Here is a 55479-nt window from a genome sequence, read left to right as displayed (position 1 = left end):
TAACAGTCCTCAAGACCATGGGGCATGACGTCACCGCGGCTGACGGCGGGCAGGCCGGAATCGACACGTTACACGCCGCGCTTGCTGCCGGCGAGACGTTCGACGTGGTGATCACGGATCTCGGTATGCCTTATGTCGATGGCAACCAGGTCGCGCGCTCGGCCAAGGACTTGTTCCCCGCGACGCCGGTGGTGCTGCTGACTGGTTGGGGGCGGCGTCTCGCGATGGGAGGAAAAGCGCCGGCGCATGTCGATTTTCTGCTGCCAAAACCGCTTGATCTGGGCGAGTTGCGCGAAGTGTTGGCTCGGCTCGGTTAGCGCCATCGGGCTCTACGGTTGGGCGCGGTCGTACTATAAACGCCTGCAGCAAAATCGGATTATTATTTAAGGAGCTATGCACACTTCACCAAAAATACCGCAACTAATGGCGATTCAATTACAACTCGGCATTTTGCTTCGATCGAAAAACGCTGACGTGTCTTGTGCAAGCCCCATGACCGTGACCCGGAAATCCGGGCCAGTTCAAACAGGCACGAAAATGCCTTTGGCACCGGCGATCGGGCGGACGAGCCTACCCGACCGGGCAGTAGCGAAACATCGCGGCGGCACCCTATCTCCCGTGCTCAGGAGATTTCCCATGACAATTACATCGCCCCTCGCCGAGCTTTCCGCATCGATCGCCGACCTCGCCGCTGCCACCACGCCCTCGATCGTCGAAGTGCAATCGCGCCATTCGCTGGCGAGTGGCTTCGTCTGGCGCGACGGGTTGGTGATCACGCCCGATGAGACGCTCGCCGATGAAGGGTCGATCGAGATCGAGGAGTCCGACGGCACGGTGCGCAGTGCGACCTTGATCGGGCGCGACGCGGCGACCGATATTGCCCTGCTCCGGGTCGAGGGTTTGACGGCACCGGTGGCGGCCCTGACCGACATGGCCGTCCGGCCCGGCGCGCTCGCCTTGATTGTCGCGGCGGCCGATAGCGCGCCGTTGATCGCGTTCGGCGGCATCGCCGCGGTCGGCGCGGCCTGGCAGTCGATGCGCGGCGGCACGATCGATGCCCGGATCGAACTGGATCTGCGGCTGCGGCGGCGCGCCGAGGGCGGCCTGGCGGTCGATGGCGCCGGCAGCGCTTTCGGCATGGCCGTGCGCGGCCCGCGTGGCCGGACCTTGGTCATCCCGGCGGCGACGATCGATCGCGTCGCCCGGCAATTGCTCGATCACGGCCGGGTCCAGATCGCCTATCTCGGCGTCGGTCTCAAGGACGTGCCGCTCGATGACGGTGGCCATGGCGCCATGGTGATGGCGATCGAGCGTGAGAGCCCGGCGGCGCGCGCCGCCCTGCATCAGGGAGACATCATCCTGTCCTGGGCCGGCCAGCGACTGCCGCATGTCGGCGCGCTGCTGCGGACGCTGCGGGCGACGCCGATCGGCACCGAGGTCGTGCTTGGCGTTCGGCGCGGGGGAGCGCCGCTCGAGGTGGCGGTGACGATCGGGGATCGGCCGGACCGGTGAGCAGTCGCGATCCCGCGGCGGGCCTGCGTCTGGCGATCCAGGTCGATGACCCGACACTCGCCGCCCGGCTCGCCGACATCCTGGGGCGGATCCCGGAATTGCGGATCGTGGGCGCCGACGAAGCGTCGGACCTGGTCCTTAGCGCGTCCGACGCGGGCGAGCACGGGTTCGAGCTGACGCCGCGCGAGCGCGACGTGATCGCGTTGCTTGCCGAAGGTCTGTCCAACAAGGCGATCGGCCAGCGGCTCGGTATTTCACCAGACACCGCCAAATTCCATGTGGGGCGGCTGATCGACAAGCTCGACGCGACCGGGCGCACGGATGCCGTGGCGCACGCGGCGCGGCGGGGGATCATCCATTTGTAGAATGGCGCCGGGGCGATCCGTGCCTGTCGAACCGTGGCCGACATCACCTCACGACGACACACCCCGGACCTATCCGCTGGCGAACTCGCCGTCGGCGAGCTCGAGGATGGCGGCGCGCGCAGTCTTGAGGATCTCGTCCGAGACCGCCTGGCCCTTGAAGATCCGCGCCAGGGACAGCGCCCCGGTCATCAGACTCCAGACCTCAAGGGCGCGGATGGTGTCATCGTCACCCAACAGAGCCGCGGTCTCTTCGAAGAAGCGCGTGAGCCGCGCCTGCATGATGGCGCGCACCTCCTCGTCGGCCCGAGCCACGTCACTGGAAAGCGCCGAGACCGCGCAGCCTTCGGCGGCATGATCACGATGCACCGGGCTGAGATAGCTGTTGACGACCGACTTAAGAGTCCGCCGTCCCTTGGCCACCGTGATCGCCAGACTGGCTTTCTCACCGTCCTCCAGCGCGCGATCCAGCGCCGCGGCGATCAGCACCGACCGCGACGCAAAGTGCCCGTAAAAGCCGCCATGGGTCAGGTTGACGGAATGCATCAGCTCTCCAATCGACAGATTGTCGATGCCGCTCTCGCGGATTTGCAAGGCCGCCGCAGCGATAATTTTCTCGCGGCTCTGCGCTTTTTCGGCCTGTGAGTGTCCCATCGCGCTCCGATCCAGATGCCTCGTCCACCCGTCGTAGCAGGGCAGACATCGGGGTCCAATACGGCGCTTGCGCGCCGATGTGAATTATGATCATCATGCTGATGAGCATGACAGGCATAATGCACAATGGGGAGAGACGCCAATGAACGCCGAGGGCCAGGTCACCTGGGAACGCCACGGTCGGGTCTTGAAGATCACGATCGACAACGCGGCAAAGAAGAACGCCTTCTCACCGGAAATGATGCTGCAGCTTTCCCAAGGCCTGACAACACTCGACCGTGACCCAGAGCTCTGGGCGGGCGTGATCTGCGCCGCCGGCGACCACTTCACCGCTGGCCTCGACATGCCCAAATTCTTCGGCCCCGGCGCCGACCCCAAGCCGATCCCGGATGACGCGGTCGATCCGCTTGGACTGAAGGGCCGTTGCCGCAAGCCGATCGTCACCGCCGTCCAGGGCGTCGTCTACACGGTAGGCGTGGAGATCATGCTTGCCGGCGACATCGTGGTGTCGGCCGACACCAGTCGCTTCGCCCAGTTGGAGGCGAAGCGCGGCATCGCCCCGCTAGGCGGCGCACACTTCCGCTACCTGACGCGGGCCGGCTGGGGCGATGCGATGTATCACTTGTTGCTCTGCGACGAGTTCGACGCCGCGCGGGCCTACAAGATCGGCCTGGTGCAGGAGGTCGTCCCGGCCGGCCAGCAAGTCGAGCGCGCCATGGCCCTGGCCGAACGCATCGTCCAGAACGCGCCCCTGGGTATCCAGGTCACCAAGGAAGCTGCGCTGAGCTATCTCGCCGGCGGCGAGGCCGCGGCGATCGCCTATGTGCCCGAGATCCGGGGACGGGTAATTGGTAGCGCGGACGCCATGGAAGGCATCATGTCGTTCATCGAGCGCCGCGCTGCGGCGTTCACGGGCAAATAGGAGCCAGCCATGACCATCATCACTGTAACGACGCCCCGCGGGCGCCTTGATCTGGCTCAACGCCGGACATTGGCCCAAACGCTGACCGACGCGGTCCTTGTGCCCGAGGTGGGACAGCCCGCCCCCGCCGCGCGGGCCGGTTTTCAGGTTCGTTTCATCGAACTCGAGCCCGCCGCCATGGCCATCGGCGGCGTGCTGATCTCCGATGCGCCCGAGCCGATCGACCTCCTGTCGGCCGACGTGGCGGTCATGGACGCGGCCTGGCCCCAGCCTGTTCGAACCCAGGTGATCACCAATATCCTTGGCGCTCTGGCACAGGCCTGCGATCTTGCCGCGGCCCCGCCGGGGTGGTGGGTGACTTTCCGTGTGATCGACGAGGGTTCGTGGGGCTCGCGCGGCGGCGTGCTGTCGATCCTGGATCTGCTCTCCAGCGGGGTCTTCACGCCGGAACGGACAGCCGCGATTCGCGCGGCGATCGGCGGGCGCGAGGCGGTGGGCTGATGGTCGACACCGCGTCGTCCTCGCCCGAGGACTGGCACTACCCCTACGGCTCCCCGGCCCGGTACCCTCTGCAGCACACGCATCTGTTCGCCTCGGACATCGCGTCCACGATCGCCTTCTACCGGACCTGGTTCGACGCCGAGGTCGTCTGGGAAGGCGTCTATGCGGAAGCGCGCAATGTGTTCATGAAGATCGGAGATCCGTGCCAGTTTAAACAGGCACGAAAAGCTCCCTATTGAGGCAACGCGAGCCAAGCCTTGTCTGAGCCCAGACCATTAGCCCCATTCTGGTAGCAGTTGTGATCGACGGCGGCGGCGGACGGTGGCAACTTATCGCCTCCATAAGGAGGGGCCTATGCGTATCGTATTGGGTATCGCTTTACTCTGCGTAGCGACACCGTCATTTGCCGGCTCATATCACTGGGCGAACGGGAAGTCCCCGCAAGCTGTTTGCGACGAAGCAAACGCCGCGGCCAAGAAGCGAGCAAAAAGGATTCACACCTGCGTCACAACCAAATGCATTCCGGGCACCGAGACTGTTTCAGTCGGCGGCCCACTGGGGTTCCGGGGCTACGCAGTCAGCGCTAACCATCGTGGCAGCTGCTAACTGACTTCTTGGTTATCCAGCGGCAAGCGGAGCGCCCGGTAGCCCCCCGCTACACTTCGGTGGCGGTCGGGAGATTCGTGCCAGTTTAAACCGTCACGAAAAAGCCCGCCGCGCCATCAGGCGTTGCGGGCTTTTTCAGTCCTACGGAAGGGGTTGGTGGAGCCGAGGGGGATCGAACCCCTGACCTCTGCAATGCCATTGCAGCGCTCTCCCAGCTGAGCTACGGCCCCACACTTTCCGGGAAGGAAGGCGCCCCTAACCGGACGGCGCCCCTTTGACAAGCGGGCGTTAGCCCGCTTGCCTTAAAAAATTGCGTCGATCAGTTCTCGTCTTCGTTGCCGCCGGTCTCGACACCGAGATCGTCGTCACCGCCCAGATCGACTTCATCGTCGGCCGAAGGCTCGCCCTCGTCTTCGATGCCGATCTCCAGATCGTCACCCTCGAGATCCGAATCGTCCTTTTCGGGCTTCTCGGCCTTGACCACCTCGAACGGCAGCGGCTGCTTCGATTTCAGGATCGGCTCGGGCGCCCAGGCGGTGTTGCAATTGATGCAGGTCACCGGGTCGTCCTTGCCGAGATCGTAAAAGCGCGTTGCGCATTTCGGACACGTACGCTTCGTGCCCCATTCCGGCTTAACCATGCCGATTTGTACCTTTCGATTTAATGCAAATTTCGGGGATCGACCCCTAAAGTGGCGCGCGCCTTGCCATAGCGCAAGGTGGCTGTCAAAGCCCGCGACCGATGTCGCATGCTGCTCCCAAACCTCTCCTGATCGAATCGTCCGCCGGCCTGACCGGCCGCGTCACCGTGCCCGGCGACAAGTCGATCAGCCATCGTTCGCTGATGTTGTCCAGCCTGGCGGTCGGCGAAAGCCGGATCGAAGGGCTGCTGGAAGGCGAGGACGTGCTGGCGACCGCCGCCGCGATGCGGGCGATGGGCGCCACTATTGAGCGCAACGACGACGGGATCTGGCGCGTCTGGGGTGTCGGAGTCGGCGGATTGCTGCAGCCGGCGGGCGCGCTCGACATGGGCAATTCGGGGACGTCGACGCGGCTGCTCGCCGGGCTGGTCGCCAGCCATGCGATCACCGCTACGTTCATCGGCGACGCCTCGCTCAGCAAGCGGCCGATGGGCCGGGTGATCGATCCGCTGTCGCTGATGGGGGCGGACTTCACGTCGAGCCCAGGCGGCCGCTTGCCGATGATGGTGCGCGGCATCTGCCCGGCGGTGCCGATCGACTATACGCTTCCGGTCGCCTCGGCCCAGGTCAAGTCGGCGGTGATCCTGGCCGGGCTCAACACGCCGGGGATCACGCGGGTGATCGAGCCGGTGCCGACGCGCGACCATAGCGAGCGGATGCTGGCCGGGTTCGGCGCCAATCTGACGGTCGAGGCGACCAATCGCGGGCGGGTGATCTCGGTCCATGGCGAGGCCGAGTTGAAGCCGCAGCAGATCGTCGTGCCGGGCGATCCCAGCTCGGCGGCATTCTGGGCCGTGGCGGCGTCGATCGTACCGGGCAGCGAAGTGACGATCGCCAATGTCGGGCTCAACCCGACGCGCGCGGGCATCTTCACCGCGCTGCGCATGATGGGCGCGGACATCACCGAGGTCGATCCGCGGACCGTCGGCGGCGAGCCGGTCGCCGATCTGATCGTGCGCCACGCCGCGCTGGCGGCGATCGATGTGCCGCCCGATCTCGCGCCGAGCATGATCGACGAATATCCGGTGCTGTTCGTCGCCGCGGCTTTGGCCGAGGGGCGCACGGTCGCGCGCGGCGCGCACGAGCTGCGCGTCAAGGAATCGGACCGGATCGCGGCGATGGCGGCGGCGCTCCAGGCCTGTGGCGTCAGCGTCGAGGAATTTGACGACGGCCTGGCGATCACCGGCAGCGGCGGCGAACCGATCCCCGGCGGCGCGACGATCGCCTCTTTGCTCGATCATCGCATCGCGATGGCGATGACGGTGGCGGGGCTGGTCGCGCGGCGGCCGATCACGATCGACGACGTCGCCCCGGTCGCGACGAGCTATCCGGTGTTCTTCGAGACGCTGGAGCATCTGGCGGGCCGCGCATGAGCCGCATGGTCGGCCGCCGCGAGTTGCTCGCCGGTGGCCTCGCGCTCGGCGCCAGCTTCGCCCTCCCCCGTCCGCTGTTCGCGCGCAAGGCGGACGGCTATCCGGCGCCCAATCTCGAGAAAATGGTCCCGGTTGAGGGCGGGCGCGTCTATGTCCGCGTCAACGGCAGACTGAACGGCGCCAAGCCGCCGATCGTCATGCTGCATGGCGGCCCGGGCGGCGATCATGAGCATTTCATGCCGGCGGTCGCTTTGGCCGACGAGCGCGCGGTGATCCTCTACGACCAGCTCGATAGCGGGCAGTCGGACCGGCCCAACGATCCGAAGAATTGGCGCGTCGAACGCTTCGTCGATGAGATCGAGCTGGTTCGGAAAGCGCTGGGCGTCGATCGCTGGCACCTGCTCGGGCATAGCTGGGGCGGCACGCTCGCGCTCGAATACGGTGCGCGGCGGCCGGCGGCGTTGCGCGGGCTGGCGATGGCCAGTCCCCTCGTGTCGACCAAGAGCTGGATCGCCGACGCCAATGCCTTGCGGGCGACCTTGCCGGCGGCGGTACAGGCGCAGATCGCCAGTTGCGACACCGGGCCCAGCCGCGGGTGCGACGACGGCGTCAACGCTTTCTACCGCGCGTTCAACGGCCGCGAGCCGGCCAAGCCCGCCGCGATCGCCTATGCCGGCGCGCATCCCAACGGCTTCAACCCGAAGCTCTACAATGCGATGTGGGGGCCGAGCGAGTTCGCCTGCACCGGCAGCCTCAAGGATTATGACGGCGAGCCGTTGCTGGCCAGGCTCGATGGGCGGCGCACGATCTTCCTGGGCGGGCAATATGATGAAGCGCGCCCGACCACTTTGGCGGGGTTTGCCGCGCGCGTGCCGGGCGCCGAATATGCCACGATCCCCGGTTCGGCGCATGGTATCTTCGCCGACCGGACGCTGGAAACGGTCGCATTGATCCGCGGCTGGCTGGCGCGACAGGACGCACGGGCCTAGAGGTCCGCGATGGAGTTTAGCGTATGATCATCGCCGTGGACGGTCCCGCCGCCAGCGGCAAGGGCACCGTCGCCCGCGCCCTGGCAAAACATTATCGCCTGCCGCATCTCGATACCGGCCTGCTGTACCGCGCGGTCGCCGAGAATGTGCATCGCCTCGACCTCGACCCGACCAAGGAGGCCGATGCCGTCGCGGCGAGCAATTTCGACGACAGTTTGCTCGACGATCCCGTGTTGCGCAGCGACGAAGCGGGGCAGCGTGCCTCGATCGTCTCGGCGCACCCGCTGATCCGGGCGGCGTTGCTGCAGCGCCAGCGCAAGTTCGCGCAGCAAGAAGGCGGCGCGGTGCTCGATGGGCGCGACATCGGCACGGTGATCGCACCCGACGCCGACGCCAAATTGTTCGTCAAGGCGACGCCGCAGATCCGCGCGCGGCGGCGGCATGCCGAACTGAGAGAGCGCGGCAGCACGCTCAGCTTCGACAAGGTGCTGGCCGATATCCGCGCACGCGATCAGCGCGACATGGGCCGCGACGCGGCGCCGTTGGTGATGGCGGCCGACGCCGGCATCCTCGACACCAGCTTCCTGTCGATCGAAGCCGCGGTGAAGCGCGCGATCGAGCTGGTCGAGCGGCAATTGCGGCTGAAGGCGGCGAACGGGTAGCGTCGGTCTAAATCCTCCCCGTTTACGGGGAGGGGGACTGCTCGCGTAGCGAGTGGTGGAGGGGGTCCTCCTCATCTACATCGCTTGGGGCTCGCCCCCTCCACCAAGCCGCTGCGCGTCTTGGTCCCCCTCCCCGTGAACGGGGAGGAATAAACATATAAAGATTTCTTTATATCCCGCTTGACCCGACTCGTTCGGCGCGGGATAAGGCTCACGTCGAGGTTCTTCGGACGGGTTCGCCCGCGCCGAAGCTAAGACGGGAAGCCGGTGCGGCCTTTTGGGCCAAGGCCGGCGCTGCCCCCGCAACTGTAAGCGGCGAGCGGCGGTCGATGAGTGTCACTGGGGGCGTCCAAATCCCTGGGAAGGCCGGACCGGCGTGTTGACCCGTGAGCCAGGAGACCTGCCTCCGACGCGATAACGTCCACCGGCGGGGTGTCCGGGCTGGCCGCTTGCATTCGCGGTCGGCCCCGTGTCGCCCGTGCGTGCTCGTGTCTGGTCTCTGCCTCCGCCTTTCATCGGGGTATGAAGACCATGACCGTCACTGTTGCCACACTCGGATTCCCGCGCATCGGGCCGCGCCGCGAGCTCAAATTCGCGCTCGAATCCTTCTGGTCGGGCCAATCGTCCGAGGCCGATCTGCTCGAAGCCGCCGCCGGGCTGCGCACCGCCGCCTGGGCGCGGCAACGGGCGCTCGGCGCCGACTGGCTCCCGTCGAACGATTTCTCGCTCTACGACCATGTCCTCGACACCAGCCTGATGCTGGGGGCGATCCCCGAACGCTATGGCAAGACGGCGGGCGATTCCGACCTCGCTACTTATTTCGCGATGGCGCGCGGGACGACGGGCGAGGACGCTAGCTGCGGCCATGGGCACGGCAGCCTGACCGCGTGCGAGATGACCAAATGGTTCGACACCAATTACCATTATATGGTCCCCGAACTGGTCGCCGGGCAGAAGCTCGCGCTGAGTTCGGCCAAGATCGTCGACGACTATCGCGAGGCCAAGGCGCAGGGGTTCGAGACGCGTCCCGTTCTGCTCGGACCGATCACCTGGCTGAGCCTCGCCAAGGGCCGCGGGGTCGATCCATTCGACTATCTCGACGAGGTGCTGGGGCTCTATTCGGCCGTGCTGACCCAGCTCGGCCAGGCCGGCGCCGAATGGGTGCAGATCGACGAGCCGGTGCTCGTGCTCGACCTGAGCGAGCGCCAGCGCAACGCGATCACCCGCGCTTATGCCAAGCTGCCGCGCGCCGGCGTCAAGCTGATGCTCGCGACCTATTTCGGCGGGCTCGAGGACAATCTCGACCTCGCGATCCATTTGCCGGTCGCCGGGCTCCACATCGACCTCGTCCGCGCGCCGCAACAGCTCGATGCGGTACTGGCCAAGGCGCCCAAGTCGCTATTGCTCTCGCTCGGCGTGATCGACGGGCGCAACGTCTGGCGCGCCGATCTCGCCGCGTTGCTCGACCGGCTCGAGCCGATCGCCGCGAAGCGCGACATCGTCCTTGCCCCGTCCTGCTCGCTGCTCCACACGCCGGTCGACCTCGCGCTCGAACGCAAGATCGATCCGGAAATCGCGCAATGGCTGGCCTTCGCCGTGCAAAAGGTCGGCGAGCTCGCGACGCTGAAGCGTGCGCTCAATGAAGGTCGTGACAGCGTCGCCGACGATCTGGCGGCATCGAGCGCTGCGGCGGCGGCGCGCAAGACCTCGCCGCGGATCCACAATGAAGCGGTGGCCGAGCGGCTGGCGGCGATCACGCCGGGCGATCGCGAGCGACAATCCCCCTACCCCGTTCGCGGCGCGGCACAGGCGGAGGCGCTCGAGCTGCCGGCTTTCCCGACCACCACGATCGGATCGTTCCCGCAAACCGCCGAAGTGCGCCGCGCGCGTGCCGACCACAATCGCGGGACGCTGGACGATACGGCGTACGAACAATTCCTCCGCGAGGAGACCGAGCGCGCGATCCGCTGGCAGGAGGAAGCCGGGCTCGACATGCTCGTCCATGGCGAGTTCGAGCGCAACGACATGGTGCAATATTTCGGCGAGCAATTGTCGGGCTTCGCCTTCACCGTCAGCGGCTGGGTCCAGTCCTATGGCTCGCGTTGCGTGCGGCCGCCGATCCTGTTCGGCGACGTGTCGCGGCCCAAGCCGATGACGGTCGACTGGTGGCGCTATGCCCAGAGCCTGACGGACAGGCCGATGAAGGGCATGCTGACCGGTCCGGTGACGATCCTCAACTGGTCGTTCGTCCGCGACGATCAGCCGCGCGAGGCATCGTGCCGCCAGATCGCACTGGCGATCCGTGACGAGGTTGTCGACCTGGAGAAAGCCGGCGCCAAGGCGATCCAGATCGACGAAGCGGCGTTGCGCGAGGGTCTGCCGCTGCGCCGGCGCGACTGGCAGCCTTATCTGGATTGGGCAGTCGATTGCTTCCGGCTGTCCGCCGCCGGGGTCGCCGACGCGACGCAGATCCACACGCACATGTGCTATTCGGAGTTCAACGACATCCTGCCGTCGATCGGTGCGATGGACACCGATGTGATCTCGATCGAGACCGCGCGGTCGCAGATGGAATTGCTCGAAGGCTTTGCGCGCTATCGCTATCCGAGCGCGATCGGGCCGGGCGTCTATGACATCCACGCCCCGCGCGTGCCGACGGTTGAGGAGATGGTCGCGCTGATGCGGCTGGCGCAGGATCACCTCCGTCCCGAGCAATTGTGGGTGAACCCCGATTGCGGCCTGAAGACGCGCAAATGGGAGGAAGTGAAGCCGGCGATCGACGCGATGGTCGCGGCCGCGCGCGAATTGCGCGTCCGCGTGGTGGAACCGGCCTGATGTCGGGTGTCGTCCGCCTCATCGACATGGTGTTCCCGGGCGACACCAACCATCACGGCACATTGTTTGGCGGGGTGGCGCTCGCGCACATGGACAAGGTGGCGTTCCTCGCCGCCTCGCGCCATGGCCGGGCGCCCTTCGTCACCGCAGCCTCGGAACGGATCGACTTCACCGCGCCGGCGCTGAAGGGCGAATTGATCGAAGCGACGGGGCGCGTCGTCCGCGCGGGGACGCGGTCGGTCGATGTCGAGATCGAGCTGACCGCCGAGGAGCTGCTGAGCGGCGCCCGGCGGCTCTGCACGCGCGGGCTGTTCACCCTGGTCGCGGTCAAAGGCCCTGACACGCAGCTGCCGCTGCCGCCGCTCGACCACGCGGCGGACCCCGAGGATGGCCGGCTGCACATGGCCGACATGGTGTTTCCGCCGCAGACCAATCATTACGGCACCTTGTTCGGTGGCGACGCGCTGAGGATGCTGGGCAAGGCCGCCTTCATCGCCTCGACCCGCCATGCCCGGGCAGTGATGGTGATGGCGGCATCCGATCGCATCGACTTCCGCTCGCCGGTGCGCGAAGGCGAGATGGTCGAGCTGATCGCGCGGGTGATGATGAGCGGAACGAGCTCGGTTCGCGTTGGCGTCGAATTATGGGCGGAAAACCTGTTGAACGCCGATCGCCGCCGCGCCGCTACCGCCGAGTTCGTGATGGTGGCGGTGGACCGTGCCGGACGCCCTGCGCCGATCGGCTGACGCGCTTGCCTCCGCGCTCTGGAATCGCTATGAGCCCGCCCGTCCGGCGAGCAGGTTCTCGCGGAGGAAGGCGCGGAGGTACCCTCTGGCGCCCTTTTCGCATTTTAGCGTTGAGCCCATCCTCCGCAGCGTCTGCCCAGCGGATGCCGCGTCGGCGTTCGGCCGCCGCGGCGTTTTGGCCAAGACCACCGGAGACAACCGGTTGGCCGGAAACAGTTGATTAGGAATAATATTTTTATGGCCACTACGGCAAACCCGACACGCGACGATTTCGCGAAACTGCTCGAACTGACCCTTGGCGACGCCGACGGCTTCGAGGGACGCGTGGTGCACGGCACCGTCACCGGTATCGAAAACGACATGGCCGTCATCGACGTCGGTCTGAAGAGCGAAGGCCGCGTGCCGCTGCGTGAATTCGCCGCGCCGGGTCAGAAGGCCGACCTCAAGGTTGGCGACGAAGTCGAAGTGTTCGTCGACCGCGTCGAGAATGCCAATGGCGAAGCGATGCTGTCGCGCGACCGCGCGCGCCGCGAAGCCGCCTGGGACAAGCTCGAAGCCGAATTCGTCCAGTCGGCCCGCGTCGAAGGCGTCATCTTCGGCCGCGTCAAGGGTGGCTTCACCGTCGACCTCGACGGCGCCGTGGCGTTTCTGCCCGGCAGCCAGGTCGATATCCGCCCGGTTCGCGACGTTCAGCCGCTGATGGACATTCCGCAGCCCTTCCAGATCCTGAAGATGGACCGCAAGCGCGGCAACATCGTCGTGTCGCGTCGCGCGGTGCTCGAGGAAACCCGCGCCGAGCAGCGTTCGGGCCTCATCCAGAGCCTGGCCGAGGGCCAGATCATCGACGGCGTGGTCAAGAACATCACCGATTACGGTGCGTTCGTTGATCTCGGCGGCATCGACGGCCTGCTCCACGTCACCGACCTCAGCTACAAGCGCGTCCAGCACCCGAGCGAGGTTCTGAACATCGGCGACACCGTCAAGGTTCAGATCATCCGCATCAACAAGGACACGCAGCGTATCTCGCTCGGCATGAAGCAGCTCGAGAGCGATCCGTGGGATGGCGCCGCCGCCAAATACCATGTCGGTGCCAAGATGACCGGCCGCGTGACCAACATCACCGAGTACGGCGCGTTCGTCGAGCTCGAAGCGGGCATCGAAGGCCTGGTCCACGTCTCCGAGATGAGCTGGACCAAGAAGAACGTCCATCCGGGCAAGATCGTCTCGACCTCGCAGGAAGTCGATGTCGTCGTGCTCGAGGTCGACGAGGACAAGCGTCGCATCTCGCTGGGTCTCAAGCAGGCCCAGGCCAATCCGTGGGAAGCGTTCGCCGCTGCTCACCCGGTCGGCTCGACGGTCGAGGGCGAAGTCAAGAACGCCACCGAATTCGGCCTGTTCATCGGCCTCGACAACGATGTCGACGGCATGGTCCACATGTCGGACATCGCCTGGGGCATCTCGGGCGAGGATGCGCTCAACCTGCACCGCAAGGGTGAGATGGTGACCGCGATCGTGCTCGACATCGACGCCGAGAAGGAGCGCATCTCGCTCGGCATGAAGCAGCTCGAGCGTGGTGGCCCGTCGGCCGCCGTGGTTTCGGGTGCCGGCGACAAGCTCAACAAGAACTCGGTCGTCACCGTGATCGTGCTCGAAGTCCGCGATGCGGGCCTCGAGGTTCAGGTCGGCGACGATGGCGCCACCGGCTTCATCAAGCGCACCGATCTTGGCCGCGACCGCGACGAGCAGCGTCCGGAGCGTTTCCAGGTCGGCCAGAAGTTCGACGCCATGGTCACCGGCTTCGATCGTTCGAAGAAGCCGACCTTCTCGGTCAAGGCGATGCAGATCGCCGAAGAGAAGCAGGCGGTCGCGCAATATGGTTCGTCCGATTCGGGCGCATCGTTGGGCGACATTCTGGGCGAAGCGCTCAAGGCCCGCGACACCAAGAAGTAAGCTCAAAACGGGTAGCGTCCTGAAGACGCTACCCTTTTTGTTACAGTTTCACTGTCGAATCGGTCCTATTGCGTTCGACGGTTTTTCTTTATGATAAGCATCGGTGGGGGCCCTTTTTCCGCGAGGGGGAAATTCTCGGAAAAACGGGTAGTTGATGGAGAAGACCGGGACGTGCCCCGGTGGTCCTTCGACTCTGGGGAGACCGTGTTCGTATGATTCGTTCGGAACTGATTCAGAAGCTTGCAGAAGCCAATCCAGATCTTGCGCTCCGCGATGTCGAGGCAATCGTCTCGACGTTCTTCGATGAGATTTCGCGGCGTTTGGCGGCCGATGGCCGCGTCGAACTGAGGGGCTTCGGCGCTTTTTCAACGCGTGCGCGCGGTGCGCGCACTGGTCGCAACCCGCGAACGGGCGAAGTAGTGGAAGTCGACGCCAAGCGCGTCCCCTATTTCAAGCCCGGCAAGGAAATGCGCGTCCGGCTCAACGTTTCCTGAGCCAAGGTGGCCTGGCTCAAGCGACGCGAAGCGCAGCTTGAACCAGGACTCACCGAAGGCCGGCCGGCMGGCGCGCCGCGCCTGACCGACGTCACGCGATTTACTCGCGTGACGGCACCCCTCGCCTGCCAACTCCGCGCTTGACCAAGCCGCGCGCCTGCGCGACCTGTGCCGACACGCGGACGTGGCGAAATTGGTAGACGCACGGGACTTAAAATCCCTCGCCCTATGGGTGTGCGGGTTCGAGTCCCGCCGTCCGCACCAGATTGAAAGTATGCAATGATCAGGCTGCATTTATGTGGTCTGGCTTGGCGCACGCTAGAGACTCTCAGTTCCGACGGACGATCGCTGCGCTCGCTTCAAGAGCATTGATAACTATTATCGGGCCGTGATAGCATGGCTCCAGGAGGTGCCCCCATGGCCAGCAGCGTCGATCTGGGCAACCAGCTTGAATCTTTCGTCGGTCAGCTTGTGAAAGCGGGCCGTTATAATTCGCGCAGCGAAATCCTGCGCGAGGGCGTTCGCCTTATTCACGAGCGCGAGACGCGCCTTGCCGCCCTGGACGCCTCGATCCAGCGCGGCGCCGCTGATGCCGATGCAGGCCGCGTCCATGAGCTGGACGCCGTCGCCGCGTCGCTCGGCGAAAAATATCGCAGCATGGCGAGGGCAAACGTATCGAAATGAAGGTCGTTCTGACGGCCGAAGCGCTTGGCGACCTGGAGCAGATCGGCGATTACATTGCGCAGGACAACCCGGCGCGGGCAGCCAGATTCATTGACGAGTTGATCGGCAAAGCGCGCCAGCTCGGCGATCTGCCCGATGGATTTCCGTTTGTGCCGCGCTACGAGCGTCTCGGCATCCGTCGCCGGGTCCATGGCAATTATCTGATCTTCTATCGGGCGGAGGCCGATCGCGGGACGGTCATCCACATCCTGCACGGCGCACGTGACTATGAAGCGCTGTTGTTTCCCGACGACATCTAGCGGGATCAGGCCGCTGGCTCGAACCCGCGAAATAGCGTTCCCCTGGCCAAGTCGAGAGCGCTGGCGATCTTAGATCCCTCTCCCCATGGGTGTGCGGGTTCGAGTCCCGCCGTCCGCACCAGATTATAAGATGGCGCAGCGCCCGAAGGCCCCCGCGGCGCGACGTTTTAGCCGTTTCCCGGCCGGCGCGGCTTGACGGACGGCTCGGTTATCGCTGCGTGCGCCGTCGCCGGGTATCGCGATTCGGGCCCAGTATAGTTCGCTATTTTACCACTTCCGCCGCGCTGCTTACCATAATCCCGCCATGGGGCGTGTTGACGAACAGGACGCCGAACTTCTTCATGTCGCCCGCGACGATGCCGACGAGTTCCATCCTGCGACCTTCATTGGTGATCTCGGCCCAGGATCCGCCCTGGTCCTCGGACATCCAGAGTCCGCTTACGCCATTGATCTTCCCGGCCATATAGACTGTCGGGTAACCGTCAGGCGCTCGCGGAGCACCAAAGCTGACGGCCCAGGCCGCGTCGACATGGCCAATCTGATTAGCGGCGTGCTTGGAATCCGGCGAGTGGAACAAGCCGTTGGGAGTGGCCAGCCACAAGTCGCGCAGGATGGTCGGCACAACTTCGAGCTTCGCCCGCTGCCACGGCGCGACCTCCTGGAATCCCGTCACGATCGGCGTGAAACTGGCTCCACCATCAGCACTGATCAGGATGCGGCCCGCGGGATCGAAGATGTAGAAGACGCCGTCGAGCCGCTTGTCGGCGATGGGGCGGAAATTGCGATCCTTGAGATCGGGTACGCCACCCGATTTCGTCCAGCTCTTGCCGCCGTCCTTCGAATAATAAGGCGGACCGCTCCCGGCCGCCCAGACCAGCGACGTGGCGCCCGCCGATACGGCGATACGTCCCGGATCATACCAGTCCGCCTTCGGATAGCCCGGCGTTTCGAAGATCGAAGTCGGCAGCTCCGCCCAGCTCATCCCGCCGTCATTGGACACGAAGCCCTTGTGCTTGGCCGAATCCGACGTGCGAACGACATAAAGCGGCTTCGACCCGGCATAGTCGATGCCCGGGACGTTCCCCCGGGCGGGACGGAACAGACCCTGGTCCGGGGGAAGCGTCAGATCGAAATAGGCTCCGCCGGCATTGTCGCCCATCCCCAGCAACAACTGGGCGCCCTGTGGCGGGACGGCAAGATCGAGCGGTGCCGATTCCTCCAATTCCTCGTCGGGGAACACGACATTCAACGCCTTGCCGGAGCCCGCATCGCTAAGGTTGGTGACCACCCAGGCGCCCTGATCCTGGTAAATCAACTCGTTCTTGTTGAACGGGTTGATCTTGACGTCCGACATCCAGCCGCCGAACCAGCCGTTACTCTGCCAGTCCTTGGCCCAGGCATAATCACCCTCCGACCGCTTGGCCTGATCGTGGAGGCCTATCCACGTCTTGCCGGAATCGCGGGAGAGATAGATCTCCCCTCCCGGCCACCACCGGTCGAGCGTGGTGACGACCAGCGTTCCGTCCGGACCGACATCGACCCCCGAATAACCGAACTTGGCGCCGTTCACCGGTTTCTCGGGCGTGATCTCGGCCCACCTGCCCTGCGGATCCCGGCGCCACACGCCCCCGGTTGTCGCAGCGGCCGGATTGACCTCGCCCTCCTTGTCGCCCCGGGCATAGGTCACGAACAGCGTGCCGTCCGATCCCTGCGCCATGCGCTGCGGGATCATGTCCGGGGTCGAGGAGACAGGCGTGAAAGTCTTGCCATCGTCCTGGCTGGCGAACAGGTGACCCTGGCCGTCGACGCCGCCGAGATACAGCACATGGTCGCGCGGATCGAAAAACAGCAAAGAGATCGAACTCACCGGCGCGGCAATGCGCGCGAAGCTGGCCCCGCCATCGCTGCTCTTCCACAGGCCGTCGCGGTTGCTGCCGTAATAGATTATCTTGCCGTTGGCCGGATCGACGACCAGCCGCTCGCCCGTGCCGCGTCCATCAGCGTTGCCGCCGACGCCGATCGGGAGGTCGAATTTCTGCCAGGTCCGGCCCTGATCGTTCGACCGCAGGATCGCACCCTTTCGCGCCCATTGGGAGATGTATAGGCCGCACGCCGCATAAAGTTTTTGAGGGTCGTTGGGATCGATGGCCATGGCCAGCACACCCATCAGGTCCGCGTCGCTACGGCTCAGATCGTCCAGCAAGGGAATCCATTTCTGGGCCTTGTAATCGTAGCGGTACATTCCGCCGACGTCTGTGCGCGCGTATAGAATCCTCGGGCTTTTAGGATGGTACAGGAATGCCGGAATGTATCCGCCTCCGCCCCAAGGCACCGTTTTCCAGGTAAAGGACTGCGCCGCAGCTTTAGGTGCCGCCACGATCTGCGCCGGCGCGACAAGCGCCGCGCCGCACAGGGCAGCAACCAGAACCGGTTTGAATAAGCCTTTCATCCCCGCCCATCCCAAATTTTTTCAGCCCTGCGCGGCAAGCGCCGAGCGGGACTGGTCGCCATCATCGTGGCGTATTTCATTTGTCTGATTTATTGCACGAGCGCTGTCAATAGGTAGCGCTATCAAAGCCCGTACCGATCTGACTCAGGGGTCTCGCGTCCGGCCGTGATCGCAATATCGCCGGCGCCAACGAGCGCGTCTGGACGGCAATAGGACCCCCATCCTTTAGAGCGCAGGGCCCAGTCCCGCCGCCCGCACCAGATTGAGGAGCTGATGCGCGCGCCGGTCGCGTTAATCATAAAATAGTGTCGGGCCGTTAGCGCGGTCCTTCATGGAGCAGCTCTCAGATGCCCCCCGACCGCGTGACGCTTCAGCCGTTCCCCGTCTGGCGCGGCTCGACGGCCTGCGTGGCATCGCCGCGTGCGTCGTCGCCGGATATCACCTCCAGATATTCTATTATAACGGCCTGAGTGACTTCTTTGGCGGCGTTGCCGGCTGGTTCTTCCGCTGGGGCTGGACCTTCGTCGACCTGTTCTTCCTCATCTCGGGCTACATCTTCGCGCATGTCTATCTCGGCGGCGCGGGGCTGCGAACCGCGCGTCAGCTCGGCGATTTCGCCGTGGCACGCATAGCGCGGCTCTATCCGCTCCATCTCACCATGTTGCTGATCGTGGCCGTCCTGGATTGGGGTAGGCCGGAAAACACGCTCCCGATCTTCCTGTGCCACCTTTTCATGCTGCAGGGACTCGTGCCCGGGGCCGATAGTGGATTCGTCGGCCCGAGCTGGTCGATCTCCGTCGAAATCCTCTGCTACATTCTGTTCGCCCTGGCGGCCTGTTCGGGCAAAAGAGCGCTCACCTGGATCTCGGTAGCACTCGTCGCGCTCATCGTAACGAAACTCGCCATGCTCGGATTGCCCGGTGGGCCCTGGGGCGCCGACTATCTGATCGGAGGCGTGCTCGGGTTCTTCATCGGGCAGCTATTGTGGCAATATCGTGAGATACTGGCGCGGGTGCCGACGATCGCCCTTGCCCTGACCTTGGCGATCGGCGTGACGATCAATGTCGGCTCTTACAGTCCGTTGCTGCCTTTGGACCTGCTGGCCTGGCCGGCGGCACTATTGCTGGTGCTGCGCATCAAGACGTTCGAAGCGCCCCCGTTCCTGTGGCTGGGGGAGCGCAGCTATGGAATCTATCTGGTTCACTATCCGGTCCTGAACATCTTTTTCGCCGCGCTCGGCAAGTCGCATGCCAGCTGGACGGGCGTCATCGCGCTCTATGTGACGTTCTCGATCGTCGTTCTGGCCCTGGCGAACGTAGCGCTCCATTTGATCGAGCGTCCCGGGCGCAGAGCGGTGCGCGCGGCGTGGATCAGACGCTATCCTGTGGCGCCGCTTGGCGGCTCGGTTGCGCCTTATCAGGCGGCGGATAGCGGGCCTTAGCGATGATTCTATTTTGGCCATGGCAAGGCTGTGATCAAAATAAACCCCAATCTGCCGCTCATCGGCAGGCGCGCCACGAGGCTAGATGCCACAGGAGCGAAAGCTGATCAGTTCACCAAGGCGTTGTCTGAATTTGAGTCGGTTGCGGACTGGGAGCTTTTGGACACTCTTCCTGCAAAAGCTGACATCGTCGCGATCGGTGGTGAACGGCTACCAGACCGGATTGGCCGAGACCGCATCACCCAGCTTCTAGAATTTGGCCCCGAACCCGATCGACCACCCGTCTTCCCGCTTCGACAGATCCTCGAACCGTCCTCGAACGTAGCTGAGATCGACGCCGAACATCTTGTCCTTGCTGAGATTAGCCGAGATAGTGCCCTTTAACTGACTGAGCCTGTTCGGATAGCCTTTGAACGCCCAGAGCCTGGTATTAAGCACGGTCACGTCAACCGGCAGCCAGGCGAGGTCGCTCTTGACCGTGGCGCCGTACTGAAATCCTGCTCGCCAGAAATTATGGCTTTCATCGTCGCTGCGCGTTCCCCGATCGAAGAAGCGGCCAAACGTCGTACGCAACTCGAGCCGCGGCATGATTGAGAAGAGTGAATCGTCATTTGCATCCCGGACCGCGTAATAGCCGTTGAGATACTTCCATTTTGGCGTCCAACTCACGTTCTCGCTGAAGATCTCACTACCTTCGACCTTGTTCACCGCATATTCGCCCCGAATGGCGACCCGGTTCGTGAGATCACCGTTCCTCGTATAGAACGCATAGACTGCACCGACACGAAGCGTTTCATCGTCGGTCTTCTTGGGGTCGGGCAGCTTCTTCGTTCGACCAATCTTATAGCCGACATAAGGAATGATTTGCGCCTTGTCGGCAGTACCCGGCACCGGAATGGCGAGGCCGGCGATCAGTGTCAGCTTAAAGGTGGACGTATCCTTGGTCCGGTCGTCCGCCCAGGAAATGGTCGCGCGATCCAGCCCCGCGAACTGTTCGCTGTCGTCTGTCCTGTTGAATTGCAAGCCGTCGCTCGAACCGCGAATCCGCAGCTTGAGATCGCCGGCCAGATTCGGTCCCGTGATCCACGGATCGGCCTTTGGCGTTTCCGCGGGGCAGATTAACGAGGTCGCCGGTTTCATCATATAATCAGTACCGGTTGTCCCACGCTCGAAACTGAAGTTTGAGCCAGCCCGGAACATGCGAAAGAGGGCCTGACGCGCGACTTCAAGCTTGGCGGAATCGTCCTTGGCGCAGCGTGGCAATACATCGCCGGTGACCGCAGGGCTGTCCGTGCAGAACTTGTCGTCGGCGATCACTCGCCATGCTGGCGACAGATCTCGGAAAGGCAGATCCGCGGTCGGAATGGGTTTCTTGGGATCGTCCTTTATGATCGGATTGGTTATCGCCCAGGCGAGCGGATAGGGTGATACGCCAGCATAGGCGAGGAGCGTGTAGGCGAGCCGCTCGCGCGCGACGGGCTTGCCGGTATCGCAAAAATCATCCTGCGGTGGTCCAGCGGCGATCGCTTGAGCAGGTATCACGACCAGCGCTGCTGCACAGAGCAGACGGGAAGGACGGCCCGCCATCAGTAATGCGCCAGCGGAGTCAGCGCCGCGGAAAGTCCGCCGAGCGTTTCGTCCTTTTTCATCTTTTGAAGAAAGGCCTGAAAATTGAGCATCGGATTGGCCGGATCGTGGAAATGCTCTTCGACCGGCAATGCGACAGGGGGGAACGCGCGCTTTAGGATCGCGGCAGTTTTGTCCACCAACATACCGATGCGGTCGGTATCCAAATTAAGCGCGTCGAACTTTTTGTAAAAATCATTGTAGAAGTGCTTGCCATAGGCCTCGGCCAGCGCGTCCTGCACGACTTCTCCGAGATAGGGTTCGGTGGCAAGCCAGCCAGCGGCCTTGATCGCCGGCGCCGGAGCGGCGAACCGAGCGAGCCGCAACAGCCGCCGCCGACGGCGCCGCAGTTGGTTCCGCGTCAGCACGTCGACGACTAGCCGACCCATATGCTGAATGGGCTTTCGCTTCCGTGCCATCATGCCCCCTACTCCGTTGGAGCAGTTGATGCATCACAGCTCCGAAACGGCAACAGCTAAAAGGTCAGATGTGGACCGATCGCATAAAGGGTTCTGTCCATGCGGGGTATTTAGCAGAAGGGCCGTGTCGCCCAGCCGAGGTCAGCCTGAACGAACGACCACTTTTAGGACCGCTGGTCAAACTTTGGAATGACCAAGATGGGGCGCTTAGCCGACCACCGGATCGAGAGAGGCGCGAATGGCGGATAACGACCCAAGGCCGGCCATTAAAGGATGCAGGTGCGTCGTCCGCAAGCGGACCTAATCTAGGCGCTTCATAAGCCCGCTGGAGAAATAGCCAACCTTTGCGCCGGGCTGTTCTTCCTGAAACCTCGATGCGAGCGCCACACCTTCCTCGTCGAGTTCGGCCACGAGATCGTCAGGAAAGCCGGCAAATTGTGCCTCTTCGTAGCGCGCCTGCCAAGAAGCGAGGTTGCGTGCGAGGGCCTCAGACAATCCAAGAGATTTCGGATCGACATAGCCACCGTTGATGGCGTCGCGAACACCAGTCCCCGATAGCATTCCGTCGATCAGAAACTCGTCAGTCATCTTGCCTCCTACCGCGCAAGATAATCGGCCTGCCCCAGGAAGCGCAACGGCAGCGAACCAATCCGCCACACTCGTAAGCAGACGGGCCGCAAACCACCCATTCCCGGGCGTTAGCCGGCGATCATCGACGTGGCCGCCCTGAACAGCGGGAAGTGGTGGGTAGCGGGCTTAGGCCCGAACGCGACGATAGACCCCACTAAACCGGACATTCGTGCCGCCGCACCAGCTATTGTCACTGGCGATTAGAATGTCGCCGACCAAGGTGAAATCAATCTTGCAATAATCATCGTAGCGCGCGCGGTTATCATCACCGTAGCGCGCGCGGTTACCGAGCAGCGTGAGTTTGCCGTCAATTTCTCCAGAATGACGTGGCGGCAAGTCTGGATCGAGGTCGGGTCCCGGCCAATATGCTTCGCCTCCTACGTGCATCATCCCGCGCTTGTTCGTGATGCGCACGCTTGGATTTCCCTCAACCGACCACCGTCCAAGCCACGAAGAACGCGCTGGTTTGCTATTTGACCGCGAGAGCGCGAAGCTTGGACTTTTCCACCCATCCCGTCGATCCCCAGTTGCTGAAGAAAAAGATACAAACGTAATTGCCCTTCGTGCGGCTGGTGATGACTCGCTCTCCTGGCATAACGTGACCCGCACGCACTTTCTCGCAGCGGGACGGGTTTAAACAATCGTCCACATCGTAAAGATAAGCGCGATTTCCGCCGTTTATGACGGCCAAGCCAAAGTTTGCTTTTTCATCCGGAAACGTGCCGTTGGCGCAGAGGTACTCATGCCCCCCGGCTGAGGCCGGCGCAGCGACTAGAAGCGCGGAAACAAGGAATGCGCTCGTTAAGACGCTCTCTCATTGGCAGAACGTAACCGACTCTAACAGGCGTTCGCAACTGGGGTCGTTAGGCATTCCCGGAGGGTCCGCCCCTGAACGGCAGCTATCGCTCCTTCGGCTCCCACAAGCCGCCGTTCCGCTTCCCACCCAGAAACGGCCATTAGACCGTCGCATGAACGAATGGCGGCTTCGGGAAGCGGAAATCGATCGCTAAGTGACCGGGTTTGGGCGCATTGCGGTCATGACATTGAACTGCCGGTCGCGCGGGCCCACAATCGCAGCTCTCCTACCGTCAGAACCCCGCAACCCCGACCAGCCCCCACAACCCCTAACTATCGATCATCACCCCCGAATACGCCTCGTCCTCGAGCGCCCTGCCCGCGCCCATCGCCACGCTGGTCAGGGGATCTTCGGCGATGATCACCGGCACGCCCGTCGCCTCGGCCAGCGCATCGCTGATGCCGGTCAACAGCGACCCGCCCCCGGTCATGACGATACCGTGTTCATGGATGTCGGCGGCGAGTTCGGGCGCGGTGGCGGCGAGGGTGCGCAACACGGTCTCGATCACCTGATCGACGAGGTCGCTCAGCGGCCCGGCAATGTCCGCCTGGCAGATGTCGATCTCGCGCGGTACGCCGTTGACCTGATCGCGGCCGCGTACGGCCATGACGAGCCCGCGGCCGTCCTCCGGCATCCGCGCAACGCCGATCTCCAGCTTGATGCGCTCCGCCGTCGTCTCGCCAATGACCAGATTGTGGTTGCGGCGAATGCTCGACGCGATGGCATCGTCCATCTTGTCGCCGCCGACGCGGGTCGATGCGTGATGGACGAGGTTGCCGAGCGAGAGGACCGCAACCTCGGTCGTGCCGCCGCCGATGTCGACGACCATCGTGCCAATCGGCTCGTTGATCGACAGGCCCGCGCCGATCGCCGCTGCCATCGGCTCCTCGATCAGGCGAACCCTGCGCGCGCCGGCATTGGTCCCGGCCTGCCGTATCGCCCGCCGCTCGACCTGGGTCGCACCTGAAGGAATGCAGACCAGAATTTCCGGCCGACGCGGGAGCCGCGAGGGGCCGCCATGCGCCTTGTCGATGAACGCCTTGATCATCTGTTCGGCGATATCGACATCAGCGATGACGCCGTCGCGCATCGGCCGCACGGTCGAGGTGCCCTGCGGCGTCCGCCCGATCATCAGCTTGGCTTCCATCCCGAACGCCCGCAATCGCGGCAAACCGTCGATCAGCTCGATCGCCACGACCGATGGCTCGTTGAGCACGATACCGCGATCGCGCAGGTAAACGATGGTGTTCACCGTGCCGAGGTCGATCGCCATGTCGTTGGACGTCGTGGAAAAAAAGCGGGGTACGCGCATTGTTACTCGATCTTTTAGGAGGCGCGCGACCATCCGCGCATCATTGTCTGGCGTTTAGCTCATCATAGAGGGCGACGAGCCGGTCGACTTCCGCAATGACCTCTCGCTGCTCATTAAGCCACCGCTGAGTTGCATCGTGCATCGGCTGGCCGATGCGCCCGTCATGCAAGGTGGCGCCCTCCTCGATCAGCCAGACCGCGTCACGCGCCCGCGTCCGCTGCAGCCGAAGGTGAGTCATCCACTGCTCGACGACGTCGGATGGTATTGTCCGGTCCAAATCAGCTCTCCCGGACCGTATATGGGAAGCGCGGCGCCAAATACGACGAGTCGGGAGCATCCGACTGCGCCCGGAGCCGTTACGATCGATGGATCGCCCCGAAATGCCGACGGAGATGGAGGTTGAGAATGAGTCGCGCGGATTTTGACCCGGCCAGCGTTCGGCCGGACGGACGGCCGGCGTCACGAGCGACATTGTTCGATCCCGCCGGGGGAGGACCGTGGCGAGGCTCGGTCGCCGGGCTGGACCTCGACGGGCCGGTCACGGTGCTCGCTTATGGTACCGACGAGATCGGCGTTGGTCCGCGGCTGCATGTCCATCCCTATGACGAGACCTTCATCGTGATACAGGGCCGCGCACGCTTTTTCGTCGGCGATGCCGTGATCGAGGCGTCCGCCGGAGAGGTCGTGCTCGGTCCGGCGGGCGTGCCGCACAAGTTCGAGAATCTGGGGCCTGGCCGGCTTCAGACGATCGACATCCATCACTCGCCGCAATGGATCCAGACTGACCTGGAGTAGGCCGGCGCTGAGTTGCGTGCGGGCGTTCGCGCCGGCCGCTTTTGGCTTCATGCGGATCTGCCCAGGCCAAAGCGGAACTCGGGGTGGGCAATGCCCACCCCGAAGCGCCTTACATGCCGTCGAGGCCCTTGCTGACCATGATATTCACCGCCACGCGGCGATTCTGTGCCTTGCCGGCCGCTGTGTCGTTGGGTGCCGCCGGATCCGCTTCGGACATGCCGGTCGGGGTCAGCATGCGATACGGCTTCCAATGGCACTCTTGCTGAAGGAAATTGACGACGCGGCTGGCGCGCTTCTCGCTCAGCGTCTGGTTCAAATCCTGGCTTCCGGTCGAGTCGGTATAGCCGACGACGAGAAGCAAAGCGTTGTTCATCCCTTCGGCTTGCGTTGCCGCGGCGCAGAGATCGGCCTTCGCCTGCGGGGACAGGACCGCCTTGCCGGTATCGAAGGTCACGTTGGTCGTGCCCTTGACGTTATACTGATCGATATCGGCGACGCGGCCGCGCAGCGCCTCGGTTGCCGCGGCCTGTTCGCCGAAGCGCTGGTCGGTGCCGTTGCGGATCATCGACGCGGTCCTGAGATCCTTGGTCTTGAGCGCGATCTGGCTCGCCACCAGGCCGCCGCCCCATTGCACGGTCTTGATGTCGACCGGCAGGCCGTTGAGCAGCTGGTCCGCGGCAAGCTTGTTGCTCCGGAGGCCCAGCAGGCCGCCCTTGGACTTGATCCTGGTGCCATCGCTGATCAGGACCACCGTCTTGGTTCCGCCCGCGGTCGTCACCTGCATCTTCTGATCATTGCGCGCCGAAATGAAGCCTTCGACGTCGGGCCCGTCCGGCATCCCGGTCAAGTCGGCGGGCGCGGTGCCGTTCACGGTGATGTCCGGGTTGGCCGGCGCCGAAGCGGGAGCCTGAGCCGGAGCCGCATCTTGCGGCGTCTGCTGTGCATGCACGCCGACCGACATCGTGCCAGTAAGCATGGCGAGCATGAAAAGCATTCTTGGGTTTTTGGAAATTGCACTCATCGTATTGCTCCTTGAAATCTGACCAGCCGGGCGTTGGTGGTCGCACGCATCGCCGGGCCGTCCTCTCCGTGTTGCCCATCGGGCAGGTTGATCACGCCACACCAGTTTTCCTCGGCAAGTGCGACGCGACGCCGTACGCGAACATCAGGGACTTGCTGGGTGTTCGGACCAACCTTTCGCGCACATGAACGCCGCCCGTGATGGTGGTGGTTGCAGGGATAATTGGAGCGCATTGCGCGGCGAGCCGATGAAATCGCCCGGCGCAAAAGCGCAATAGTTAACGCTCGGCCGTTGACCGCGATTGCCGGAAAGAGTGGCCGGCGACAGTCGAGCGCCGGCTTTCATGGTAAATCACCGATACGGCGAACGAACGAAATCGGGGTGCGCAGCTATGGCTGCAGAGCAATTGCGGACGCCGACTGTTTTGGCCGATCGGGTGACCAAATCGGAAGACCGGATGGGCGTCCAGCAACTATAAAATGATAAAGAACTTGAAGGCTTTATGCCTGTAAGCTCTGCGCTTCCTTCGCAGCGGGTTTGGGGTTCCGCCGTCCGCACCATGGCGCCACGCCGCGGAGTTTGGCACAACGCGTCTATGACCGCGCCTCGCCGCATCCCTGCCCTGCTCCTGCTGCTGCTCGCATCGTGCAATCCGCGCCCCGACACCGGGCCGGTGGTGGTGAGCGCGATCGGCGGGCGGCCGTCCTATCCCGACGTCAACAAGCGCCCGGCCGACACCACGCAGCGCCTGTTGCTCGACTCCACCGCGCAGGGCCTGGTGCGTTTCGACGCGAGCGGCCAGATCGAGCCGGGGCTGGCCGAGCGCTGGATCGTGATCGACCAGGGCCGCACCTATATCTTCCGCCTGCGCGAGGCCGAATGGAGCGACGGCGGCAAGGTCACCGCCGCCGACGTCGCGATCATCCTGAAGCGCGCCATCGCCCCGTCGTCGCGCAATCCGCTCAAGCCGTTCCTGACCGCGATCGACGATATCGTGTCGATGACCGACCAGGTGATCGAGGTGCGGCTGAGCCGGCCGCGCCCCGATCTGCTCAAGCTGTTCGCGCAGCCCGAACTGACGGTCCGGCGCGAGAATCCGCCGGGCGGGAGCGGACCGTTCCGGGTGTCCACTGCCGCCGCCAATTCGGTGATGCTGCGCCCGGCCTTCGATCCGGCACGATCGCCCGACGACGAGGTCGCCGAGCCCGGCCCCGAACAGAATGTCCAGCTGATCGGCGAAAGCGCCGCGCGCGCGCTGCTGCGTTTCAGGCACAAGGATTCGGATTTCGTGGTCGGCGGGGCGATCGGCGACTGGCCTTTGGTCGCGATGACCAAGGTCGCGCCGGCGAATATTCGCCTGGACCCCGCCGCCGGGCTGTTCGGCCTGGCGATCGTCAAGCGCGACGGCTTGCTGGCAGCCGCGGCCGGGCGCGCCGCGATCGCCGAGGCGATCGATCGCCCGGCGCTGATCGCGGCCTTCACGCCCGATTGGGGACAGCCGGTCGAGCGCCTGTTGCCCGACAAGCTCGATTCGTCGAGCGCGCCGGCGGTATCGGCCTGGGCGACGCTGACGCCCGATTCCCGGTTGGCCGATGCCCGCCAGCAAGTGGCGGCCTATCGCCTCGCCAATCCGGGAGAAATCGCCTTGCGGGTGGCGCTGCCCAACACGCCGGGCGGCAACATATTATGGGGTCAGATCGGCGCGCGGCTGGCGACGATCGGGATCCGACCGATCCGCGTGGCGATGACTGCCGAGGCGGACCTGCGGCTGATCGACGAGGTCGCGCCCTATGACAGCGCGCGCTGGTATCTCGCCACCGCTTGCGTGCTGTGCAGCGACGACGCGCAGGCTGCGCTGACCGCCGCGCGCGATGCCCCGACCATGGCGGAGCGCGCCACGCACATCGCCGAAGCCGATGCCGCGCTGGCCGCCGATATCGCCTTCATCCCGATCGCCCCGCCATTGCGCTGGTCGCTGGTGTCGCTGCGGCTGCAGCAATGGCAGGGGAACCCGCGCGCATGGCACCCGTTGAATCGACTACGGAACGACACCAACTAGATCGGACCATGGCCAACACGACCCGTATCCCGCGTCCCGATATCAGCCAGATCGTCCCGATGGGACGCGACGCCGCCTCCGTGCGCAAGCGCATCGAGGGGTTGGAGCATTTGCTCGAAGGGCTGATCAAGATCCCCGGCACCAACCAGAAACTGGGACTGGACGTGATCCTGGACCTGGTCCCGGGCATCGGCGACCTGGTCGGCGCCGCGCTCGGATCGTACATGGTATGGGAAGCGCGCAACCTGGGCATGTCGAAAACCCAGATGGCGCGGATGTTCGGCAATGTCGGCGTCGACTTCGCGCTGGGGCTGATCCCCTGGGTCGGCGCGGTGCCCGACTTCTTCTTCCGGTCGAACAGCCGCAATCTGAAGATCATCCGCAAGCATCTCGACAAGCATCACCCGTCGACGGCGGTGATCGAGGGGTAACGCGATCGTAGCGGCTAGGCGCCGTCGCAACCGGTCATGCGCATGGGTATTTCAGACTCCCCTCCCTGCAAGGGAGGGGTTGGGGGTGGGTGCGCGCGTCCGCGCGCTCTCAAAAACTCTGGTTCCGCTGGGCAAAACAGCATCGGACGAGGCATCGAGCCTCGCCCGATGCTCAACCCACCCCTTGATCCCCTCCCTGCAAGCAGGGAGGGGAAAATCCGGATGCCGATCTACCTAAAATTGCGTCAGTCGCCTCAACGCCGGCCGCGCCAGATCTTGAGGCGCGCATTGCCGGGAAGCCCGCCGGTATTGGGCTTGCAGCGTTCGTAAGCGAAGCGTCGGTCGAGGCACAGCCATAGCTCGTCGAGCCAACCGCCTTTCGCGGTCACGCGGAGCGCGCTCGCGGGAATGCCCGGGTTGGACCTGGCAAACGCCGCCGCGAACTCGCCGACGGTCAGCGGGCGGCGCGAGAGTGCGTCCATGTCGGGATAGCGGAGCTTGCCATACAGCGCGCTCGACCGCGCGAAATAGGCTGCCGGGGTCGTCCCCATGCAGGTGCCGTGCTTGGCCCATTCGTGCTGGATCAACTGCGCCGACGGGGTCGAACACAGCATGCCTTTGATCACGGGCGGCGGCACGAGATCGGTTGCCGTGCAATATTGCGGCCAGTCCTTGCCGACGCCATCCGGCCACAGGCCGTGCAGCGTGAAGCCGAACCGGTTGCCGCTGCCGCACTGAAACCGCGCCGAGGGCGTGAACCCGCCATTGCGACAGAATTGCGGTCCCCAAGTGATCGCCAGCGTATAGCCGCCGATCGGCAGCACGCGCTGCGGCTGGTCGGCGGTCGGCAATTCCGGGTTGGGCCGCGGCGGATTGGCGCTCGGCGTGCAGACCAGTGCCTGGGCATTGGCGATGCCGGGCAGGACTAACGCGGTCAGGGCCGCGAGCGTGGCGCGGGCTTTCATGCCGACGCTCCGAACCAGGCGGACGCGTCCCGCCGGAACAGACAGATAACCGCCAGTGTGGTCAGGATCAGCGACACCACCGACAGGCCGAGCGGTAGCGCCAATTGCGGCCCGCTGACGGTGAGCGAGAAGGCGAACCCGATCAATCCGAGCACATAGAGGATGGCGATCGCCCAGCGCGCGATATTGCTGCGCGTCCGTGCGGCGAAATACCATAGCAGCAGCCACAAGGTGAACGTGAATACCGTGAGCAGCGCCGGGAACCAGGGGCCGAGCATCTGCTTGACCTGCATCGTCTGCGGGTTGGCGTCGGTCGCGGCCCAGGTCATGGCGGTGTTCACCGCCTCCACCAGCACCGACCCCAGATAGAAGAGTTCGAACAGTCTGATCGACTTCGGTCTTGCCATAAATCCCCCTAAACCCCTGATATCTTTTATAATGGTCAGCCGATCGCGGCGAAATCAAGACCGATATCCGCGGCCGGCGCCGACTGCGTCAGCCGTCCGACGCTGATATAGGTCACGCCAGTTTCGGCGATCGCGCGGATCGTGTCGAGCCGCACCCCGCCCGACGCCTCGGTCGGCACGCGCCCGCCGACCAGGGTCACCGCCCCGCGCAGGGTCGGCACGTCCATATTGTCGAGCAACAGGTGCGTCGCCCCTGCCGCCAGCGCCGGCTCGATCTGATCGACGCGATCGACCTCGACGATGATCCGTTCGATCCCGGCGGCGGCGGCGCGGCGTACGGCCTCCGCGACCGATCCGGCCACCGCGACATGATTGTCCTTGATCATCGCCGCATCCCACAGGCCCATGCGATGATTGGTCGCGCCGCCCATTCGCGTCGCGTATTTCTCGAGCAACCTGAGGCCCGGGATGGTCTTGCGCGTATCGAGCAGGATGGCGCCGGTCCCGGCGATCTTGTCGACATAAGCGCGCGTCATCGTGGCGATGCCCGACAGATGCTGGATCGTATTGAGCGCCGAGCGTTCGGCGGTAAGCATCGCGCGGCCCATGCCTTTGAGGCGCATCAGGTCGGTGCCGGCAGCGACTCGCTGGCCATCGGCGACCAGCCGCTCGATCGCCACGCCTGGGTCGAGCGCACGAAAAAAGGCCTCGGCGATCGGCAGGCCGGCGACGGTGATCGCGTCGCGGCTATCCATCACGCCGGTGAAGCGCGCATCGGCCGGGATGACGGCGGCAGAGGTGATGTCTCCGCCATCGCCAAGATCCTCGGCGAGCGTGGCGCGAACGAAGGCGGAGAGGTCGAAACCAGGCAGGTCGAACATGGCCATGCTGGTAGCGCGCCGTGATCGGGCGCGCGACCCCATAATCGTCAGAAGGTCGCTGCCGAGACTACCGATACCGCGCCCGCCTGACGCTTCTTTCCGATCGTGGCGAACCGCGCGTTGGTCCAGGTCAACCGGCTGATGTCGAATCTGAATTGCTGCCGAATATCTTTGTGCCAACTATGTGAGGGCAAATCGACGAGCGCAGGAGCGGCCGTGCCTGTCGCGAGAGGGAGAGAGACCGAGATGACCGCCTATATCGCCCTGCTCCGTGCGGTGAATGTCGGAGGGACCGGCAAGCTGCCGATGACCGAATTGACGGCGATGTGCGAAGCGGCCGGGTTCGCCAAGGTGAAGACCTATATCGCCAGCGGCAATGTCGTCTTCGCCTCGGGCAAGAGCGAAGCGGCAGTGAAGGGCGCGCTCGAACAGGCGATGCAGGCTTATGCCGGCAAAGCGGTCGGGGTGATGGTGCGCACCGCCGCCGAAATGGCCGCCGTGCGCGACGCCAATCCGTTCGCGGATGCGCCGGGCAATCGCGTCGTCGCGACGTTTCTGGATGAGGCGCCGGCGAAGGACGCGATCGAGCAGGCGACGAACGTCAATGGCGAGGAAATGGCACTCGGCAAGCGCGAGATTTACATCCGCTATCCCGAGCACGGCATGGCGGATTCGAAGCTCAAGATCCCCGGCGCGAAAACCGGCACCGCGCGCAACATGAACACCGTCGCCAAGCTGGCGGAGATGGCGGCGAAGCTCTAGACATCCCCGCAACGACAAGGGCTTCCGCACAAGCCCGCGACAAAAGGGAAAATCTGCATGCGCCGCACCGCCTTCCTGTTGCTCACCGCGACCGCCACGCTCGGCGCTTCGGTACCCGCCGCGACGCCTGCCGTATCGAAGGCAATCAGCGCCAATGCGCAGTTCGCGGCACTGTCGAAACGCTATGTCGACAGCCTGGCGCGCTTCTCGCCGGTCGGCGGAACGCAGCTTGGCGACCATCGCTTCGACGACAAATTGCCCGACATCACCGCGCGCGGCCGCGGCAATCAGGCGGCGTTCGATCAGGCGATGCTGGGCTCTATGGCGCGGATCGATTTCAAGGCGCTGAGCCGCGACAATCAGGTCGATTTCCTGCTGCTCAAGAACGCGCTCGATTACGAGCTCTGGGATATCCAGGTGCTCAAGAGCTGGTCGTGGAATGCGCAGAATTACAACGATGCCGCGGCCGGCGCGCTCTACACGTTGGCCGCGCGCGATTTCGCGCCCTGGCCCAAGCGGCTCAAGGCGGCGACCGCGCGAATGGAGGCGCTCCCCGCCTTCCTGCTCGAAACACGGCAGCAGCTGATCGCGGCGAAAGTGCCGCAAATCTATGCGAGCACGGTCGCCAAGCAGAATTCGGGGATCGTCGAGATCGCCGAGGGCATGCTCGCCCCGCACGCCAATGAGCTTGCGCCGGCCGACAAGGCACGGTTCGATGTCGCGCTGAGCAGATTGAAGGCCGCGGTGGCCGATCAGCAGGTCTGGCTCGACAAGACGCTGGTGCCCGCGACCAAGGGCGATTTCCGCTTGGGCGCAAAGCTTTACGACCAGAAGATGAAGTTCGCGCTGATGTCGACGATGACGCGGCCCGAGCTCAAGGCCAAGGCGACCGCTGCCGCGGCGGCGACGCGCGCGGAGATGTACCGGCTCGCGCAACAGGTGCTGGCGAGCAAGGCGAGCGCCCCTGCCCTCCCCGCCAATCCGACTCGCGACCAGCAACAAAAGGCGATCGAGGCCGCGCTCGACCTGACCTATGCGCAGCGTCCGGCGCGCGACGGGGTCGAGGCTGCGGCCAAGGCGACCTTGGCCAGCGCGAGCGACTTCGTGCGGGCCAAGGGACTGGTGACGATGCCGACCGCCCCGGTGAAAATCATCACCATGCCCAAATTCCAGCAAGGCAATGCCGTCGCGTATTGCGATTCCCCCGGACCGCTCGACAAGGGGCAGGATACGTTCTTCGCGATCTCGCCGATCCCCGACGATTGGAGCGAGGCGCAGGCGACTTCGTTCCTGCGCGAATATAACAGCTATATGATCCACGACCTCAGCATCCATGAGGCGATGCCGGGGCATTGGCTGCAGATCGACCATTCGAACCAGGACAAATCGGTGCTGCGCGCGGTGTTGTCGTCGGGCCCCTTCGTCGAAGGCTGGGCAGTCTATGCCGAGGGGATGATGGCGGATGAGGGTTATCTGAATGGCGATCCGCTGTTCAAGCTGACCGTGCTCAAGATGCGGTTGCGCTCGATCACCAACACGCTGCTCGACATCGGCATCCAGACCGAGGGCATGACCCGCGACCAGGCGGTGGACCTGATGATGAAGGGCGCGTTCCAGCAGGAGCGCGAGGCGGCAGGAAAATGGGTCCGCGCGCAGCTCTCCTCGACCCAGTTGCTCAGCTATTTCTCAGGCTATGAGGAGCATATGGCGATGCGCGAGGAGGCGAAGCGCCGCTGGGGCGCGAAGTTCGACCTCAAGACCTATAACGATGCGGTCCTGGCGCACGGCTCGCCGCCGGGACGGTTCGTGCGGGAATTGGTGTTTAACCTGCCGATACGATGAACGAGCCGTCGCTCGACCTATAGCCCCCGCCGTCCAGTTCAATCCAATCCCGTGGGCTCTTTAACGCAGCGAGCTCGGTCGGCTCGGAAATCAGAGCAGCCAGAGCTGCCTGCACCTTCTGCGCCGAGCGAACCAGTTCGCCCCAGCGAGCGTCAGCTAGGATCGCGTCACAATCATATGGATCGTCATTCGGAGGCCTATAGTTTTCAACGAGGCGATGGAACGGCGACATCGCCACATATTCCGCTTCGATCATGTAACCCAGCGATACCCACCGGTCGATCTCATGTCCGGGGAAGAAGGCATCGTCAAAATAGCAGGCCATGCACTCGACGTACGAATAGTGAGGATTGTGCTCGCTCGTATCCAGCCAGCGCCGCTGCGTATCGGTATCGGCAAAATGTTGGAGTGCGCTCAGCCAGCGCTGCCGCCACATTGCGCGCGACTGTTCGAACGTCGGCTCGAATTTATCCTCCGACGGCAGCGCTCCCCTGGCGCGCCCGCGAAGGCGGCCAATCAAGCCGAGCCATTTCAATCCCCCGTCACCTTAGCCGGTCCGAGGTCGCCCATCCCCACCGTCGCCGAGGCCATGCTCAGCATCGCGTCGAGGCTCTTCTTCGCCTTCAGCCGCAACTCCTCCTCCATCTCGATCCGCGGCTCGAGGTCACGCAGCGCGACGTAGAGTTTCTCCATCGTGTTGAGCGCCATGTACGGGCAGATGTTGCAGTTGCAATTGCCGTCCGCGCCCGGCGCGCCGATGAAGTGCTTGTTCGGCAGCGCCTTTTCCATCTGATGGATGATGTGCGGCTCGGTCGCGACGATCAGCGTGTCGCCTTCGAACTCCTGGGCATATTTGAGGATGCCGCTGGTCGAGCCGACATAATCGGCATGGTCGAGGATGACCGGCGGGCATTCGGGGTGCGCGGCGACCGGGGCGCCGGGGTGCTGCGCCTTGAGCTTGAGCAATTCGGTCTCGCTGAACGCCTCGTGGACGATGCACACGCCCGGCCACAGGATCAGGTCGCGGCCGGTCTTGCGCGCGAGATAGCCGCCGAGATTGCGGTCGGGGCCGAAGATGATCTTCTGGTCCTTGGGAATCTGGCTGAGGATCTTTTCCGCCGACGAGCTGGTGACGATCACGTCGCTCAGCGCCTTCACTGCCGCCGAGCAGTTGATATAGGTCAACGCGATCGCATCGGGATGCTGCGCGCGGAAGGCTGCGAACTGATCGGGCGGACAGCTGTCCTCCAGGCTGCACCCGGCATTCATGTCGGGCAGCACGACGATCTTTTCGGGCGACAGAATCTTCGCCGTCTCGGCCATGAAGCGCACGCCGCAAAAGGCGATGACCTCGGCGTCGGTCGCCTGCGCCTTGCGGCTGAGATCGAGGCTGTCGCCGACGAAATCGGCAATGTCCTGGATTTCCGGCTTTTGATAATAATGCGCCAGGATGACGGCATTGCGCTCCTTGCGCAGCCGATCGATCTCGGCGCGCAAATCGAGGCCCGTCAGCGTCCCACCAATACCTTTGCGCGCGTCCATCTACATGCTCCCGCCACTAAGCGGCTCATGTGGACACGGAACGCCCCGTGATCAAGGGACCGCTGGGCGGCACACCCGGCTCGAGCGGTGGGATTGCCGCGCCGGGGGACCCTGCTGTCACGCCGCGATAGATGGCGCGGCCGATTGGACTGAAGGTAATCAGTTCGACCAATAATAGCGACGCGATCATCGTGCCGATGCCCCAGCGCCACGCCGGATGCGCGCGGCCGGTGCGGCGCCGGTCCGCGATCACGCCGATCACCGGAAAGATCATCGTAGCGGCAAATGTCGCCTCATAGGACCAGGGCGCGAGCAACGGCATCGGCAACAACCGTCCGAAGGCCGGGCCGAGCAACAGCGACATGCCACAATAATGCAGCCGTCGATGCCAGTCGGTTTTTCGGCGCATCCCGATCGCCGCGGCGGTCAGGCCGGCAAAGGTGAAAACGGTCATCGGATCGAAGACGAGGAATTGCAGCGGCGTGAAAAAGAACGGCACCTGTCCACGCCGCACCATCGCCACGGTCACCGCGCAGCCGAGCACGACCATCGCCGCTGCCCAGGCGGCCGCCAGCCAACCGAGCCGGCGATGCAGCACCATCGACCCGGTCGCCGCGAATATGTTCTGCAACAGGTAGATCGTCACCCAACCCATGAAGACGATGGCGTGCGCGTGGACCAGCGGCGGCGATGCGAAGGTCGACCGGCCCATCGCCAGTTGCAGCGAAAAGCCCGCGGCAATGATGACCGCCATCGCGACCGACGTCTTCAGAAAGAATTTGCCGTCCGAACCCGAACCAATGAATGGTGCCGCGATTGTTGCCATGCTTTTTCCCTCCGGACAGGCGACAGTTGCACTAGGATCCGTGCCGTAGCGCTCTCACGCCCCCGGCAGCGGTGGATAGGCGAATGGCGGCAGCGCGGCGCCGGGCGAACCGGCGGTAATCCACTCATGCAACGCCGCGGCGATCGGCGACGCGCCGAGCAGGTCGGTCACGATCCGCACCGCGACGAGCGTGCCGAAGCCCCACAGCCAGGCGCGGTGCACGCTACCGGTTCGCCGCCACTCGATCGTGATCGCGATCAGCGGAAAGAGCAGGATCGTCGCGGTCTCGACATGCGGCGTATAGGGAATGAACAACGGCATCGGCAGGATGCGGCCGAACCCTGGCCCCATCAGCCCGGCCATCGCGCAGAAATGCAGGCGCTTGTGCCAGTCGGTCCGGCGACGCAGCATGATCGCCGCGGTCGACAGGCCGGCGAAGGTATAGACCGTCAGCGGCGCCATCACGGTGAAATAGGCCGGCGTGAAGATCGGCGCCGAACGGCCCAGCCGGAGCGACTGGTACGCGACCATCGTTCCGACCACGACCATCAACGGGATCCACGCCGCGCCGATCCACCCCACGCGCTTGTGCAGGGCGATGTTGCCGCTGGTGCCGAGCAACGTCTGGGTGAGGTAGATCATCGTCCACCCGAAAAACGTCAGTGCATGCGCATGGACGTAAAGTGGGGCGCCGAAGCTCGATCGTCCCGCCGCGAGTTGCATCGAGAAGCCGGCGACGAGCACCAGCACCATCGCGATGCCACCCCAAAAAAACACGCGATCTTCTCGCGTCATGCCATGACCGGCCGGTGCCAGCGTCGCCATTCGAGTACCCCCCACGAATTTTCCCGCGGAGAGATCATAACGCGCCCGTTGCGATTAGCCAAATTGCGCGGAGCCCCTACTCCCCTCCCGCTCGCGGGTGGGGAACCTTGCGATCAGCGCTTGTAGGTCACGCCATCGAGTGGCTTCGACATGTCCCAGATCTCGTCATTCTGACCCTCGCCGGCGAAGCGCACGCGGACCGTCGCATCGAGTCCCGCCGCCTTGAGCGGCAGCGCGAAACTCTGTTCGACCGCGCGCCGGGTCGCGTCGCGCGCCAATTTCATCGGCTCGGGCTGGAGCGCCTGGCTGGCGAGTTCCTTTTGCGCCGCGGCCTTGTTGGTGTCGTCGAGTTGCGATCCGACGTCAGTGAAGGTGCCCAGTACGCCGTTATGGCCATAGCTCTTGATCGCGTTGATATTGATGCGCGGCGCGGACGGCATCGGCTGCGGCAGGGTCACGCCCAGGGTCTTGCTCTTCGCGTCCCATACGACATCGCGCTGGGTGAGCTTGCTGAGGTCGACATCGTAATCGACCGTTCCGGGCATGATCAAGGTGCGTTCGGTCGACAGGCCGAAGCGCGATTGGGTCGAGGTGACGACGGCGACATAGCTCGCCTGGAAGGCCGACAGCTTGTTCTGCTCGCGCAGCCCCTGGATGCTCGCGGTGGCGATCGTCACCGGATCGGGATCGACCCGCGCCTTGATGTACGACTGCACCACCCACAATCCGCCGGCGAAAAACAAGGCGATCAGCGCCAGTGCGCCGCCGAACTTGATCAGAAAGCTGGTCGCAGCACCATTGCGGCTGTGTTTCAGATCTTCTGCCATATATCCCCCTGATCGGCGACGATGTGCCGGTCGCGCAGTTCATAGAGGTGCGCGAGGACCGATCGCTCGGCGGCGGGAAACAAGCGCGGGTCGATGCCGACATACATTTTCGCCACCATCGCCGGGATCGTGCGCGGCTCGGCGTCGAGCAGGCGCAATATCTGCCCCTCGCGTTGCTTGCGGTGGCCGATCAGCCCGCGCACCAGGCGCTGCGGCTTGTCGACGGGGTCGCCATGCGCCGGGTAATAGATGCGGTCGTCGCGCGCCTGGAGCTTGATGAGGCTGTCCATATAGGCGGCCATGTCGCCATCGGGCGGCGAGACGATGGTGGTCGACCAGCCCATGACATGATCGCCGGTGAACAGCGCCTTCGTCTCCGGAAGCGCGAAGGCGAGATGGTTCGATGTGTGCCCCGGGGTCGCGATCGCGGTCAGCGTCCAGTCGCTGCCCGACACGCTCTCGCCTTCCGCCATCACCGCGTCGGGCGCGTAATTGGCGTCGAAACTGGCATCGGCACGCGGGCCGAGATCCTCGAGCGCGAGCGGGGCGCAGCCGACGATCGGAGCGCCGGTCCGGGCCTTGAGCGGCGCCGCGCCGGGGCTGTGATCGCGATGCGTATGGGTGATGACGATGGCGGTGACCGCGCGGCCGCCGATCGCGCGGACCAGCGCGTCGATATGCCGGGGATCGTCGGGACCGGGATCGATCACCGCCAGATCGGCTGTGCCGACCAGGTGGGTCTGGGTGCCGGTATGGGTGAAGGGGGACGGATTATCCGCCAGAACCCGCGTCACCAGCGGTTCGAGGACCTGCGGTACGCCGGGCTTTTGCTCGTCCATGCCGGTCGAGATGGCGGCTGGAACGGGGCTTGGCAAGGGTTGGAGCATCGCGCGGAAAAGTGGATACCGGTTTTCCGCAAAGCGGTGCGACCACAAATAACCCGGTCAGTTGGTCGGGCGGCGGGCGTGCTGTGGACCTGATCTGGGAGCCCCTCTCCCGCTTGCGGGAGAGGGAGGGACCCGCCGCGAACCGGTGGGAGGGTGAGGGTCTTCTTTCTTCTGCTTCGACATACGCTTGGAAGAAGGAAGAAGACCCTCACCCAACCCTCTCCCGCAAGCGGGAGAGGGCTTTAGGCATTACCGCGGCCGCATAGCCGAGGTCGCGCGGCGCCGCCGCCCTTCCTCCCTGATCTGCCAGCCCCTCTCCCGCTTGCGGGAGAGGGAGGGGCCCGCCGCCGAAGGCGGTGGGAGGGTGAGGGTCTTCTTTCTTCTTCTGTCACGGCAAACGCTTGGAAAAAGAAAGAAGACCCTCACCCAACCCTCTCCCGCTTGCGGGAGAGGGCAAAGCGATCAATCCGGATTGGCCATGTCGGCCTGCATGTCCCTGATCGAGTCGTCGATGCTCTCGAGCGCATCGCGTTTCGCCTCCGCACCCATGCGCTCATCGCGGGCGACCCGCTCGCGGGCGCGGTGGAGACCTTCAAGGGCATGGGCATAGGCCATGCGCTGGATGTCCTTGGACTTCTCGATATTGGCATTGCTCATCGCGACGACGCGTTCGATGCGGTCGTTGCAGATGATGACGATGCGCTTGTCGCCGCGCGTCTTGTTGACGACCATGTTGCGATCGTCACCGCCGCCGCAATTGCTCGAGCGCACGTCGGGAACGTTGACCGGGCCGACCCAATCCTCGGTGACCGAATTGCCGTCCTTGCCGACGCGAACGATCTTGAAGCGCTTGGAGACCTTCCTGGTGCCGCCGTCGCTGATCGCGACATTACTGCCGTCGATGGGCGGCAAGGGCGCTACGTCGGCGGGCGGCGGCGGAGGCGCCGGCAGATCGACGCCTTCGGGCTCGGCGGCGGGCGGGGGCGCGGCTGGCGCCGACTGCAATTTCGCCGCGACACGCGCGTCGATCGTCGCGATGTCGATCCCGGTGGCCTTCTCGACTCCGGCGCGGACGGTGGCGGCAGCGGGCGTGCCGCTGGCGGTGGCGGCCAGGCCGCCGATCATCAGCGCCGTGACGGCGGTGCCGCCCAGCGTCAGTCGAAGCCGTGAACGGCGTCCGGTGGTAAGCATCCTCAAACGTCCTTTCAGATCTTGTATGGTGTGGAGGTGGCAGGCCGCCGACACCGCGCCGCCATGCGCCGCCTTGACGATCGCACAGGCATAAGTGTGCCGGTCGATCGCCGAACGGCCAGCGAGAACGAGCGCGTCATTGGCCATTTCCTGATCGGCACGGAATGCGCGGAAAGCGCGCCACGCCAGCGGGTTGAACCAGTGGAGGGCGAGCACCGCCAGCGCGACCCAATTGGCGATCAGGTCGCCGCGCTGATGGTGGCCAAGCTCGTGCAGCAGCGCGAGTTCACGCTCGTCGGCGTCGTAGCGCTCGGCGAAATCGCGGGGAAAGGCGACGTAACGGCGGAAGATGCCGAAGGCGAGCGGCCCCGACGCCGCCGAGGTCTCGATCACTTCGATGTCGCCGGCGCGCTCGGTGGAGACGCTCTGGTCGATCATCCGGCGACAGAAGCGCCAATGGCCAAGCGCGTGCCAGGCAAGGAATGCCGCCGCGCCCACGCCCCACAGCACGGCCAGAGCCGCGCCAAGCGAGGAGTAGAGGGACGTAGGCGCGGCGGCCGAGCCTCCGAGCGGCTCGATGACGTAAATGGTGACGGTCTGGCTTGCCCGGTTGAGCAATTGCGGTGCCGCGCTGTGCAGTTGCGGCAGAGGCGGCAGCAGCAGCCGGACCGCGGGAAGCGCCCAAAGCGCATAGGCGATTCCGGGTCCGAACTGACGGCGGACCGGCGCGCGGATGACGAGCACTACCGCCATCAGCAGCGTGGAGGCGAGCAGCGCCTCGATCGCCCAGGCAATCACGCCTTGAGCTCCTTCAGGATGGCCTCGATCTCGGCAATGTCCTGCGCGGTCAATTGGTCGCGGTCGGCGAGATGCGCGACGAGCGGGGTCAGCTTGCCGCCGAACAGGCGATCGATCAGCCGCTGCGATTCACCCGCGACATAATCCTCACGCTCGACGAGCGGACGATAGAGGTAGCGCCGACCCTCTTCCTCATGCGCGATCGCGTTCTTCGCGAGCAGGCGCCCAAGCAAGGTCTTGACGGTATTGGCGCTCCAGCCGCGCTCGGTCGGGACGCGCTCGGCGACGTCCTGTGCCGTCAGGGGGCTTTCCTCCCACAGTACTTCCATCACCGCATGTTCGGCATCGCTGATGCGTTCGGCCACGACTCGTTCTCCCTCACGACTACGCATGTAATCGCATTGATTACGAGTGTAGTCAAGAACAGAGGGCGGCGTTCGCGATATTCCGTCATGCCGGGCTCGTCCCGGTATCGACTTGGCCATGCGGCTAACGGTGATGCCATCAGCCCTCTCCCGCGTGCGGGTGCGCCGGGTCGGTCATGCCCCCGGCATGACCTGAACAGCGCGGGGCGCTGTTCACCCGGTGCAGGTTGGGTGAGGGTCTTCTTTCTTCTTCCAAGAGAATGAAATTCAAGAAGCAGAAAAAGAAGTAAGAAGACCCTCGCCTTCCCMCCSCCTTCGGCGGCGGGCCCCTCCCTCTCCCGCGAGCGGGAGAGGGATTCGTGACGGACGATAGAAAACGTCGGGATTTCTTACAGAGACAACGGCCACCCGATGGCCGTTAACCATCGAGTCCCGCGGAAATCCGTCATTGGCACGGACTGGCACGCCCTCTGCAATGTATCGCGTGCCCGAGCGGTTTCCCGCTTCAGCAGGGCGGACCGGTCGCTCCCCCGATCTCGCGCCGGTCCGCCCTCACCCGGCTTCTCAGCAGATCAGACTTTCCTCGCGGTCACTCGGCAGCGAGCGGTTGCGGCTCCCGGACACCGCCGAACCACCCGCTTTTGCCGGCGGTCGCGCGCGCGGCGCTATGCGCCATCGCCTTGGGATAGATGTCGCCGAGCAACCGCTCGAAGGTACGCTTCCAGCTGAAGTTGGTTTCGACGTGATGGCGCGCCTCGATGCCGATCGCGTGATGATCGTCGCGCCAGATCTTGAGCACGTTCGCGGCCATTGCCCTCGTGTCGTCGACCGGCCCCAGCAGGCCGAGACCCGGGGGCACGCGATCGGGCATCGCGCCCGACGCGACGCCGACAATCGGCAATGCGCAAGCCTGGGCCTCGAGCACCGAGATGCCGAACGTCTCATCGGCCATGGCCGAGACATAGATGTCCGATGACGCCAAGGCGCGAGCAAGTTCGGCGCGGTTTTTTTCGAACCCCGGGAAAGCGACCGGTAGGCCCCTCGCCTCGGTTTTGAGCCGATCCATCAATTTGCCGTCGCCGATCATCACCATCGCGGCGTCGAGATCGCGCGGCAATTGCTTGAACATGGCGATCAAGCGGTCGGCGCGCTTCTCGTTATCGACGCGGCCGGCATAGACGAGCAGCGGCCCGCGAAAGTCGAAGCCGAGCTCGTGGCGAAATGCCGGGTCGCGCTTGGCCGGCGAGAACATGTCGATATCGACACCCAGCGGCAGCACGTCGGTGCGCGTGATCCGGCGCTGCGCCAGCACCTCCCTGGCGTCCTCGCTCAACGTATAGACCCAGTCGAACTCGCGATAAGTGAGCTCGGCATAGCCATAGCTCAGCCATTGCAGTCCGCGACCGATCGTCTCGCCGAACTTGTCGCGGCCGACCCGATAGACATGCGCGTTGGGGAAATCGGTGCGATAGCCGGCGACCAACGTCGTTTCCGGGAATTTCCTGCGATGATTGATCGCGGTCCAGGGCAGCACCCAGGGACACAGCGACTCGATCACGTCGGGCCGGTATTTCGCCAGGATGTCGCGGACCACGGCGGTGCGCAGGATGAACCGGTAATTGGGGCTGCCGTGCACGCGCGGAGCGCCCACCTCCGCGAAGATGTGGCGGCCATTGACCGTGATCTTGTCTTCCGGCCCCGGCACGATCTGAAGCAGATGATGCGGGGTGTGAGTCAGCACATAATCGCGCTTTTCACGCAGATAGGTGCTGATACCGCCACCGCCCGAAGGCGCGTAGCTTTGAGTCAAATCGCATAGGATCAGCGGCGCACCGCTCTCTCCTGCGCGGCGCGGGGGGTCGCCTTGCAGCAGCATGTTTATTCCCTTTTACACGCGCGCCGGTCAGGCGGCGGGAGTAGCTCCTTGTGCGGCGAGAAGCTGCGACAGCTCCCCACTCTCGTACATTTCCATCATGATGTCGGAGCCGCCGACGAATTCGCCCTTCACATAGAGCTGAGGAATGGTCGGCCAGTCGCTGAACGCCTTGATTCCCTGACGGACTTCCTGATCCTGGAGCACGTCGACGCTGTCGAACTCGACCCCAAGATGCTGGAGAATCGCCACAGCGCGGCTCGAAAAGCCGCATTGCGGGAATAAGGGGCTCCCTTTCATGAATAGCAGTACGTCAGAACGCTGTACCAGTTCCGCAATACGCGCCTGTGCGGCGTCGGTCATCGTCTTCACTCCTTCATTCGGCGGCGGTGGTGAGCTGGAGCGCATGGAGCACTCCGCCCATCCGGCCGCCCAACGCGGCATAAACCGCCTGATGCTGCTTCACACGTGACAGGCCGCTGAACGACTTGCTCACCACACGTGCAGAATAATGGTCGCCGTCGCCGGCCAGATCGGTGATCTCGACCCGCGCGTCGGGAATATTCGCCACGATCAACGCGCGTATGTCATCGGCCGCCATCGGCATTTTAGTTGGATTCCATCAATTGCCGGCGCGCTTCGACCATTCGGTCCTCGATCGCCCTGCGGACATCGGCTTCCTCCACCTCGACCCCGGCAGCGGTCAGGTCGCCATACAGCTTGCGCACGACGTCTTCGTCGCCGGCTTCCTCGAAATCGGCCTGGACGACTGCCTTGGCATAAGCGTCGGTTTCTTCGGGGGTCAGCTTCATCAGCCCGGCCGCCCATTGGCCGAGCAGCTTGTTGCGCCGGGCGATCACGCGGAACGCCATTTCTTCATCGCGCGCGAACTTGGTTTCGAAAGCGCGTTCGCGGTCGTCGAAGGTGGTCATGGCTACTCCCTGGCGTTTCGTTACGCCTGGGGAGATAGGATTGCGCGGCGGCTATGGGAAGGGGTGGATCTGTTCCTCCCCAACACGGATGGGAAGGCGCTAGTCCGCGACCTTGACCACCAGCTTCCCGATCGCGCCGCGCGCTGCCATCTTGGCGATGGCGTCGCCGCCGCGTTCGAACGGGAAGACCTCGGTCACACGCGGCGCGATGCTGCCGTCCTTCCACAAACGGAACAAGCGATCGACATGGGCGCGATTGGCCTGGGGATCGCGCGCGGCGAACGCGCCCCAGAACACGCCGCAGACGTCGCAGCTCTTGAGCAGGGTCAGGTTGAGCGGCAATTTTGGGATGCCGGCAGGAAAACCGACGACCAGATAGCGCCCTTCCCATCCGATCGAGCGCAAGGCGGGCTCGGCATAATCGCCGCCGACCGGATCGTAGATCACGTCGGCGCCGCCGGCGCCCAGCACGGCCTTGAACTGATCGGCGAGCGCCTTTGACTGATCCTTGTCGAACGGGGCGCGGCCATAGATGACGACATCGTCGGCACCGGCGTCGCGGCACGCCTGCGCCTTTTCCTCGGACGACACCGCCGCCACGACGCGCGCGCCGAACGCCTTGCCGAGCTCGACCGCGGCCAGGCCGACACCACCGGCGGCGCCAAGCACGAGCAGGGTCTGCCCTTCCTTGAGGTGACCGCGATCGAGCAACGCATGGATGCTGGTGGCATAGGTCAGGAGCAATGACGCCCCTTCCTCGAAACTGCGTTCGGCGGGGAGCGCATAGAGCGACGCGGCGGGCACCGCGATTTTCTCGACCAGGCCACCGGCGCCCGTCGTGCACAAGACGCGATCGCCCGGCTTGAAGTCGGTCACACCCTCGCCGACGCTCTCGACCACGCCCGATACCTCGCTGCCCGGGGCAAACGGGCGCGGCGGCTTCATCTGGTATTTGTCCTCGATGATCAGGACGTCGGGATAATTGATGCTGCAGGCCTTGACCGCGACGACCACCTGACCCGCCCCTGCAACGGGATCGGGCAGATCGTCCATTATTAGCGTTTCAGGTCCGCCCGGCGCTTTCGACAGCAAGGCCCGCATAGTCTCTCTCCCGGCTCAACCACGGCCGTTCTGACGAGACCGCGGATTCGTATTTCGAAATCGCGGTATCCCTTGCCAGCGTCAATCCCACCTCGTCCAGCCCTTCCATCAGGCACTGGCGTCGAAAAGGATCGATGGAGAATTCGAAGCGGTCCTGGAACGGCGTGGTGACCGTCATGGTTTCCAGATCGACGGTCACGTCATCGGTCTTGGCGACCTCGACCAGGCGGTCGATCGCGTCTTGCGGCAGGACGACAGGCACGATCCCGTTCTTGACCGCATTGCCCGAAAAGATGTCCGAATAGCTCGGTGCGATGATCGCCTGCACGCCCATGTCCATCAGCGCCCAGGCGGCGTGCTCGCGGCTCGACCCGCAGCCGAAATTGTCCCCGGCGATCAGGATCGGCGCGCCGGCGTAGCGCGGATCGTCGAAGATATTGCCGGGCTGGGCGCGCACCGTTTCGAACGCGCCCTTGCCCAGGCCGGCGCGGCTGATCGTCTTCAGCCAGTGCGCCGGGATGATCACATCGGTATCGACGTTCTTCGCGCCCCAGGGATAGGCGCGGCCTTCAACCTTGCGGACTGGGGTCACTTATTGGGCTTTTCACTTGGCTTTTCGGGAGGAGCAGGCATCGCCATCGCGGCATAAGCGGCGATACCGCTCAGGATGGAACCGGCGACCAGCAGAACGAGTACGCGTTTCATTGGCGATCCCCCATCAACTCGCGGACGTCGGTCAATCGGCCCGTTACCGCCGCCGCCGCCGCCATTGCCGGGGATAATAAATGTGTTCGCGCCCCGGGACCCTGCCTTCCTACGAAATTCCGATTCGAGGTGGAAGCGCATCTTTGACCAGGCGGTACTTTATCGGGGTTCATTGCCAGGCACATCGAGCATCCGGGCTCACGCCATTCGAATCCGGCGGAAATGAAGATGCGGTCGAGCCCTTCGATTTCCGCCTGCCGCTTGACCAGACCGGAGCCCGGCACGACCAGCGCGCGGACGCCGTCGGCGACATGGCGACCATTCGCCACCGAGGCTGCGGCGCGCAGATCCTCGATCCGGCTGTTGGTGCAGCTGCCGATGAAGACCTGATCGACGCCAACGTCCTGCATCGCGGTGCCCGGAGTCAGACCCATGTAATCGAGCGACTTTTGCGCCGCGACGCGCTTCGAAGGATCCGCGAAGCTGTCGGGATCGGGCACGCGTCCAGTGATCGGAACCACATCTTCGGGGCTGGTGCCCCAGGTCAGCGACGGCGCGATGTCGCTCGCCGACAGGCGGACGGTCGCGTCATAGACCGCCTGGGCATCGGTCGGCAGCGTCCGCCACCAGGCCACCGCCTTGTCCCATTCCTCACCCGATGGCGCCATCGGACGCCCCTTGAGATAGGCGAAGGTCTTGTCGTCGGGTGCGATCAGGCCGGCGCGCGCACCAGCCTCGATCGACATGTTGGCGACGGTCAGCCGCCCCTCGATCGACAGATTGCGGATCGTGTCGCCGGTATATTCGATGACATAGCCGGTACCGCCAGCCGCGCCGATCCGGCCGATGATCGCCAGCACGACATCCTTGGCCGACACGCCGAAGCCGAGTTCGCCGTCGACGCGGATTTCCATCGTCTTCGATTGCTGGAGCAACAGCGTCTGGGTGGCGAGGACGTGTTCGACCTCGCTGGTGCCGATGCCGAACGCCAGCGCGCCGAGCGCGCCGTGCGCCGAGGTATGGCTGTCGCCGCAGACGAGCGTCGTGCCGGGCAAGGTGAAGCCCTGTTCGGGGCCGACGACATGGACGATGCCCTGCGCCGCGGCGAGCGCGTCGATATAGGGTACGCCGAATTCGGCGACGTTGTGGCGCAACGTCTCGAGCTGGTTGGCGCTTTCGGGATCGGCGATCGGGATCGCGTGCCCGGCGGCATCGACGCGCGGCGTCGTCGGCAGGTTATGATCGGGAACCGCAAGCGTGAGATCGGGCCGGCGCACCGCGCGTCCGGCGGCGCGGAGCCCCTCGAACGCTTGCGGGCTGGTGACTTCGTGGACCAGGTGGCGGTCGATATAGATCAGGCAGGTGCCGTCGTCGCGGCGTTCGACGACGTGCGCGTTCCAGATTTTCTCATAGAGGGTCTGCGGGTGGGGGGTCATGACGGCGACTTACTCCCTCCGCGCCCGATCGCAAGCAACAAAGGAAAACTGTCAGCCGGTCAGAATGAAAGAAAACGGCGACGCGACAGGATTCGCCGCGCCGCCGCCCGGGGGTGGGCCGGATACTATTCCGCTGGTTCGGGTTCAGATTCCATCTGATCGACGGTCGCCGTCACGACCGCATGCAAGGCGTCGTCCGAAGCAGACATGACCGCTCTCCTCACAGCTGAAATATAATTTCCGCTGACAAATGATGTTTTGGCGGGAAAACGCACTTTTACGGAGTTGCGTAAATTAATTACGTCGGATTCAACCTTAGATCGATTCGACAAGAGTCCAAGCGGCGAATAATATTTCGCCACCATTATGGGCCAATTTCCTATCGTGAGATTAAATCACTCTTTGGGCGATGAATAGCTCGCGTCATGTTGGAACGGCATCGGACCATTTTCGCGTAGCGCCGCGAGGATCGCCGGGAAATCGGTCGCGCAGCGGAAGCCCAGCCCGCGTTCGATCGCGCCAGCGTCGTAGACGCGCCCAACCTGTTGCGGCAGCTGCCAGCCACGCGCCGCGAACAGCTCGGCGGCGTCGGGAAACAGCCGCGCGATCACGGCTCGTGCATCGCGTTTCAGCTCGACGACATCGTCGCGCGAAAACGGCGTCGGCGCCGAGGCGATGTAGGTGGCAAAGCCGATCGTCGGGGCGCGTTCGAGCGCGGCGATATGCGCCTGCGCACAATCCTCGACCGTCAGCCGGCGATTGAGGAACTCGTTGGCCTTCATATTCTCGCCCGACAGATCGCGATGCGTGTCGTCATCTTCGGGAAAGAAGCGCGAGGTGCGCAGGATGATGATCGACAGGCCAGTCTCGGCATGCACCAAGCGGCACAGTTCCTCGGCCGCGCGCTTGGTCACGCCATAGATGTTGCGCGGGCTGAGCGGTCCGCTGCTCTCGTCGAGCCACACCGCCTCGTCGGCAGTCTCGTCGCGGATTGCCTGGGTGATCATCAGCGACGTGGTCGAGGTGAAGACGAACCGGTCGGCGCCTGCCGCGATCGCGCATTCGAGCAGGTTCAATGTCCCGGTCACATTGACGTCAATGAACGCCTGGCGCGGATAGCGCACGATATCCGGCTTGTGCAGCGCGGCGCCGTGGATCACTCCCTCGATCCCATGGCTGAACATCACGCGTTCTACCAAGGCGCGATCGGCCACGCTGCCGACGACGCGCGTGTCGGGACCGGGCGCGACGTCCATTCCGACGACCTGGTGACCGGCGGCGCGCAGCATCGGCGCGAGATAGCGGCCCAGCCAACCGGTCGATCCCGTCAACAATACGCGCATGCTATCCGGCCTCTATCTCCGCCATTTCCCGTCCACACCGGTTGCCGCTCGGCGCGGCTTGCGTCACGCCGTGGCCAGCACCTCGTATTTGGCTGTCGTCTTCGCCGCGACCTCGTCCGCGGTGACGCCGGGCGCAAGCTCGATCAGGCGGAACGGCGACTGGTGATCGGGCCGCTGGAACACGCATAGATCGGTGACGATCATGTCGACCACGTTCTTGCCGGTCAGCGGCAAGGTGCAGGCCGGGATGAACTTGGGATCGCCGTTCTTGCTGGTATGCTCCATCACGACGATGATCTTCTTGACGCCGGCGACGAGGTCCATCGCACCGCCCATGCCCTTGATCATTTTGCCGGGGATCATCCAGTTGGCGATGTCGCCATTCTCCGCGACTTCCATCGCGCCGAGCACGGTCAGGTCGATATGCCCGCCACGGATCATCGCGAAACTGTCGGCAGAGGAGAAATAGACCGATTGCGGCAGCTCGCTGATCGTCTGCTTGCCGGCGTTGATCAGGTCGGGGTCTTCCTCGCCGGCGAAAGGAAACGGGCCGATCCCGAGCATGCCGTTCTCCGACTGCAGCGTCACTTCGACGCCGACCGGAATATGGTTCGCGACAAGGGTCGGGATACCGATGCCCAGGTTCACATAATAACCGTCACGCAGCTCCTTCGCGGCGCGGGCGGCCATGTCGTCACGAGTCCAACCCTTGTTTTCTTGGGCCATCAATCATCCTTTCTGGCAACCACCACGGCGGGCGGCAGAGCATCGTCTTCGGTGGGCGCGCCGCGCTCGGCATCGAGCCCCATCCAGATCCGTTCGAGCGCCTGATCCTCGGGCACGCCGATCGCCTTGGCGTAGGTCGACGCCGCATTGCGGATGACATCGACCATCGCGATGCCGAACAAGGCCGGGTCGGCACCGAGCGGGCGCGGATTGACGAAACTCAACGTGCCGCCATGCTTTGCCCAGACGCGCAGGAATTCGCGGCTGTCGCCAAGCGTTTCGGCGAACGACACGAGGTCGATCGGGATCGGTTTGTCGGTCATATTGTCACGGACGGGGCGGCGGACGCCGCCACAGGTCGGGGCGCGCGGGCGCTGTGGGTGTCGGCGCGGGTACCGCGGGCACCGGCGCGGCAACAGGAACAGGCGCGGTGGCGGGGACCGGCGCGAGCGGCTGCGCGCCCGGATCGGTCCAGCGCCGGTCCTTGGGGAAGACGTCGTCGATATCGCCCTTGAGCGCGGTCCCATAGACCGGGTTCGGCAGGACGAACCAGCCATGCCCCCACAGCATCCTGAGCTTGGGCGAATTTGTCTGCGCGCGGCGTTGCGCGGGGGTCGTGCCCGGCATGTTGAACAGATCGGTGAAATCGCCGAGCTGGTCGCCGACCATCGCGATCACGCAATATTTGCCCGAAATCGCCCAGCGCCGGGCATCCTTGCCGCTGCCGCCCGTCGCGTCGTCGCCCTTCAGCCATAGATTTTGCAGGTGAACCACCGGGCCCAGGCCGGCCAGGGTGAGCGCATCGATCGTCGCCGAGGCGTTGACCGAGGCGCGGTTGGAGTTGAACACCACTTCGATGCCGCTGGCACGCGCCGCCCGCAATGCATCGAGCACGCCCGGGACCGGGTTGACCGCGGCCACGCCGCTCGCTTCCCAGCGATCCCAGCGTTGCTGGTCATAAGCACCGCTGCGCTGGCTGTCGTCGGCTTCGTACCCGAGGTTCAGCAGCGCGGTCTCGTCGATGTCGAGCACGACCGCGGGGCGCTGCCTGGGGCCGCATTTGAGGAATTTGGGGGCGTCCAACGTCGCGTCAGGTGCGAGCACGACCGACGATATCGGATGGCCGACCGCGAAATCGCCGCCGCGCGCGACCAGGAAATCGGTCAGCGTAAGATAGGCCTGGATCGACACCGCCGACGCTTCGCCCGACCCGTAGAGATATTGCATGCCAGGCGGCACGGTGCCCGGCGCCGGCGGCGGAGGTGCCGCTGGCGTGGTCGGGCCGGCGGAGGGAATTGCGTCGGCCGCCGGGATTCCGGTCGGCACGGCCTGCGCGCCGGCGGCGGCGACCGCGGGCGGGGTCGCCGACGGCAGATCCTCGTCCTTCTTGCCAAAGAACTGCTTCTTGCCGATCGCGCCCGCCGCCAGCACCGGCACGGCGGCAGCGACGCACCCGCTGGTCGCGGTGCTGCCGACCAGCAGCATCAGCAGCGCGAAGCGCCCCTTGCTCACGCCGCGGCCCGCTCGCGCACGGTGCGGAATTCGATCTTCTTGTCGTAGGGGCTGCCGACGATCAGCCGGTTCACATAGATGCCGGGCAAATGGACCTGATCGGGATCGAAGCTGCCAACGGGCACGATTTCCTCGACTTCGGCGATGCAGACCTTGCCGGCAGTCGCCATCGGCTGGTTGAAATTGCGCGCGGTCTTGCGGAAAATGAGGTTGCCCGCCTCGTCGGCTTTCCAGCCCTTGATGATCGCCAGATCGGCGCGGATGCCGCGTTCGAGGATATAGTCCTCGCCGTCGAACGTCTTCACTTCCTTGCCCTCGGCGACCTGAGTGCCGACCCCGGTCTTGGTGTAGAAACCGGGGATGCCGGCGCCGCCCGCGCGGCAGCGTTCGGCGAGCGTGCCCTGGGGGCAGAATTCGACCTCGAGTTCGCCGGCCAGATATTGACGCTCGAATTCCTTATTCTCGCCGACATAAGACGAGATCATCTTCTTGACCTGGCGTGTGCGAAGCAGCTTGCCGAGCCCTTCCCCATCCACGCCGGCATTGTTGCTGGCGATCGTCAGGTCCTTGGTGCCGGCATCGCGGATCGCGTCGATCAGGCGCTCGGGAATGCCGCACAGGCCAAACCCGCCGGCACAAATCGTCATGCCGTCGAACAATACGCCATCGAGCGCCGAGGCGGCATCGGAATAGAGCTTACGGGCCATGCGGACTCCTTGGGTGATGCGCGCCGAATAGATGGCGGCGCGAGAAGGAGCAAGCGCGCGCACCGACTTTGCGGCCGGGCCGGACTCACTGTTCGCATGTGCGGCAAAATAGCGGCGGGCGCCCGGTCCTTCCGCCCCAATCCCGCCATGAACCGTGTTCAAAGCGCGACGAACCGGGGGGTCGCGAGGCCCTCCGGTTTTGTTTTTACAGGAGTTTTTATGCGTTTCCTTATCGCGTCCGCCCTGTTGGCCAGTGCCGCCATCGCTACCCCTGCCCTGGCGCAGGATGCCCCCGCCTCCGCCCCCGAGGGCAAGGAATTCCAGGGTTTCAAGATCCTCGCCGTGACCGGCATCGACCATGTCACCAGCTCGGCCGGTAACGAGACCGGCCTCTCTTATGGCGGCGTCGTCGGCTACGATTATCAGGCAGGCAAGGCCGTGTTCGGCGTCGAAGGTGAAATCGACGGTTCGACCGCCAAGGATTGCGCCAACAACGTCTTGGCCGCGGGCGATCGTCTTTGCGTCAAGGCCGGCCGCGATCTCTATGCCGGCGTCCGCGCCGGTGTGGTCGTCGGCAACAAGGCGCTGCTCTACGTCAAGGGCGGCTATGCCAATGGCCGCATCAACGCGACCTACACGGCCGGCGGGACCACCACCAAGGATGGCACCAATTCGGACGGCTGGCGCGTCGGCACCGGCGTCGAACTGCCGTTGGCTAACAACCTGCTCGTTCGGGCCGAATATCGCTACACCAACTATTCGGACAGCGATGTGGCTCGCCATCAGGGCCTGGTCGGCTTCGGCGTGAAGTTCTGATCTGACGATCGACCAGGGTCTGAGTACAGACCCTATACGGACAGCAGGGGCCGCGCGGGGAAACTCGCGCGGCCTTTTCGTTGCTAGACCTGCGTCCCGAACAGGTGACCGATGGCGGCAGTGACGGCCATGGCGAGCGCGCCCCAGAACACGACGCGTATCGCACCGCGTATCTGGCTCGCGCCGCCGGCATGCGCGCCGATCGCGCCGGTCGCGGCGAGGAGCACGAGCGTGACGGCCATCACTGCGAGGACCAGCGAGCGGCCGCCGAACAACAAGGTCATCAGCACCGGGACGATCGCGCCGGTGGCGAAACTCGCGGCCGAGGCCAACGCAGCCTGGACGGGCCGCGCGGCGAGATCCTCGCTGATCCCCAATTCGTCGCGCAGGTGCGCGCCCAGGGCATCATGCGCCATCAGCTGATCGGCGACCTGAAGCGACAAATCATGGTCGAGCCCGCGGTGGCGATAGATGGCGGCGAGTTCCTGGCGCTCGGCTTCGGGTTCGTCGGACAATTCCGCGGTTTCGCGCGCGATGTCGGCGCGCTCGGTATCGGCCTGGCTGCTGACCGACACATATTCCCCGGCCGCCATCGACAAGGCACCGGCGGCGAGCCCCGAAATCCCGGTCAGCAGGACAGTGGTACGGTCGGCATTGGCGGCGGCGACGCCGACGATCAGGCTGGCGGTCGACAGGATGCCGTCATTGGCGCCGAGCACGGCCGCGCGCAGCCAGCCGATGCGCTGGACCAGATGCCGCTCGCGATGTCGTCGGATCGCCATTCGTCCCCCGTAGATGGTTTCCGGACCGGAACAATAAGTGCTTTTCCGAGCACCGTTAGCTTAACGTGCCACCTTCAAGACCAAGCGCAACCTCAAGATCGGCCAAGGCCTGCTCGCTGGAGGAAACCTTGATCGCCGCCATGCCGAGCGCCGCGGCCGGTTTGCAGTTGATCCCGAGGTCGTCGAGATAGGCGCAGCGGTCGGGCGTCACGCCCAGCGCGTCGCAAGCCAGGCGATAGATTGCCGGATCGGGCTTGCGGATGCCGACTTTCGAGCTTTCGACGACATGGTCGAACCGCGCCATGATCGCCGCGATCGCCTCGGCCTTGTCCGCGGTCGAGGACATCTGGGCGCCATGGCCGGCGGGAACGTTGTTGGTGATGCAGCCAATGCGATAGCCGTTCGCCTTCAGCCAATCGACCGCATCAACCATGTCGGCACGAATGTCGCCGGACAGCAATGCGAGTACATCGCTCCCCGGAAGCTCATGACCAAATGCGCGCGCCTCTTCCGCAAACAGCGAATCGAACCGGTCGGAGTCGATCTCGGCGCGCTCGAACAGCGCCCAGGCATTGGCGTCGGGATTGGCCGAATTGATCCGACGGACGAGATTGTGCGGCAGGCCGCGTTCGGCCTCCATCCGGTTGAATGCTTCGAACGGCGAGGAGGTGATCACCCCGCCGAAGTCGAAGATCACGGTATCGCGCGTCATGGTTCGATGAGCAGACCAATGCGCGGATCGACATTGCCGGCGACTGCGTCGCGATAGGCGGCAAGCGCAGCCTCGGCGCCCGAGCGGCGATCGATCGCGGTCAGCCGCTTGGCGATCGGCATGAAGTCCAGCCATGCATCTTCGCTTTGCCGGCGCAAGCCGTGCGCGCCCCAATCCGCCGAGCGCTTCTTCATCCTGCCCGGCGCGAAGAAACCGATCGGACGCGGCCCCGGCAGCGGGGCGCCACCGCGTTCGGAATCCCAATGCGTGATGCCGACGACCATGTCGACCGCCAGCGCGTCGCCGAAGCGTTCGTGCACCGCACGCGTCGCCGCCGGATTACCGGCGAAGTCGACCAACGCGACTTTCCCTTCAGCCGCGATCGCGTCGATCGCGCCATAGTCGACGACCTGGTCGTACAATCCGGTATCGGTGGTAAAGGCGGCGCTGCGCGACGAGGCGAGCGCGACCAGTCGCGGGCCATGTCCGCGCGCCTTCATCACGTGCGCGAAGGCCAACGCGGTCTTACTCGAAGCGCCGCTGACGATGACGGTGCCGGCGCCGAAATCGTCTTCGTCCTCGAATTGATCCGCGATCAGCCAGCCGGTCAGGAACAAAGGACGATAGACCGGCCACCAATCGTGATCGGCCTCACGGTGATCGCCCAACGCCTTGAGCCGCGAATATTGGTTATAGGCGCCCGGCAACGATTTGCGGCGCGGCGTCACCTCGGTGAATCCGGTGCCGCGGATCTGCTCGGCGGCGAGCACCGCGTGGCTGGCGAGCGGCCAATAGCCGTAGAAGCGGTCGCCTACCGAGATACCCTCGGCCGCCGATCGCGTCGCCGTCGCGAACCCCCAGACCGGCAACCGGCCCGGCTCGTCGCGCGGGGAGAAAAAGTCCCAATAGCCCGCATCGGGCCCGAGGAACGGGGTTTTCTGACCCAGGGCGGCATAGGTGATGTTGTTGGCGGTCAGCGCGACCAGATCGATCGCGAATTCGGCTTCGCCCGGCCCAGGTGCGCGGTCGGGCAAATCGGCGACATTGGCCTGCGTGATGTCGTCGCGCGCGATCTCGATTTGCCAGCGGCCCATGATAGTCTCCTGCGTCAAACCGACATGGGTCCGCGTCGCGCTATGTCGCCCCGCACGCTCGAATCCGCAACCTGCAATCCCGCCGCCTCCAGCGCCGCGCGTTGGTCGGTGCCGCGCGTGGTCAGCATGATCTGCTCGACCATCACCGATCGCGCGAACAGCGGGGTCGCAAAGACATGGTCGATCCACGCGGCGGTGCGCGGCCAGCGTGCGGCATCGGGCGTCCAGCCGGCGAGCGCTGCGTTGCGAAAGAAGCTGGCGAAGGTCAGGTCGATCATCGACAGATCGTCGAATACGAAGCCGCCGACCGGCGCCTGGGGCTCGAGCCAATCCATGATTTCGGGGAGATCGCGCGTGATGACGGCGGCGACCGCGTCCTCGTCAGTCTCCTGCTTCCACACGCGCGGCTTGACGTTGCGCTGGAAGAACAGCTTCCAGATCATCACGTCGCCCAAGCGGCTATCGGCGAATTCCTCCAGCCAGCGGGCTCGAGCTCGCAGGGCGGGATCGGCCGGATAAAGCGGCTTCTCGGGATAGCGATCGTCGAGATATTCGCAGATCACGGTCGAATCCGGGATCACCAGATCGCCGTCGATCAGCACCGGAATACGCCTGAGCGGATTGAGCCGGGTGAATTCGTCGCCGCCGAAAAACGGCACGATCGGGTCGATCTCATAGTCGATGCCCTTATGGTCGAGCGCCAGAAAGACCTTGCGCGCATAAGGGGAGACGTGGTTGCCGATGATGCGGATCATGCTGCTCATCCGTTATAGTTGAGCTTGAGGCCCGGGCGCGGCCAGCGGAGCTTGGCGAGGCGCCCGGTTCCTGACAGACAGATATAGGCATCCATCATGTCGTCCCCGCCCCAACAAATGTTGGTGGTGAAGATGTCGTCGGTGGCGACGAACTCGACCAATTCGCCGTCGGGCGAAACTACCGAAATGCCGCATTCGCCGATCGTCGCGACGCAGATATTGCCGCACTCCTCGACACCGAGCGAGTCGAAGAATTTGTACCCGGCGGGGCGATAGAGCGGGATGCCGGGGCCGCCCGGACCGGCGCTGCCGTCGACCTTGCCCGGGGCGATGACGTTGAACGCCATCAACCGGCAGGTGTAGGTTTCCGCCGCGTACAGACGCTTGCCATCAGGCGACAGGCCGACGCCATTGGGGTTCTGGCTGGGGAAGATCACTTCCTCGAGATGGCTGCCATCGACCTTGCCGTAGAAGATGCCGACGATGTCATGGCAGCGCTTCTCGTAATCGACCTTGCCATGATCGGTGAACCAGAAGCC

The 55479-nt window shown here is 64.5% G+C and carries 60 protein-coding genes, 2 tRNA genes and 1 riboswitch (2 of these 63 cut by a window edge); of the genes, 23 read left to right on the top strand and 39 right to left on the bottom strand.

The features are described 5' to 3' along the window. From AC1DSD_RS05570 to AC1DSD_RS05560, 3 genes are all read left to right on the top strand, one after another. Positions 1-317, top strand: the final stretch of a protein-coding gene (locus AC1DSD_RS05570) for a PAS domain S-box protein (RefSeq protein WP_478028916.1). It extends 2959 nt beyond the left edge of the window; only the last 317 of its 3276 coding nucleotides appear in the window; the start codon falls outside the window, past its left edge; its stop codon occupies positions 315-317. Between the two features lie 319 nt (positions 318-636). Continuing rightward, entirely contained in the window at positions 637-1512 is an 876-nt protein-coding gene (locus AC1DSD_RS05565; protein WP_478028915.1) for a S1C family serine protease, read from the top strand. Then, positions 1509-1877: a response regulator transcription factor gene (locus AC1DSD_RS05560; RefSeq protein WP_478028914.1), complete on the top strand. Its 369-nt coding sequence runs from the start codon at positions 1509-1511 to the stop codon at positions 1875-1877. The genes AC1DSD_RS05565 and AC1DSD_RS05560 overlap by 4 nt, the downstream gene beginning before the upstream one ends. 69 nt (positions 1878-1946) lie before the next feature. Here AC1DSD_RS05560 and AC1DSD_RS05555 read toward each other — a convergent pair whose 3' ends face one another. Then, positions 1947-2528: a TetR/AcrR family transcriptional regulator gene (locus AC1DSD_RS05555; RefSeq protein ID WP_478028913.1), complete on the bottom strand. Its 582-nt coding sequence runs from the start codon at positions 2526-2528 to the stop codon at positions 1947-1949. A gap of 142 nt (positions 2529-2670) precedes the next feature. On the opposite strand from AC1DSD_RS05555, the gene AC1DSD_RS05550 reads away from it, so the two are divergent. The 3 genes from AC1DSD_RS05550 to AC1DSD_RS05540 are packed head-to-tail and all read left to right on the top strand — an operon-like array spanning position 2671 to position 4190. Beyond that, on the top strand, positions 2671-3450 hold the full coding sequence (locus tag AC1DSD_RS05550; protein WP_478028912.1) for a crotonase/enoyl-CoA hydratase family protein: 780 nt from the start codon (positions 2671-2673) through the stop codon (positions 3448-3450). Positions 3451-3459: 9 nt separating this feature from the next. After that, the gene (locus AC1DSD_RS05545) at positions 3460-3951 is read left to right on the top strand and encodes a tautomerase family protein (RefSeq protein ID WP_478028911.1); all 492 of its coding nucleotides are present in this window, start codon (positions 3460-3462) and stop codon (positions 3949-3951) included. After that, positions 3951-4190: a VOC family protein gene (locus AC1DSD_RS05540; protein WP_478028910.1), complete on the top strand. Its 240-nt coding sequence runs from the start codon at positions 3951-3953 to the stop codon at positions 4188-4190. The genes AC1DSD_RS05545 and AC1DSD_RS05540 overlap by 1 nt, the downstream gene beginning before the upstream one ends. Positions 4191-4711: 521 nt before the next feature. On the opposite strand, the gene AC1DSD_RS05535 is transcribed toward AC1DSD_RS05540, so the two are convergent. Both AC1DSD_RS05535 and AC1DSD_RS05530 read right to left on the bottom strand, forming a co-directional pair. Continuing rightward, a tRNA-Ala gene (locus tag AC1DSD_RS05535) sits at positions 4712-4787 on the bottom strand. Between the two features lie 89 nt (positions 4788-4876). After that, positions 4877-5197 (bottom strand): TIGR02300 family protein, encoded by a 321-nt coding sequence (locus AC1DSD_RS05530; protein ID WP_066817326.1) that lies wholly within the window; start codon positions 5195-5197, stop codon positions 4877-4879. 101 nt (positions 5198-5298) lie between these two features. Here AC1DSD_RS05530 and aroA point away from each other — a divergent pair, with 101 nt between their 5' ends. From aroA to AC1DSD_RS05480, 10 genes are all read left to right on the top strand, one after another. Next, a complete protein-coding gene (gene aroA, locus AC1DSD_RS05525) occupies positions 5299-6630 on the top strand; it encodes a 3-phosphoshikimate 1-carboxyvinyltransferase (RefSeq protein ID WP_478028909.1) in 1332 nt (443 codons plus the stop codon). After that, positions 6627-7619: a proline iminopeptidase-family hydrolase gene (locus AC1DSD_RS05520; RefSeq protein WP_478028908.1), complete on the top strand. Its 993-nt coding sequence runs from the start codon at positions 6627-6629 to the stop codon at positions 7617-7619. The genes aroA and AC1DSD_RS05520 overlap by 4 nt, the downstream gene beginning before the upstream one ends. A gap of 23 nt (positions 7620-7642) precedes the next feature. Further along, entirely contained in the window at positions 7643-8281 is a 639-nt protein-coding gene (gene cmk / locus AC1DSD_RS05515) for a (d)CMP kinase (RefSeq protein ID WP_478028907.1), read from the top strand. Positions 8282-8484: 203 nt separating this feature from the next. Next, a riboswitch (cobalamin riboswitch) is annotated at positions 8485-8703 on the top strand. 109 nt (positions 8704-8812) lie between these two features. Further along, the gene (gene metE, locus AC1DSD_RS05510; protein WP_478028906.1) at positions 8813-11116 is read left to right on the top strand and encodes a 5-methyltetrahydropteroyltriglutamate--homocysteine S-methyltransferase; all 2304 of its coding nucleotides are present in this window, start codon (positions 8813-8815) and stop codon (positions 11114-11116) included. Beyond that, positions 11116-11862: an acyl-CoA thioesterase gene (locus AC1DSD_RS05505; RefSeq protein WP_478028905.1), complete on the top strand. Its 747-nt coding sequence runs from the start codon at positions 11116-11118 to the stop codon at positions 11860-11862. The genes metE and AC1DSD_RS05505 overlap by 1 nt, the downstream gene beginning before the upstream one ends. Positions 11863-12099: 237 nt before the next feature. After that, a complete protein-coding gene (rpsA, locus tag AC1DSD_RS05500) occupies positions 12100-13812 on the top strand; it encodes a 30S ribosomal protein S1 (RefSeq protein ID WP_066812708.1) in 1713 nt (570 codons plus the stop codon). 212 nt (positions 13813-14024) lie between these two features. Further along, positions 14025-14306 (top strand): integration host factor subunit beta, encoded by a 282-nt coding sequence (gene ihfB, locus AC1DSD_RS05495; protein WP_478028904.1) that lies wholly within the window; start codon positions 14025-14027, stop codon positions 14304-14306. 178 nt (positions 14307-14484) lie between these two features. After that, positions 14485-14570 (top strand) — tRNA-Leu (locus tag AC1DSD_RS05490). 153 nt (positions 14571-14723) lie between these two features. Further along, positions 14724-14990, top strand: a complete 267-nt coding sequence (locus AC1DSD_RS05485; protein ID WP_478028903.1) for a type II toxin-antitoxin system ParD family antitoxin — start codon at positions 14724-14726, stop codon at positions 14988-14990. Further along, complete coding sequence (locus AC1DSD_RS05480) at positions 14987-15289, top strand: type II toxin-antitoxin system RelE/ParE family toxin (protein ID WP_478028902.1); 303 nt, start codon at positions 14987-14989, stop codon at positions 15287-15289. Before AC1DSD_RS05485 ends, AC1DSD_RS05480 begins: the two co-directional genes overlap by 4 nt. Before the next feature lie 262 nt (positions 15290-15551). On the opposite strand, the gene AC1DSD_RS05475 is transcribed toward AC1DSD_RS05480, so the two are convergent. After that, complete coding sequence (locus tag AC1DSD_RS05475) at positions 15552-17531, bottom strand: hypothetical protein (protein WP_478028901.1); 1980 nt, start codon at positions 17529-17531, stop codon at positions 15552-15554. 538 nt (positions 17532-18069) lie between these two features. Between AC1DSD_RS05475 and AC1DSD_RS05470 the strand changes: the two genes are divergently transcribed. Beyond that, entirely contained in the window at positions 18070-19179 is a 1110-nt protein-coding gene (locus AC1DSD_RS05470; protein ID WP_478028900.1) for an acyltransferase family protein, read from the top strand. Positions 19180-19428: 249 nt separating this feature from the next. On the opposite strand, the gene AC1DSD_RS05465 is transcribed toward AC1DSD_RS05470, so the two are convergent. The 6 genes from AC1DSD_RS05465 to AC1DSD_RS05440 form a co-directional block, all read right to left on the bottom strand. Further along, the gene (locus tag AC1DSD_RS05465) at positions 19429-20766 is read right to left on the bottom strand and encodes a hypothetical protein (RefSeq protein ID WP_478028899.1); all 1338 of its coding nucleotides are present in this window, start codon (positions 20764-20766) and stop codon (positions 19429-19431) included. After that, the gene (locus AC1DSD_RS05460) at positions 20766-21131 is read right to left on the bottom strand and encodes a hypothetical protein (protein WP_478028898.1); all 366 of its coding nucleotides are present in this window, start codon (positions 21129-21131) and stop codon (positions 20766-20768) included. The genes AC1DSD_RS05465 and AC1DSD_RS05460 overlap by 1 nt, the downstream gene beginning before the upstream one ends. A 393-nt stretch (positions 21132-21524) precedes the next feature. Further along, on the bottom strand, positions 21525-21812 hold the full coding sequence (locus AC1DSD_RS05455) for a hypothetical protein (protein ID WP_478028897.1): 288 nt from the start codon (positions 21810-21812) through the stop codon (positions 21525-21527). A gap of 168 nt (positions 21813-21980) precedes the next feature. After that, positions 21981-22268 carry a hypothetical protein gene (locus tag AC1DSD_RS05450; RefSeq protein WP_478028896.1) on the bottom strand — a complete coding sequence of 96 codons (288 nt, stop codon included), beginning with the start codon at positions 22266-22268 and terminating at the stop codon, positions 21981-21983. A 710-nt stretch (positions 22269-22978) separates the two neighbouring features. Then, positions 22979-24022, bottom strand: a complete 1044-nt coding sequence (locus AC1DSD_RS05445) for a rod shape-determining protein (protein ID WP_478028895.1) — start codon at positions 24020-24022, stop codon at positions 22979-22981. 40 nt (positions 24023-24062) lie between these two features. Further along, positions 24063-24260, bottom strand: a complete 198-nt coding sequence (locus AC1DSD_RS05440) for a hypothetical protein (RefSeq protein ID WP_478028894.1) — start codon at positions 24258-24260, stop codon at positions 24063-24065. A gap of 167 nt (positions 24261-24427) precedes the next feature. Here AC1DSD_RS05440 and AC1DSD_RS05435 point away from each other — a divergent pair, with 167 nt between their 5' ends. Next, a complete protein-coding gene (locus tag AC1DSD_RS05435; RefSeq protein ID WP_478028893.1) occupies positions 24428-24817 on the top strand; it encodes a cupin domain-containing protein in 390 nt (129 codons plus the stop codon). Positions 24818-24926: 109 nt separating this feature from the next. On the opposite strand, the gene AC1DSD_RS05430 is transcribed toward AC1DSD_RS05435, so the two are convergent. Further along, a complete protein-coding gene (locus AC1DSD_RS05430; protein ID WP_478028892.1) occupies positions 24927-25838 on the bottom strand; it encodes an OmpA family protein in 912 nt (303 codons plus the stop codon). Positions 25839-26433: 595 nt separating this feature from the next. On the opposite strand from AC1DSD_RS05430, the gene AC1DSD_RS05425 reads away from it, so the two are divergent. Both AC1DSD_RS05425 and AC1DSD_RS05420 read left to right on the top strand, forming a co-directional pair. Then, positions 26434-27897 (top strand): ABC transporter substrate-binding protein, encoded by a 1464-nt coding sequence (locus AC1DSD_RS05425; protein ID WP_478028891.1) that lies wholly within the window; start codon positions 26434-26436, stop codon positions 27895-27897. Positions 27898-27905: 8 nt separating this feature from the next. Then, positions 27906-28328: a DUF4112 domain-containing protein gene (locus AC1DSD_RS05420; RefSeq protein WP_478028890.1), complete on the top strand. Its 423-nt coding sequence runs from the start codon at positions 27906-27908 to the stop codon at positions 28326-28328. Positions 28329-28582: 254 nt separating this feature from the next. Here AC1DSD_RS05420 and AC1DSD_RS05415 read toward each other — a convergent pair whose 3' ends face one another. The 3 genes from AC1DSD_RS05415 to nadC are packed head-to-tail and all read right to left on the bottom strand — an operon-like array spanning position 28583 to position 30587. Further along, on the bottom strand, positions 28583-29293 hold the full coding sequence (locus AC1DSD_RS05415) for a ribonuclease T2 family protein (protein WP_478028889.1): 711 nt from the start codon (positions 29291-29293) through the stop codon (positions 28583-28585). Beyond that, positions 29290-29700 (bottom strand): hypothetical protein, encoded by a 411-nt coding sequence (locus tag AC1DSD_RS05410; protein WP_478028888.1) that lies wholly within the window; start codon positions 29698-29700, stop codon positions 29290-29292. Before AC1DSD_RS05410 ends, AC1DSD_RS05415 begins: the two co-directional genes overlap by 4 nt. Positions 29701-29735: 35 nt before the next feature. Then, positions 29736-30587 carry a carboxylating nicotinate-nucleotide diphosphorylase gene (nadC, locus tag AC1DSD_RS05405; protein WP_478028887.1) on the bottom strand — a complete coding sequence of 284 codons (852 nt, stop codon included), beginning with the start codon at positions 30585-30587 and terminating at the stop codon, positions 29736-29738. Positions 30588-30827: 240 nt separating this feature from the next. Between nadC and AC1DSD_RS05400 the strand changes: the two genes are divergently transcribed. Both AC1DSD_RS05400 and AC1DSD_RS05395 read left to right on the top strand, forming a co-directional pair. Further along, positions 30828-31343: a DUF1697 domain-containing protein gene (locus tag AC1DSD_RS05400; protein WP_478028886.1), complete on the top strand. Its 516-nt coding sequence runs from the start codon at positions 30828-30830 to the stop codon at positions 31341-31343. A 57-nt stretch (positions 31344-31400) separates the two neighbouring features. After that, positions 31401-33185, top strand: a complete 1785-nt coding sequence (locus AC1DSD_RS05395; RefSeq protein ID WP_478028885.1) for a DUF885 domain-containing protein — start codon at positions 31401-31403, stop codon at positions 33183-33185. On the opposite strand, the gene AC1DSD_RS05390 is transcribed toward AC1DSD_RS05395, so the two are convergent. The 20 genes from AC1DSD_RS05390 to AC1DSD_RS05295 all read right to left on the bottom strand — a co-directional run bounded on the left by AC1DSD_RS05390 (position 33166) and on the right by AC1DSD_RS05295 (position 50781). Beyond that, the gene (locus AC1DSD_RS05390; RefSeq protein WP_478028884.1) at positions 33166-33720 is read right to left on the bottom strand and encodes a hypothetical protein; all 555 of its coding nucleotides are present in this window, start codon (positions 33718-33720) and stop codon (positions 33166-33168) included. The two genes, AC1DSD_RS05395 and AC1DSD_RS05390, sit on opposite strands and share 20 nt — an antisense overlap. Next, a complete protein-coding gene (gene nadA / locus AC1DSD_RS05385; protein WP_478028883.1) occupies positions 33717-34727 on the bottom strand; it encodes a quinolinate synthase NadA in 1011 nt (336 codons plus the stop codon). The genes AC1DSD_RS05390 and nadA overlap by 4 nt, the downstream gene beginning before the upstream one ends. 25 nt (positions 34728-34752) lie before the next feature. Further along, positions 34753-35553, bottom strand: coding sequence for a hypothetical protein (locus AC1DSD_RS05380; protein WP_478028882.1), 801 nt, complete (start codon positions 35551-35553; stop codon positions 34753-34755). Between the two features lie 54 nt (positions 35554-35607). After that, complete coding sequence (locus tag AC1DSD_RS05375) at positions 35608-36378, bottom strand: hypothetical protein (RefSeq protein ID WP_478028881.1); 771 nt, start codon at positions 36376-36378, stop codon at positions 35608-35610. A gap of 113 nt (positions 36379-36491) precedes the next feature. After that, positions 36492-37205 (bottom strand): DUF4230 domain-containing protein, encoded by a 714-nt coding sequence (locus AC1DSD_RS05370; RefSeq protein WP_478028880.1) that lies wholly within the window; start codon positions 37203-37205, stop codon positions 36492-36494. Further along, on the bottom strand, positions 37190-38044 hold the full coding sequence (locus tag AC1DSD_RS05365) for an MBL fold metallo-hydrolase (protein ID WP_478029024.1): 855 nt from the start codon (positions 38042-38044) through the stop codon (positions 37190-37192). The genes AC1DSD_RS05370 and AC1DSD_RS05365 overlap by 16 nt, the downstream gene beginning before the upstream one ends. 510 nt (positions 38045-38554) lie before the next feature. Further along, complete coding sequence (locus AC1DSD_RS05360; RefSeq protein WP_478028879.1) at positions 38555-40081, bottom strand: M56 family metallopeptidase; 1527 nt, start codon at positions 40079-40081, stop codon at positions 38555-38557. Then, positions 40078-40446 carry a BlaI/MecI/CopY family transcriptional regulator gene (locus AC1DSD_RS05355; RefSeq protein ID WP_066812593.1) on the bottom strand — a complete coding sequence of 123 codons (369 nt, stop codon included), beginning with the start codon at positions 40444-40446 and terminating at the stop codon, positions 40078-40080. The genes AC1DSD_RS05360 and AC1DSD_RS05355 overlap by 4 nt, the downstream gene beginning before the upstream one ends. Before the next feature lie 589 nt (positions 40447-41035). Further along, a complete protein-coding gene (locus AC1DSD_RS05350; RefSeq protein WP_478028878.1) occupies positions 41036-42322 on the bottom strand; it encodes a glycosyltransferase in 1287 nt (428 codons plus the stop codon). 27 nt (positions 42323-42349) lie between these two features. Continuing rightward, a complete protein-coding gene (gene grxD, locus AC1DSD_RS05345) occupies positions 42350-42682 on the bottom strand; it encodes a Grx4 family monothiol glutaredoxin (RefSeq protein ID WP_478028877.1) in 333 nt (110 codons plus the stop codon). 13 nt (positions 42683-42695) lie between these two features. Beyond that, on the bottom strand, positions 42696-42926 hold the full coding sequence (locus AC1DSD_RS05340) for a BolA family protein (protein ID WP_066812599.1): 231 nt from the start codon (positions 42924-42926) through the stop codon (positions 42696-42698). A 1-nt stretch (position 42927) separates the two neighbouring features. Continuing rightward, on the bottom strand, positions 42928-43251 hold the full coding sequence (locus AC1DSD_RS05335; RefSeq protein WP_478028876.1) for a DUF1476 domain-containing protein: 324 nt from the start codon (positions 43249-43251) through the stop codon (positions 42928-42930). Positions 43252-43350: 99 nt separating this feature from the next. Beyond that, positions 43351-44352 carry an NADPH:quinone oxidoreductase family protein gene (locus AC1DSD_RS05330; RefSeq protein ID WP_478028875.1) on the bottom strand — a complete coding sequence of 334 codons (1002 nt, stop codon included), beginning with the start codon at positions 44350-44352 and terminating at the stop codon, positions 43351-43353. Next, complete coding sequence (leuD, locus tag AC1DSD_RS05325; RefSeq protein ID WP_478028874.1) at positions 44315-44944, bottom strand: 3-isopropylmalate dehydratase small subunit; 630 nt, start codon at positions 44942-44944, stop codon at positions 44315-44317. Before leuD ends, AC1DSD_RS05330 begins: the two co-directional genes overlap by 38 nt. Positions 44945-45053: 109 nt before the next feature. After that, positions 45054-46493: a 3-isopropylmalate dehydratase large subunit gene (gene leuC, locus AC1DSD_RS05320; protein WP_478028873.1), complete on the bottom strand. Its 1440-nt coding sequence runs from the start codon at positions 46491-46493 to the stop codon at positions 45054-45056. A 395-nt stretch (positions 46494-46888) separates the two neighbouring features. Continuing rightward, on the bottom strand, positions 46889-47836 hold the full coding sequence (locus AC1DSD_RS05315; RefSeq protein ID WP_478028872.1) for an NAD-dependent epimerase/dehydratase family protein: 948 nt from the start codon (positions 47834-47836) through the stop codon (positions 46889-46891). Between the two features lie 63 nt (positions 47837-47899). Further along, on the bottom strand, positions 47900-48562 hold the full coding sequence (locus AC1DSD_RS05310) for a CoA transferase subunit B (RefSeq protein WP_478028871.1): 663 nt from the start codon (positions 48560-48562) through the stop codon (positions 47900-47902). After that, complete coding sequence (locus tag AC1DSD_RS05305) at positions 48562-48885, bottom strand: DUF5076 domain-containing protein (RefSeq protein WP_478028870.1); 324 nt, start codon at positions 48883-48885, stop codon at positions 48562-48564. Before AC1DSD_RS05305 ends, AC1DSD_RS05310 begins: the two co-directional genes overlap by 1 nt. A 4-nt stretch (positions 48886-48889) precedes the next feature. Then, a complete protein-coding gene (locus AC1DSD_RS05300) occupies positions 48890-50074 on the bottom strand; it encodes an HAD family acid phosphatase (protein WP_478028869.1) in 1185 nt (394 codons plus the stop codon). Further along, complete coding sequence (locus AC1DSD_RS05295) at positions 50071-50781, bottom strand: CoA transferase subunit A (RefSeq protein ID WP_478028868.1); 711 nt, start codon at positions 50779-50781, stop codon at positions 50071-50073. The genes AC1DSD_RS05300 and AC1DSD_RS05295 overlap by 4 nt, the downstream gene beginning before the upstream one ends. A 219-nt stretch (positions 50782-51000) precedes the next feature. On the opposite strand from AC1DSD_RS05295, the gene AC1DSD_RS05290 reads away from it, so the two are divergent. Then, a complete protein-coding gene (locus AC1DSD_RS05290; RefSeq protein ID WP_478028867.1) occupies positions 51001-51597 on the top strand; it encodes an outer membrane protein in 597 nt (198 codons plus the stop codon). Between the two features lie 83 nt (positions 51598-51680). Here AC1DSD_RS05290 and AC1DSD_RS05285 read toward each other — a convergent pair whose 3' ends face one another. The 5 genes in view from AC1DSD_RS05285 to AC1DSD_RS05265 are tightly spaced (at most 55 nt apart) and all read right to left on the bottom strand, a layout consistent with a single transcriptional unit that may run on beyond the window. Further along, positions 51681-52379, bottom strand: coding sequence for a VIT1/CCC1 transporter family protein (locus AC1DSD_RS05285; protein WP_478028866.1), 699 nt, complete (start codon positions 52377-52379; stop codon positions 51681-51683). A gap of 55 nt (positions 52380-52434) precedes the next feature. After that, entirely contained in the window at positions 52435-53091 is a 657-nt protein-coding gene (locus AC1DSD_RS05280; RefSeq protein ID WP_478028865.1) for an HAD-IA family hydrolase, read from the bottom strand. Beyond that, positions 53088-54185, bottom strand: a complete 1098-nt coding sequence (locus AC1DSD_RS05275) for a DUF2855 family protein (protein ID WP_478028864.1) — start codon at positions 54183-54185, stop codon at positions 53088-53090. Before AC1DSD_RS05275 ends, AC1DSD_RS05280 begins: the two co-directional genes overlap by 4 nt. A gap of 14 nt (positions 54186-54199) precedes the next feature. Further along, entirely contained in the window at positions 54200-54940 is a 741-nt protein-coding gene (locus AC1DSD_RS05270) for a glutathione S-transferase family protein (protein ID WP_478028863.1), read from the bottom strand. A 5-nt stretch (positions 54941-54945) separates the two neighbouring features. After that, positions 54946-55479, bottom strand: partial view of an SMP-30/gluconolactonase/LRE family protein gene (locus AC1DSD_RS05265; RefSeq protein WP_478029023.1) — the 3' portion only. It continues 384 nt past the right edge of the window; the window shows 534 of its 918 coding nt (coding positions 385-918); the start codon falls outside the window, past its right edge; the stop codon is at positions 54946-54948.

It is taken from the genome of Sphingomonas sp. P4_D12 (genome assembly GCF_056401895.1).
The sequence above is the reverse complement of the archived record's forward strand: the minus strand, read 5'-3'. Positions and strand labels throughout refer to the sequence as shown.

Bases quoted from the DNA above. Each gene is read 5' to 3' on its own strand.
- AC1DSD_RS05565 (WP_478028915.1), top strand. From the start codon at position 637: ATGACAATTACATCGCCCCTCGCCGAGCTTTCCGCATCGATCGCCGAC.
- AC1DSD_RS05555 (WP_478028913.1), bottom strand. From the start codon at position 2,528: ATGGGACACTCACAGGCCGAAAAAGCGCAGAGCCGCGAGAAAATTATC.
- AC1DSD_RS05550 (WP_478028912.1), top strand. From the start codon at position 2,671: ATGAACGCCGAGGGCCAGGTCACCTGGGAACGCCACGGTCGGGTCTTG.
- AC1DSD_RS05545 (WP_478028911.1), top strand. From the start codon at position 3,460: ATGACCATCATCACTGTAACGACGCCCCGCGGGCGCCTTGATCTGGCT.
- AC1DSD_RS05540 (WP_478028910.1), top strand. From the start codon at position 3,951: ATGGTCGACACCGCGTCGTCCTCGCCCGAGGACTGGCACTACCCCTAC.
- AC1DSD_RS05530 (WP_066817326.1), bottom strand. From the start codon at position 5,197: ATGGTTAAGCCGGAATGGGGCACGAAGCGTACGTGTCCGAAATGCGCA.
- aroA (WP_478028909.1), top strand. From the start codon at position 5,299: ATGTCGCATGCTGCTCCCAAACCTCTCCTGATCGAATCGTCCGCCGGC.
- AC1DSD_RS05520 (WP_478028908.1), top strand. From the start codon at position 6,627: ATGAGCCGCATGGTCGGCCGCCGCGAGTTGCTCGCCGGTGGCCTCGCG.
- cmk (WP_478028907.1), top strand. From the start codon at position 7,643: ATGATCATCGCCGTGGACGGTCCCGCCGCCAGCGGCAAGGGCACCGTC.
- metE (WP_478028906.1), top strand. From the start codon at position 8,813: ATGACCGTCACTGTTGCCACACTCGGATTCCCGCGCATCGGGCCGCGC.
- AC1DSD_RS05505 (WP_478028905.1), top strand. From the start codon at position 11,116: ATGTCGGGTGTCGTCCGCCTCATCGACATGGTGTTCCCGGGCGACACC.
- rpsA (WP_066812708.1), top strand. From the start codon at position 12,100: ATGGCCACTACGGCAAACCCGACACGCGACGATTTCGCGAAACTGCTC.
- ihfB (WP_478028904.1), top strand. From the start codon at position 14,025: ATGATTCGTTCGGAACTGATTCAGAAGCTTGCAGAAGCCAATCCAGAT.
- AC1DSD_RS05485 (WP_478028903.1), top strand. From the start codon at position 14,724: ATGGCCAGCAGCGTCGATCTGGGCAACCAGCTTGAATCTTTCGTCGGT.
- AC1DSD_RS05480 (WP_478028902.1), top strand. From the start codon at position 14,987: ATGAAGGTCGTTCTGACGGCCGAAGCGCTTGGCGACCTGGAGCAGATC.
- AC1DSD_RS05475 (WP_478028901.1), bottom strand. From the start codon at position 17,531: ATGTACCGCTACGATTACAAGGCCCAGAAATGGATTCCCTTGCTGGAC.
- AC1DSD_RS05470 (WP_478028900.1), top strand. From the start codon at position 18,070: ATGGAGCAGCTCTCAGATGCCCCCCGACCGCGTGACGCTTCAGCCGTT.
- AC1DSD_RS05465 (WP_478028899.1), bottom strand. From the start codon at position 20,766: ATGGCGGGCCGTCCTTCCCGTCTGCTCTGTGCAGCAGCGCTGGTCGTG.
- AC1DSD_RS05455 (WP_478028897.1), bottom strand. From the start codon at position 21,812: ATGACTGACGAGTTTCTGATCGACGGAATGCTATCGGGGACTGGTGTT.
- AC1DSD_RS05445 (WP_478028895.1), bottom strand. From the start codon at position 24,022: ATGCGCGTACCCCGCTTTTTTTCCACGACGTCCAACGACATGGCGATC.
- AC1DSD_RS05440 (WP_478028894.1), bottom strand. From the start codon at position 24,260: ATGACTCACCTTCGGCTGCAGCGGACGCGGGCGCGTGACGCGGTCTGG.
- AC1DSD_RS05435 (WP_478028893.1), top strand. From the start codon at position 24,428: ATGAGTCGCGCGGATTTTGACCCGGCCAGCGTTCGGCCGGACGGACGG.
- AC1DSD_RS05430 (WP_478028892.1), bottom strand. From the start codon at position 25,838: ATGAGTGCAATTTCCAAAAACCCAAGAATGCTTTTCATGCTCGCCATG.
- AC1DSD_RS05425 (WP_478028891.1), top strand. From the start codon at position 26,434: ATGACCGCGCCTCGCCGCATCCCTGCCCTGCTCCTGCTGCTGCTCGCA.
- AC1DSD_RS05420 (WP_478028890.1), top strand. From the start codon at position 27,906: ATGGCCAACACGACCCGTATCCCGCGTCCCGATATCAGCCAGATCGTC.
- AC1DSD_RS05415 (WP_478028889.1), bottom strand. From the start codon at position 29,293: ATGAAAGCCCGCGCCACGCTCGCGGCCCTGACCGCGTTAGTCCTGCCC.
- AC1DSD_RS05410 (WP_478028888.1), bottom strand. From the start codon at position 29,700: ATGGCAAGACCGAAGTCGATCAGACTGTTCGAACTCTTCTATCTGGGG.
- nadC (WP_478028887.1), bottom strand. From the start codon at position 30,587: ATGGCCATGTTCGACCTGCCTGGTTTCGACCTCTCCGCCTTCGTTCGC.
- AC1DSD_RS05400 (WP_478028886.1), top strand. From the start codon at position 30,828: ATGACCGCCTATATCGCCCTGCTCCGTGCGGTGAATGTCGGAGGGACC.
- AC1DSD_RS05395 (WP_478028885.1), top strand. From the start codon at position 31,401: ATGCGCCGCACCGCCTTCCTGTTGCTCACCGCGACCGCCACGCTCGGC.
- nadA (WP_478028883.1), bottom strand. From the start codon at position 34,727: ATGGACGCGCGCAAAGGTATTGGTGGGACGCTGACGGGCCTCGATTTG.
- AC1DSD_RS05380 (WP_478028882.1), bottom strand. From the start codon at position 35,553: ATGGCAACAATCGCGGCACCATTCATTGGTTCGGGTTCGGACGGCAAA.
- AC1DSD_RS05375 (WP_478028881.1), bottom strand. From the start codon at position 36,378: ATGGCGACGCTGGCACCGGCCGGTCATGGCATGACGCGAGAAGATCGC.
- AC1DSD_RS05370 (WP_478028880.1), bottom strand. From the start codon at position 37,205: ATGGCAGAAGATCTGAAACACAGCCGCAATGGTGCTGCGACCAGCTTT.
- AC1DSD_RS05365 (WP_478029024.1), bottom strand. From the start codon at position 38,044: ATGGACGAGCAAAAGCCCGGCGTACCGCAGGTCCTCGAACCGCTGGTG.
- AC1DSD_RS05350 (WP_478028878.1), bottom strand. From the start codon at position 42,322: ATGCTGCTGCAAGGCGACCCCCCGCGCCGCGCAGGAGAGAGCGGTGCG.
- grxD (WP_478028877.1), bottom strand. From the start codon at position 42,682: ATGACCGACGCCGCACAGGCGCGTATTGCGGAACTGGTACAGCGTTCT.
- AC1DSD_RS05340 (WP_066812599.1), bottom strand. From the start codon at position 42,926: ATGCCGATGGCGGCCGATGACATACGCGCGTTGATCGTGGCGAATATT.
- AC1DSD_RS05335 (WP_478028876.1), bottom strand. From the start codon at position 43,251: ATGACCACCTTCGACGACCGCGAACGCGCTTTCGAAACCAAGTTCGCG.
- AC1DSD_RS05330 (WP_478028875.1), bottom strand. From the start codon at position 44,352: ATGCGGGCCTTGCTGTCGAAAGCGCCGGGCGGACCTGAAACGCTAATA.
- leuC (WP_478028873.1), bottom strand. From the start codon at position 46,493: ATGACCCCCCACCCGCAGACCCTCTATGAGAAAATCTGGAACGCGCAC.
- AC1DSD_RS05315 (WP_478028872.1), bottom strand. From the start codon at position 47,836: ATGCGCGTATTGTTGACGGGATCGACCGGTTGGCTGGGCCGCTATCTC.
- AC1DSD_RS05310 (WP_478028871.1), bottom strand. From the start codon at position 48,562: ATGGCCCAAGAAAACAAGGGTTGGACTCGTGACGACATGGCCGCCCGC.
- AC1DSD_RS05305 (WP_478028870.1), bottom strand. From the start codon at position 48,885: ATGACCGACAAACCGATCCCGATCGACCTCGTGTCGTTCGCCGAAACG.
- AC1DSD_RS05295 (WP_478028868.1), bottom strand. From the start codon at position 50,781: ATGGCCCGTAAGCTCTATTCCGATGCCGCCTCGGCGCTCGATGGCGTA.
- AC1DSD_RS05290 (WP_478028867.1), top strand. From the start codon at position 51,001: ATGCGTTTCCTTATCGCGTCCGCCCTGTTGGCCAGTGCCGCCATCGCT.
- AC1DSD_RS05285 (WP_478028866.1), bottom strand. From the start codon at position 52,379: ATGGCGATCCGACGACATCGCGAGCGGCATCTGGTCCAGCGCATCGGC.
- AC1DSD_RS05280 (WP_478028865.1), bottom strand. From the start codon at position 53,091: ATGACGCGCGATACCGTGATCTTCGACTTCGGCGGGGTGATCACCTCC.
- AC1DSD_RS05275 (WP_478028864.1), bottom strand. From the start codon at position 54,185: ATGGGCCGCTGGCAAATCGAGATCGCGCGCGACGACATCACGCAGGCC.
- AC1DSD_RS05270 (WP_478028863.1), bottom strand. From the start codon at position 54,940: ATGATCCGCATCATCGGCAACCACGTCTCCCCTTATGCGCGCAAGGTC.